Annotated in this window: 61 protein-coding genes and 5 tRNA genes (1 of these 66 cut by a window edge); 58 read left to right on the plus strand and 8 right to left on the minus strand. The window is 66.1% G+C overall.

Features of this window, described 5'->3' with window-relative positions:
* Positions 1-11: 11 nt before the first annotated feature.
* The 3 genes from INQ41_RS02300 to INQ41_RS02310 all read right to left on the minus strand — a co-directional run bounded on the left by INQ41_RS02300 (position 12) and on the right by INQ41_RS02310 (position 3417).
* Positions 12-1262 (minus strand): MFS transporter, encoded by a 1251-nt coding sequence (locus INQ41_RS02300; protein ID WP_228076673.1) that lies wholly within the window; start codon positions 1260-1262, stop codon positions 12-14.
* 64 nt (positions 1263-1326) lie between these two features.
* Positions 1327-2253 (minus strand): drug/metabolite exporter YedA, encoded by a 927-nt coding sequence (gene yedA / locus INQ41_RS02305; protein WP_193985897.1) that lies wholly within the window; start codon positions 2251-2253, stop codon positions 1327-1329.
* 93 nt (positions 2254-2346) lie between these two features.
* Positions 2347-3417, minus strand: a complete 1071-nt coding sequence (locus tag INQ41_RS02310; protein ID WP_193987164.1) for a DUF5694 domain-containing protein — start codon at positions 3415-3417, stop codon at positions 2347-2349.
* 114 nt (positions 3418-3531) lie between these two features.
* On the opposite strand from INQ41_RS02310, the gene INQ41_RS02315 reads away from it, so the two are divergent.
* Positions 3532-4578, plus strand: a complete 1047-nt coding sequence (locus INQ41_RS02315) for an NADP-dependent oxidoreductase (RefSeq protein ID WP_193985898.1) — start codon at positions 3532-3534, stop codon at positions 4576-4578.
* 115 nt (positions 4579-4693) lie between these two features.
* A complete protein-coding gene (locus INQ41_RS02320; RefSeq protein WP_193985899.1) occupies positions 4694-6271 on the plus strand; it encodes a M20/M25/M40 family metallo-hydrolase in 1578 nt (525 codons plus the stop codon).
* Positions 6272-6316: 45 nt separating this feature from the next.
* Here the strand turns inward: INQ41_RS02320 and INQ41_RS02325 are convergent, their stop codons facing one another.
* Together INQ41_RS02325 and wrbA are read right to left on the minus strand one after the other, a co-directional pair.
* The gene (locus tag INQ41_RS02325) at positions 6317-6685 is read right to left on the minus strand and encodes a DUF2069 domain-containing protein (protein WP_228076674.1); all 369 of its coding nucleotides are present in this window, start codon (positions 6683-6685) and stop codon (positions 6317-6319) included.
* Entirely contained in the window at positions 6682-7272 is a 591-nt protein-coding gene (gene wrbA, locus INQ41_RS02330; protein WP_193985900.1) for an NAD(P)H:quinone oxidoreductase, read from the minus strand. Before wrbA ends, INQ41_RS02325 begins: the two co-directional genes overlap by 4 nt.
* Positions 7273-7374: 102 nt before the next feature.
* On the opposite strand from wrbA, the gene INQ41_RS02335 reads away from it, so the two are divergent.
* Together INQ41_RS02335 and INQ41_RS02340 are read left to right on the plus strand one after the other, a co-directional pair.
* Positions 7375-8643 (plus strand): YihY family inner membrane protein, encoded by a 1269-nt coding sequence (locus tag INQ41_RS02335; RefSeq protein ID WP_193987166.1) that lies wholly within the window; start codon positions 7375-7377, stop codon positions 8641-8643.
* On the plus strand, positions 8643-9272 hold the full coding sequence (locus INQ41_RS02340) for a TlpA family protein disulfide reductase (protein WP_193985901.1): 630 nt from the start codon (positions 8643-8645) through the stop codon (positions 9270-9272). Before INQ41_RS02335 ends, INQ41_RS02340 begins: the two co-directional genes overlap by 1 nt.
* Before the next feature lie 9 nt (positions 9273-9281).
* Here the strand turns inward: INQ41_RS02340 and INQ41_RS02345 are convergent, their stop codons facing one another.
* From INQ41_RS02345 to hemA, 3 genes are all read right to left on the minus strand, one after another.
* Positions 9282-10994, minus strand: coding sequence for an O-linked N-acetylglucosamine transferase, SPINDLY family protein (locus tag INQ41_RS02345; protein ID WP_193985903.1), 1713 nt, complete (start codon positions 10992-10994; stop codon positions 9282-9284).
* Positions 10995-10999: 5 nt separating this feature from the next.
* Positions 11000-12085 (minus strand): peptide chain release factor 1, encoded by a 1086-nt coding sequence (prfA, locus tag INQ41_RS02350; RefSeq protein WP_193985905.1) that lies wholly within the window; start codon positions 12083-12085, stop codon positions 11000-11002.
* A 136-nt stretch (positions 12086-12221) separates the two neighbouring features.
* Positions 12222-13532, minus strand: coding sequence for a glutamyl-tRNA reductase (gene hemA / locus INQ41_RS02355; RefSeq protein WP_193987167.1), 1311 nt, complete (start codon positions 13530-13532; stop codon positions 12222-12224).
* 125 nt (positions 13533-13657) lie between these two features.
* Here hemA and INQ41_RS02360 point away from each other — a divergent pair, with 125 nt between their 5' ends.
* The 54 genes from INQ41_RS02360 to INQ41_RS02625 form a co-directional block, all read left to right on the plus strand.
* A complete protein-coding gene (locus tag INQ41_RS02360) occupies positions 13658-15340 on the plus strand; it encodes a tetratricopeptide repeat protein (RefSeq protein WP_193985907.1) in 1683 nt (560 codons plus the stop codon).
* Positions 15337-15993, plus strand: a complete 657-nt coding sequence (gene lolB, locus INQ41_RS02365) for a lipoprotein insertase outer membrane protein LolB (RefSeq protein ID WP_228076675.1) — start codon at positions 15337-15339, stop codon at positions 15991-15993. The genes INQ41_RS02360 and lolB overlap by 4 nt, the downstream gene beginning before the upstream one ends.
* Positions 15994-16001: 8 nt before the next feature.
* Complete coding sequence (gene ispE, locus INQ41_RS02370) at positions 16002-16922, plus strand: 4-(cytidine 5'-diphospho)-2-C-methyl-D-erythritol kinase (protein WP_228076676.1); 921 nt, start codon at positions 16002-16004, stop codon at positions 16920-16922.
* Positions 16900-16976: transfer RNA gene (locus tag INQ41_RS02375), tRNA-Gln, on the plus strand. Before ispE ends, INQ41_RS02375 begins: the two co-directional genes overlap by 23 nt.
* Positions 16977-17019: 43 nt before the next feature.
* The gene (locus tag INQ41_RS02380) at positions 17020-17985 is read left to right on the plus strand and encodes a ribose-phosphate diphosphokinase (RefSeq protein WP_193985911.1); all 966 of its coding nucleotides are present in this window, start codon (positions 17020-17022) and stop codon (positions 17983-17985) included.
* A gap of 96 nt (positions 17986-18081) precedes the next feature.
* Entirely contained in the window at positions 18082-18753 is a 672-nt protein-coding gene (locus INQ41_RS02385; RefSeq protein ID WP_193985913.1) for a 50S ribosomal protein L25/general stress protein Ctc, read from the plus strand.
* Between the two features lie 63 nt (positions 18754-18816).
* A complete protein-coding gene (gene pth / locus INQ41_RS02390; protein WP_193985914.1) occupies positions 18817-19398 on the plus strand; it encodes an aminoacyl-tRNA hydrolase in 582 nt (193 codons plus the stop codon).
* A gap of 62 nt (positions 19399-19460) precedes the next feature.
* Positions 19461-20552: a redox-regulated ATPase YchF gene (gene ychF, locus INQ41_RS02395; RefSeq protein ID WP_193985916.1), complete on the plus strand. Its 1092-nt coding sequence runs from the start codon at positions 19461-19463 to the stop codon at positions 20550-20552.
* Positions 20553-20653: 101 nt separating this feature from the next.
* Positions 20654-20739 (plus strand) — tRNA-Tyr (locus tag INQ41_RS02400).
* A gap of 91 nt (positions 20740-20830) precedes the next feature.
* A tRNA-Gly gene (locus INQ41_RS02405) sits at positions 20831-20904 on the plus strand.
* Positions 20905-20954: 50 nt separating this feature from the next.
* Positions 20955-21030: transfer RNA gene (locus INQ41_RS02410), tRNA-Thr, on the plus strand.
* Positions 21031-21074: 44 nt separating this feature from the next.
* Entirely contained in the window at positions 21075-22265 is a 1191-nt protein-coding gene (tuf, locus tag INQ41_RS02415; RefSeq protein ID WP_193985918.1) for an elongation factor Tu, read from the plus strand.
* A gap of 103 nt (positions 22266-22368) precedes the next feature.
* Positions 22369-22444, plus strand: a tRNA-Trp gene (locus tag INQ41_RS02420).
* A gap of 15 nt (positions 22445-22459) precedes the next feature.
* Entirely contained in the window at positions 22460-22825 is a 366-nt protein-coding gene (secE, locus tag INQ41_RS02425) for a preprotein translocase subunit SecE (RefSeq protein ID WP_043959584.1), read from the plus strand.
* A gap of 13 nt (positions 22826-22838) precedes the next feature.
* Entirely contained in the window at positions 22839-23441 is a 603-nt protein-coding gene (gene nusG / locus INQ41_RS02430; RefSeq protein ID WP_228076677.1) for a transcription termination/antitermination protein NusG, read from the plus strand.
* 100 nt (positions 23442-23541) lie between these two features.
* A complete protein-coding gene (gene rplK / locus INQ41_RS02435; protein WP_193985922.1) occupies positions 23542-23970 on the plus strand; it encodes a 50S ribosomal protein L11 in 429 nt (142 codons plus the stop codon).
* 3 nt (positions 23971-23973) lie between these two features.
* The gene (gene rplA, locus INQ41_RS02440) at positions 23974-24672 is read left to right on the plus strand and encodes a 50S ribosomal protein L1 (RefSeq protein WP_193985924.1); all 699 of its coding nucleotides are present in this window, start codon (positions 23974-23976) and stop codon (positions 24670-24672) included.
* Between the two features lie 384 nt (positions 24673-25056).
* Positions 25057-25581, plus strand: a complete 525-nt coding sequence (rplJ, locus tag INQ41_RS02445; RefSeq protein ID WP_193985926.1) for a 50S ribosomal protein L10 — start codon at positions 25057-25059, stop codon at positions 25579-25581.
* Positions 25582-25666: 85 nt separating this feature from the next.
* Complete coding sequence (rplL, locus tag INQ41_RS02450; protein WP_193985927.1) at positions 25667-26041, plus strand: 50S ribosomal protein L7/L12; 375 nt, start codon at positions 25667-25669, stop codon at positions 26039-26041.
* A gap of 314 nt (positions 26042-26355) precedes the next feature.
* A complete protein-coding gene (gene rpoB / locus INQ41_RS02455; protein WP_193985929.1) occupies positions 26356-30525 on the plus strand; it encodes a DNA-directed RNA polymerase subunit beta in 4170 nt (1389 codons plus the stop codon).
* 99 nt (positions 30526-30624) lie between these two features.
* The gene (gene rpoC / locus INQ41_RS02460; protein WP_193985931.1) at positions 30625-34839 is read left to right on the plus strand and encodes a DNA-directed RNA polymerase subunit beta'; all 4215 of its coding nucleotides are present in this window, start codon (positions 30625-30627) and stop codon (positions 34837-34839) included.
* A 281-nt stretch (positions 34840-35120) separates the two neighbouring features.
* Positions 35121-35495 (plus strand): 30S ribosomal protein S12, encoded by a 375-nt coding sequence (gene rpsL, locus INQ41_RS02465; protein WP_036196058.1) that lies wholly within the window; start codon positions 35121-35123, stop codon positions 35493-35495.
* An 11-nt stretch (positions 35496-35506) separates the two neighbouring features.
* On the plus strand, positions 35507-35974 hold the full coding sequence (gene rpsG / locus INQ41_RS02470; RefSeq protein WP_193985932.1) for a 30S ribosomal protein S7: 468 nt from the start codon (positions 35507-35509) through the stop codon (positions 35972-35974).
* 137 nt (positions 35975-36111) lie between these two features.
* The gene (gene fusA / locus INQ41_RS02475; RefSeq protein WP_193985934.1) at positions 36112-38202 is read left to right on the plus strand and encodes an elongation factor G; all 2091 of its coding nucleotides are present in this window, start codon (positions 36112-36114) and stop codon (positions 38200-38202) included.
* 68 nt (positions 38203-38270) lie between these two features.
* Positions 38271-39461: an elongation factor Tu gene (gene tuf / locus INQ41_RS02480; protein WP_193985918.1), complete on the plus strand. Its 1191-nt coding sequence runs from the start codon at positions 38271-38273 to the stop codon at positions 39459-39461.
* Positions 39462-39771: 310 nt separating this feature from the next.
* Positions 39772-40083, plus strand: a complete 312-nt coding sequence (gene rpsJ / locus INQ41_RS02485) for a 30S ribosomal protein S10 (protein ID WP_043959538.1) — start codon at positions 39772-39774, stop codon at positions 40081-40083.
* Positions 40084-40093: 10 nt separating this feature from the next.
* Positions 40094-40750, plus strand: coding sequence for a 50S ribosomal protein L3 (gene rplC, locus INQ41_RS02490; RefSeq protein ID WP_193985936.1), 657 nt, complete (start codon positions 40094-40096; stop codon positions 40748-40750).
* The gene (gene rplD / locus INQ41_RS02495) at positions 40747-41373 is read left to right on the plus strand and encodes a 50S ribosomal protein L4 (RefSeq protein ID WP_193985938.1); all 627 of its coding nucleotides are present in this window, start codon (positions 40747-40749) and stop codon (positions 41371-41373) included. Before rplC ends, rplD begins: the two co-directional genes overlap by 4 nt.
* Positions 41370-41666 carry a 50S ribosomal protein L23 gene (gene rplW / locus INQ41_RS02500; RefSeq protein ID WP_036196034.1) on the plus strand — a complete coding sequence of 99 codons (297 nt, stop codon included), beginning with the start codon at positions 41370-41372 and terminating at the stop codon, positions 41664-41666. Before rplD ends, rplW begins: the two co-directional genes overlap by 4 nt.
* 10 nt (positions 41667-41676) lie before the next feature.
* On the plus strand, positions 41677-42504 hold the full coding sequence (gene rplB / locus INQ41_RS02505; protein ID WP_043959541.1) for a 50S ribosomal protein L2: 828 nt from the start codon (positions 41677-41679) through the stop codon (positions 42502-42504).
* A 6-nt stretch (positions 42505-42510) separates the two neighbouring features.
* Complete coding sequence (rpsS, locus tag INQ41_RS02510; protein WP_043959542.1) at positions 42511-42777, plus strand: 30S ribosomal protein S19; 267 nt, start codon at positions 42511-42513, stop codon at positions 42775-42777.
* A gap of 10 nt (positions 42778-42787) precedes the next feature.
* Entirely contained in the window at positions 42788-43135 is a 348-nt protein-coding gene (gene rplV / locus INQ41_RS02515) for a 50S ribosomal protein L22 (RefSeq protein WP_043959586.1), read from the plus strand.
* 2 nt (positions 43136-43137) lie between these two features.
* Positions 43138-43854 carry a 30S ribosomal protein S3 gene (rpsC, locus tag INQ41_RS02520; RefSeq protein WP_043959543.1) on the plus strand — a complete coding sequence of 239 codons (717 nt, stop codon included), beginning with the start codon at positions 43138-43140 and terminating at the stop codon, positions 43852-43854.
* A 6-nt stretch (positions 43855-43860) separates the two neighbouring features.
* Positions 43861-44274, plus strand: a complete 414-nt coding sequence (gene rplP, locus INQ41_RS02525) for a 50S ribosomal protein L16 (protein WP_043959544.1) — start codon at positions 43861-43863, stop codon at positions 44272-44274.
* A complete protein-coding gene (gene rpmC, locus INQ41_RS02530; RefSeq protein WP_043959545.1) occupies positions 44274-44459 on the plus strand; it encodes a 50S ribosomal protein L29 in 186 nt (61 codons plus the stop codon). Before rplP ends, rpmC begins: the two co-directional genes overlap by 1 nt.
* Before the next feature lie 9 nt (positions 44460-44468).
* Positions 44469-44738, plus strand: a complete 270-nt coding sequence (gene rpsQ / locus INQ41_RS02535; RefSeq protein WP_193985939.1) for a 30S ribosomal protein S17 — start codon at positions 44469-44471, stop codon at positions 44736-44738.
* Between the two features lie 15 nt (positions 44739-44753).
* Positions 44754-45122 carry a 50S ribosomal protein L14 gene (gene rplN / locus INQ41_RS02540; protein WP_193985941.1) on the plus strand — a complete coding sequence of 123 codons (369 nt, stop codon included), beginning with the start codon at positions 44754-44756 and terminating at the stop codon, positions 45120-45122.
* Positions 45123-45136: 14 nt separating this feature from the next.
* A complete protein-coding gene (rplX, locus tag INQ41_RS02545) occupies positions 45137-45451 on the plus strand; it encodes a 50S ribosomal protein L24 (protein WP_193985943.1) in 315 nt (104 codons plus the stop codon).
* Positions 45452-45462: 11 nt separating this feature from the next.
* Positions 45463-46002: a 50S ribosomal protein L5 gene (rplE, locus tag INQ41_RS02550; RefSeq protein ID WP_193985945.1), complete on the plus strand. Its 540-nt coding sequence runs from the start codon at positions 45463-45465 to the stop codon at positions 46000-46002.
* Between the two features lie 15 nt (positions 46003-46017).
* Entirely contained in the window at positions 46018-46323 is a 306-nt protein-coding gene (gene rpsN / locus INQ41_RS02555; protein ID WP_193985954.1) for a 30S ribosomal protein S14, read from the plus strand.
* A gap of 136 nt (positions 46324-46459) precedes the next feature.
* Complete coding sequence (gene rpsH / locus INQ41_RS02560; RefSeq protein WP_193985956.1) at positions 46460-46858, plus strand: 30S ribosomal protein S8; 399 nt, start codon at positions 46460-46462, stop codon at positions 46856-46858.
* 13 nt (positions 46859-46871) lie between these two features.
* Positions 46872-47399, plus strand: a complete 528-nt coding sequence (gene rplF, locus INQ41_RS02565; RefSeq protein ID WP_193985958.1) for a 50S ribosomal protein L6 — start codon at positions 46872-46874, stop codon at positions 47397-47399.
* A gap of 37 nt (positions 47400-47436) precedes the next feature.
* The gene (gene rplR, locus INQ41_RS02570; protein ID WP_193985960.1) at positions 47437-47790 is read left to right on the plus strand and encodes a 50S ribosomal protein L18; all 354 of its coding nucleotides are present in this window, start codon (positions 47437-47439) and stop codon (positions 47788-47790) included.
* 153 nt (positions 47791-47943) lie between these two features.
* Positions 47944-48474 (plus strand): 30S ribosomal protein S5, encoded by a 531-nt coding sequence (gene rpsE / locus INQ41_RS02575; protein ID WP_043959554.1) that lies wholly within the window; start codon positions 47944-47946, stop codon positions 48472-48474.
* Positions 48467-48667, plus strand: a complete 201-nt coding sequence (gene rpmD, locus INQ41_RS02580) for a 50S ribosomal protein L30 (protein WP_193985962.1) — start codon at positions 48467-48469, stop codon at positions 48665-48667. The genes rpsE and rpmD overlap by 8 nt, the downstream gene beginning before the upstream one ends.
* Before the next feature lie 4 nt (positions 48668-48671).
* On the plus strand, positions 48672-49109 hold the full coding sequence (gene rplO / locus INQ41_RS02585) for a 50S ribosomal protein L15 (RefSeq protein ID WP_193985964.1): 438 nt from the start codon (positions 48672-48674) through the stop codon (positions 49107-49109).
* A 28-nt stretch (positions 49110-49137) separates the two neighbouring features.
* A complete protein-coding gene (gene secY, locus INQ41_RS02590) occupies positions 49138-50475 on the plus strand; it encodes a preprotein translocase subunit SecY (RefSeq protein ID WP_407070795.1) in 1338 nt (445 codons plus the stop codon).
* A 399-nt stretch (positions 50476-50874) separates the two neighbouring features.
* Positions 50875-51231: a 30S ribosomal protein S13 gene (gene rpsM, locus INQ41_RS02595; protein WP_043959558.1), complete on the plus strand. Its 357-nt coding sequence runs from the start codon at positions 50875-50877 to the stop codon at positions 51229-51231.
* Between the two features lie 10 nt (positions 51232-51241).
* Positions 51242-51634, plus strand: coding sequence for a 30S ribosomal protein S11 (gene rpsK / locus INQ41_RS02600; protein WP_043959559.1), 393 nt, complete (start codon positions 51242-51244; stop codon positions 51632-51634).
* 14 nt (positions 51635-51648) lie between these two features.
* A complete protein-coding gene (gene rpsD / locus INQ41_RS02605; protein WP_043959560.1) occupies positions 51649-52278 on the plus strand; it encodes a 30S ribosomal protein S4 in 630 nt (209 codons plus the stop codon).
* Between the two features lie 59 nt (positions 52279-52337).
* Positions 52338-53336: a DNA-directed RNA polymerase subunit alpha gene (locus INQ41_RS02610; protein ID WP_193985967.1), complete on the plus strand. Its 999-nt coding sequence runs from the start codon at positions 52338-52340 to the stop codon at positions 53334-53336.
* 16 nt (positions 53337-53352) lie between these two features.
* On the plus strand, positions 53353-53727 hold the full coding sequence (rplQ, locus tag INQ41_RS02615; protein WP_043959562.1) for a 50S ribosomal protein L17: 375 nt from the start codon (positions 53353-53355) through the stop codon (positions 53725-53727).
* 127 nt (positions 53728-53854) lie between these two features.
* Entirely contained in the window at positions 53855-54364 is a 510-nt protein-coding gene (locus INQ41_RS02620; RefSeq protein ID WP_193985969.1) for a disulfide bond formation protein B, read from the plus strand.
* 103 nt (positions 54365-54467) lie between these two features.
* Positions 54468-54907: the start of a class II 3-deoxy-7-phosphoheptulonate synthase gene (locus INQ41_RS02625; protein ID WP_193987169.1), read on the plus strand. 958 nt of this gene lie beyond the right edge of the window; only the first 440 of its 1398 coding nucleotides appear in the window; it begins with the start codon at positions 54468-54470; its stop codon lies off the right edge, out of view.

A 54907-nucleotide genomic window follows, 5' to 3' on the forward strand; every position in this document is an offset into this window, starting at 1 on the left:
CGGTCAGGACGTCAGGCTTCGACCTCGTCGCTGTCGGTTTCCGGCAGCAGTTCCAGCGCCGACGGAGTGGTGCGCAGCATCGCGTGGAACTGGGCCGGTTCGCCGCGGTCGCGCTGGCGCAGCAGGCGGCGTCCGCCCACCACCACCGCCAGCAACAGCAGGGTGACAACGAAGAACGCCGGCAAGGCCTGCGGCCCCAGCCGAGCCATCAGGGTGCCGGCAATCGCCGGCCCGATCGCCGAGCCGATGCCGTTGAGCAGCAGCAGGCTGCTGCAGCCGGCTAGGACATGCTCGTTGGGCAGGTGGTCCAGCAGGTGCGCCACGCAGACCGGGTAGACCGCAAACAACAAGCCGCCAAACACGAAGAACAGGCTCAGCAATACCCAGGTGTTCGCCCCCGCGCTGATCATGATCAGGCCAGCGAGGACGGCGGCGAGCGCGCAGATGAAGACCAGCGCCGTGCGGCGGTCGCCGCGGTCGGAGAGCCGGCCAATGGGCAGCTGCAAAAGGGCGCCACCCAGGATCGTCACGCTGACCAGCGCCGACACGCCGGCCAGGTCCAGGCCGATGCCGGTGGCGTACACCGCCGACATGCCCCAGAACGCGCCGAGCGCCAGCCCGCCCAGCAACGCGCCAGTGCTTGCCGCCGGCGCCAGGCGGTACAGCTGCGGCAACCGAAGGTGCACACTGGCCGGGGTGTCGGGCTGGACCATGCGGCTGGACGTCACCGGCAGCGCCGCCAGGCAGATCAGGATCGCGACCAGGCTGAAGGGAATGAACAGCAGCGGCGAAAACACCCCGAGCAGCCACTGCCCGGCCGCCAGCGCGAACAGGTTGATGGCCATGTAGAGGGCGAATATCCGGCTGCGCTGTTCGGCTGCGGCCGACGCGTTGAGCCAGCTCTCGATGACCGTGTACAGGCCGACCAGCGCCACCCCGCTGAGGAGCCGCAGCGCGGCCCAGGTCCAGGGTTCGACGAAGATCGGATGCAGCAGCACCACGGTTGCGCACAGACAGGCGTAGAACGCGAACGAGCGGACGTGGCCGATGCGGCGGATCAGCTTGGGCGCCGCGAACGTGCCCAGGAAGAAGCCGCCGAAGTAGGCCGACATGATCAGGCCGATGACCTGGTCGTCCCAGCCCTCCAGTCCGCCGCGCACGGCGACCAGCGTACTGAGCAGGCCGCTTCCGGCCAGCAGCAGGGCAACGCCGATCAACAACGACAGCAGGGGGCGTACGGCGGCAATCACGGACTGGCGCAAACCGGACTCGGATGGCCGCTCACGCTAGCACAAGCCCCGGTCCGCTCGGGGCGCCTGCGGCACCTCAGGCGGGCCGGCGCTGGCGGGAGAGGGTGATCACCGCCACGCCAACGAGGATGATCGCCATGCCGGCCAGATCGAACGGGCCCACTGTCTCGCCCACCAGCAGCACGCCCAGCAGGACGGCTACCGGCGGGTTGACGTAGGCGTAACTGGTCGCCACCGCCGGCCGCGCATGCTTGAGGACATACAGATAAGCGCTGAACGCGAGGATCGAGCCGAACACCGCCAGATAGGCCACGGCCAGCGTGGCCTTCAGGCTGGGGTTGGCCGGCAGGGTCTCGCCGCTGGCGAAGCCGACCGCCAGCAGGGCGACGCTGGCGCACAGCATCTGCGCCGCGGTGTTCATCGGTCCGGCCGGCATGTCCTGGCGCCGGCTCCACACCGAGCCGAATGCCCAGCACGCCGCCGCCATCAACAACGCCGCCGCGCCGACGATTTCGCCGGACAGATTGCTGCCGGTGTTGAGCACGATCACGCCGACAAAGCCGACCAGCAGGCCGAGGCCTTCGCGGCGGGTCGGCCACTGGCCGAAAAGCACGCCAAACGCCGCGGCAAACAACGGCATGCTCGAAATCGCGACCGCGGCAATCCCGGAGCTCACGCGCTCCTCGGCGAAGCAGACCAGACCGTTGCCGAACCCGAGCAGCAATACGCCGGTGATCGCCGCATTGCGCCATTGCAGACGGGTCGGCAACGCATGCCCGCGCCAGCGCAGGAACGCGAACAGCAGCACGCCGGCAGCCGTGAACCGCAACCCGGCCAGCAGGAACGGCGGGTAACTCTCCAGCGCGTAGCGGATGCCGAGATAGGTCGAGCCCCAGACCAGATACAACGCCAGCAACGCGAGCGGGATCAACACCTTCGGCTCCAGCAGGCCGGTTGGCTCGGAAGGCGGTGCCGCCGTGTTCGGGAGCGGGGATTCGGACATGACGACGTGCCGTGGATGGGTGGTCATTGTCCGCTGACCGCTGCACCGGCACGAGTGCCGCAAAGGAGGGCCCCGCGATGGCGTCGCACTGCGTCACCCGGATGGGGGGCGCAACACCGTTTCCACGTTGACGATGTCGACGCCCTGCATCTGCCCCAGCAGGCTGTCGAACCACGGTTTGTGGGACGCGCCGACGATCGACAGCACGCGCGCACCCGGCTGCTCGCGGAACGCCGCGCGGATATTGGCCACCATGCGCAGGTTGCGGGTCTCCCAGCCGGCGACATAGATCTGCGCGTATTGCCCCGGCGACGCCTCGCGCATCGCGGCGCCGAAGTCGCTGTCGGCCTGCACGCGGCGGACGTCCGGACGGTTGATGTAGCGGTACAACGCCAGCAGGTCGCCATTTTTCTTGAGTTCGTCCTCGTGCTGGCGCAGGGGCTGCGTCTGTGCTTCGGCGGACTTCCATGCCTGCCGGATGGCATTGGCGTAAGCACCCACCTCCGCGTCCGGTATCGCGGCGTTGTCGCCGGTGTGATCGTCGACCGGAAATACACGCTGCAATCCCAGCCGGGCGGCCAGCCGTGCCGCAATCTGGGAGTCCTCGCTGTTGCTGGTTGCGAGCTTGTCCAGCCGCACCACCAGCGCATCGTCCAGCCCATTGCCAACGCGCCGCTCGGCTTCCGCCAGCTGCAGCCATTGAGTCAATGCCGAGGTCGGCTCGTTCGCGGCCAGAAACAGCGCCGCCAGATGCCGGCGCGCTGCCGGGCCGGGTTGCGTCGGCCAATCCGCCAAGGTTTTGCTCACCGCGGCGATCGCCGCCGGGACATCCAGGCCGGTCGCGGCTCTGGCTTCATCGGTTTTACCGCAGTACGGGGAGATGCGTTCCGGGCCGTAGACCGTCGGATGGCGCGCCATCAGGTCGCAGCTTTCGCCGGAGATCGCCTCGATGGTGATGATCTCGGGTTTGAAGGCCGCCAATCGCTCCAGCACCAGTTCCAGTGATTCGGGCTGGAAGCCTTTCGCCATCTCGGAAAGGTGCACGCTGCCCAGTACCAATACCTGTGCCCGGGGGCCTGCCATGTCTTTGTCCAGCGCGGACAGGTCGACCTGCGCCTGGGCCACACCGAGCCATCCCAAAGCCAACGACAACCCGACAATCACCCATCGTTTCTTCACGGTTTGCTCCCATTGGATGTACGCGTAAAGGTAGTCGGGACAGCCGCGCCCGAACAATCCCTTTTCCACCCGTATCCCGACCCTCCGAAGGTAACCACGATGTCCCAGACCAGAACCGTCAACCGCCAGATCACGCTGGCCTCCCGCCCGGTTGGCGCACCCACCGCATCCGACTTCAAAATGCTGGAAACCGCGGTTTCGGCACCAGCGGAAGGTCAGGTGCTGCTGCGCAATCTGTACCTCTCGCTGGATCCGTACATGCGCGGGCGCATGAGCGATGCGCCCTCGTATGCCGCGCCCGTGGGGATCGGCGAGGTCATGGGTGCGGGCACCGTGGCGCGGGTGGAAACCTCGCGCCACCCCGATTACCGCGTTGGCGATCTGGTGCTGGCCTATGGCGGCTGGCAGGACTTCACGCTGTCCGATGGCAGTGGCGTGAGCCGGCTGGGTGCGGACATGGCGCGGCCGTCGCTGGCCCTGGGCGTGCTCGGCATGCCCGGCTTCACCGCCTACATGGGCCTGCTCGACATCGGCCAGCCCAAGGCCGGCGATACGGTGGTGGTGGCCGCCGCCAGTGGCGCGGTCGGCTCGGTGGTCGGCCAGATCGCCAAGTTGAAGGGTTGCCGGATCGTGGGTATCGCCGGCGGCGCGGAAAAGTGCCGTTACGTGATCGACGAGTTGGGCTTCGACGATTGCATCGATCACCGCGCCGGCGACTTCCCTGCGCGGCTGGCAGCGGCCTGCGCGGACGGCATCGATGTCTATTTCGAGAATGTCGGTGGCGCGGTGTTCGATGCGGTGCTGCCGTTGCTGAATCCCAAGGCGCGGATTCCGGTGTGCGGGCTGGTCGCGAACTACAACGACACCGCGCTGCCGCCCGGTCCGGATCGGCTCGGACTGCTGGCGCGCACGTTGTTGACCAGGCGCATCAAAATGCAGGGCTTCATCATCTTTGATGACTACGGCGACCGCTACGGCGAGTTCCTCGCGGTCATGGCCGACTGGGTGCGGGACGGCAAGATCAAATACCGCGAGGACATCGTCGACGGTCTGGAGAATGCACCGCAGGCATTCATCGGCCTGCTGGAGGGCCGCAACTTCGGCAAGCTGGTAGTCCGGATCGCGACCAGCGACACACCTGCCTGACGGTTCACCACGCTGCATGACTATTGGCCGGCGAAGGCCCGCCGGCCCGCCCCTAGACTCGATCGTCCGAGTCGATCCGCGTATGCGCAAAGGGGATGAAGTGATCAAACGCTGCATGTTGGTGTTGTGTCTGGGCGTGGGCGGCGTTGCCGTTGCGCAGGAGCCGGTGGACCTGGACATGGTCAGCCGCATCCGTCAGGAAGCGTTCCATCGCTCGCAGGTGATGGCCACCCTGAGTCATCTGACCGAGTCGATCGGGCCGCGCCTGGCCAACTCGCCGCAGATGGCCGAGGCCAATGCCTGGACGCGCGGGAAGTTCAACGAGTGGGGTCTGGCCAACGTCCACGACGACGCTTTCGACGACTTCGGCCGCGGCTGGGAATTCAGCACGGCCAGCGTGGAGATGCTCGGCGACCGCGCGCAGCAGCTGCACGCCCTGCCCAAGGCCTGGACCCCGGGCACCAACGGCCCGGTGGAAGGCGAGCTGGTGCAGGTCGAGATCAAGAAGCTGGCCGACCTGGAGAAGTACCGCGGCAAGCTCGGCGGCAAGGTCCTGCTGGTGGGCGAGGCGCGCGACTACAAGCGCGGCACCGAGCCGGACTCGCACCGCCACGACGCTACGTCGCTGGAAGGGCTGCAGCAGTTCACCGTGCCCAAGACCGCGGCTGCCGACCGTGCCGAGCGGATCAAGAAGTACAGCGAGCGGCAGGAACTGGCCAAGGCGGTCAACAGTTTCTTCGTCGAGGAAGGCGCGCTGGCGGCGATCAGCATCAGCGGCTGGGACAACGGCATCATCCGCGTGGCCGGCGGCGGTTCGCGCAAGGCCGGCGAGCCGGTCGGCATCCCGGAGCTGGCGATGATCGCCGAGCACTTCAACCCGCTGGTGCGCGCGCTCAAGGCCGAGCAGACCGTGCGCCTGCGCGTGAACGTCGACGCCCGTTTCACCGATGAGACCAACCAGCCCGGCTACAACACCATTGCCGAGATCCCCGGACGCGGCCGCAAGGCTGGCGAGATCGTCATGCTCGGCGCGCACATGGACTCCTGGCACACCGGCACCGGCGCGGCCGACAACGCCGCCGGCGTGGCGGTGATGATGGAGGCCATGCGCATCCTCAAGGCGGTGGGCGCGAGGCCCGAGCGCACCATCCGGGTGGCGCTGTGGAGCGGCGAGGAGCAGGGACTGATCGGCTCGCAGGACTACGTCGCGCGCAACTTCGCGGCCTATCCCGAGCCCACCGACCCGGCGCAGAAGGCGCTGCCCGCTTCACTGCGCGAGCCGACCGGCGCGCTGCAGAAGAAGCGCGACTACGACCGTTTCTCGGCCTACTTCAACATGGACAACGGCAGCGGGCGTTTCCGCGGCATCTACGCCCAGGAGAACCTGGCGGCGGTGCCGATCTTCGAGGCCTGGCTCAAGCCGTTCCACGATGTCGGCGCTACCAACGTGGCCACCCGCAACACCGGCAGCACCGACCACATCGCGTTCGACGCCGTGGGGCTGCCCGGCTTCCAGTTCATCCAGGACCGGCTCGACTACTTCAGCAACGTCCACCACAGCCACCTGGACACCTGGGACCACATCCAGCCCGAGGACCTGAAGCAGGCTGCGGCGATCGTGGCGTCGTTTGCCTGGCACGCGGCGACGCGCGACGAACCGCTGCCGCGCAAGCCGTTGCTGGAAAACGATTGAACCAACCACCTGCCCGGGACCCGCATCCATCGCGGGTCCCGGCGCTCAGCCGCGCTTGCGGCCGCCGAAGCGGCCCCTCAGTCCTGGCAGGTTGGCGGCAAAGATGATCACCAGCGCCAACGCGGTTTCCAGCAGCGCGAAGGCCAGCTCCGGTGGCCGGGTCCAGGCGACCATGATCCCGTGGCTGAACCACGCCAGCGCCAGCACCGAGCCCCAGTAGCCGGCCGTGCGCGCGCCGGCCAGCCTGGCCACGCCCAGCAGCAGCGGCGGGGCGGCGAACACCAGCAGCGCCACGATGTCGCGGGTCGGCCAATCGCGCGCCGGCCAGAACCAGACGCAGAACAAGACTCCCAGCGCGAGCAGGGCGGCAGCCAGCGTCCAGTCGGTGGCCGTCCGCATTCCCGGCCGGCTCACGCCAGCTTCCCTGCGATCGTCGCCATCCGGCGGCCCAGCGCGCGGGCCAGATGCGCCTCGTCCTCGCTCGGTCGCGGATCGTCCTCCGCGCCGCCGACGTGGCTGGCGCCGTACGGCGTGCCGCCGGTGCGCGTCGTGCTCAGGCGCGGCTCGGTGAACGGGATGCCGACGATCACGCAGCCGTGGTGGAGCAGCGGCACCATCATCGTCAGCAGCGTGGACTCCTGGCCGCCGTGCATGGTCGATGAGGAAGTGAACACCGCGGCCGGCTTGTCCACCAGCAAGCCGCTGGCCCACTGCGCGCCCAGCCCGTCGAACCAGTGCTTCATCGGCGCGGCCATGTTGCCGAACCGGGTCGGGCTGCCGACCACGAGGCCGACGCACTCTTCCAGGTCGCGCGTGTCCACGTACGGCGCACCGTCCTCCGGGACGGGAGGCGCGGCCGTGGTGGTCACCGCCGCCACCGGCGGCACGCAGCGCAGGCGCGCGGTCATGCCCTCCACCTCGCCGATGCCGCGGGCGATCTGCCGGGCGAGCTGCGCCACTGCGCCGTTGCGGCTGTAGTACAGCACCAGGATGTCGGCCATCGTGTTGTCGGATCCCCGAAGTGGAAGCCGCCAAGGATAGAGGATGCGGCCGACCCGTCGGCTGCCGGCGTGATCCGTCCCGCGTGGGTTAACCTCCACACGATGGAGCCACTGGACTCGATCAACCAATGGGGTGAACGCATACGGGACCGGGCGAGGGTGCGCGCGTTCCTGCGTTTCCTCGGCCGGCGGGTGCTCGACGACGACCTTTTCCAGGCCGCCGGCGCGCTGTCCTACACCACCGTGTTCGCCCTGGTGCCGCTGTCGATGGTGGTGTTCGGCGTGCTGTCCGCCTTCCCGGTATTCGCGGTCTGGACCGAGCGCCTGAGCGACTACATCTTCTCCAACTTCGTCCCCTCCGCGGCGCGCTCGGTGGAGGAATACCTGCTGCAGTTTTCCGGCAATTCCGGGCAGTTGACCAGCGCCGGCATCGTGGTGCTGGTGGTGTCACTGCTGATCACGCTCAATGGGGTGGAAACCGCGTTCAACCGCATCTGGCGGGTCAAGGCGGCGCGACCGCAGTTCAGCCGGTTCCTCGTCTATTGGACCGTGCTGACCCTGGGCGCGATCCTGGCCGCTGCCAGCTTGGCGATGTCGGCGCGGATCTTCGCCCTGGCGGTGTTCGAGACCAGCGCCGGGCACATCCTGCAGAACATGATGCTGCGCTTTGCGCCGATGTCGCTGGAGCTGCTCGCCTTCGCGGCGATCTACCGCGTCGTGCCGCACCGTACGGTGCAGTGGCGTCACGCACTGGCCGGCGGCCTGCTGGCGACCTGCGCGTTCGAGCTGGTGCGCTGGGGGCTGGGCGTCTACCTGGGCACCTTCACCAGCTACTCGCGCATCTACGGGACGCTGGCTTTCGTGCCGATCTTCATGATGTGGATTTTCCTCAGCTGGGTGGCGGTGCTGATGGGCGCCTCGCTGGCGTCCTCGATGGCCGCCTTCCGCTACCAGCCGGTGGCGATGCGCCTGCCGGAGGGCTACGAGATGTACGGGCTGCTGCGTTTGCTGGGCCGGTTCAACGAGGCACGCGAGCACGGCCGCGGCCTGCACATCGACGACATCCTCACCATGGAGCCGATCATGACCGACGCCTTGGCCCAGGAAACGCTGGAGCAATTGCGCGAGATCCACGTCGTCCATCGCGCCGAGGACGGCCAGTGGCTGCTGTCGCGGGATCTGGACGCGCTTTCGCTGGGAGAGCTCTACGAGGCCTGCCAGCTGCGCATTCCCATCGCCGAGGCACGCATACCGTGCAGCGACGATCCGCTGGGCCGCTCCGCCGTGGCCGCGCTGGACGAACTGCGTCTGCCCCTGCGCGAGATGCTCAAGCGTCGCGTGTCGACCATCCATGCCGAGGAGACTTCCTGATGCGTATCGCTGCAGCCGCCGTACTGGCCGTACTTTTGCTGGGCTGCCAGCCTGCCGATCGTGACGCCGCGGCCGACCGGTCCGTCGGGACGCCGGCCGCAGGCGCCGGACAAGCCGATCCGTCGCTCGCCCCGGCCGCGGGCGAAGCGGAGAAAATCGCTCCGGGCGGGAGCGGGAAAGACCTGCGTCCAACGCTGGTGGTCAGCACCCTGGACGGAAGCCAATACGACCTCGCCGCGCACCGCGGCAAGTGGGTCCTGGTGAACTTCTGGGCGACCTGGTGCAACCCGTGCCTGAAGGAGATGCCGGAGCTGTCGGCCCTGGCGGCGATGCGCGAGGACATCGAGGTGGTCGGGCTGGCCTACGAGGACATCGAGCCGGCCGAGATGAAAGCCTTCCTTCTCAAGCACCCGGTCACCTACCCGATCGCGATCCTCGACACCGCCAATCCGCCGGCGGATTTCGACGAACCGCGCGGGCTGCCGATGACCTGGCTGATCGCGCCCGACGGGCGGGTCGAGCGCAAGATGATGGGCCCGGTCACCGCCGCGGAGATCGAGGAGATGATTGCCGCGGCAACGGGCGGTTCGACGAATGTCGCGCCCAATGGGCGCGCCGGCGCTGGCTGAGCGCGCGCGCTAACCCGTGCCGTGCTGCTCCGCCATCGCCAGCACGGCAGCAACGAAGTCGTCCGCGAACCCGTCCATATCGAACAGGCTGGCCGAGCCGCGTCGCTGCGCCAACTCGCCGCGCAACGCCTGCAGCAGAGCCGGATCGCGGCCCAGCTCGATCGCGCGCTGGATGAATTCCTCATCGCTGGCGACATTCATCTGCGGCATCCCCAGATGGTGATTGAGGCTGCCGGCGACGCGGGCGGCGAAGGTCTGGCCGGGCCGGGTCAGCACCGGGCAACCGGCCCACAGCGCGTCCGAGGCGGTGGTGTGGGCGTTGTAGGGGTTCGTGTCCAGGAACAAGTCGGCGTGCTGGAGCCGCGCGAGGTAGCGATCGTGTGGCTGTTTGGGCATGAACACCAGGCGTGACGGCTCCACGCCCGCCGCCGCGGCGGCATCGCGCAGCCGGTCGTCCGCGCGACCCGGGCCGGACAGCAGCCACAGCACGCTGCCGGGCACGCCGGCCAGCACCGCCACCGCACGCTGCATGCTCGCCGGATTCAGCTTGTAGCTGTTGTTGAAGCAGCAGAACACCACGGCTTTGCCCGGATCCGGCAGCCCGCATTCCGCACGTTCCGGCGGCGCCGCCAGCACCCGGCTGGTGTCGGACGGCTGGAAACAGCGCGGCAGGTAGTGCACCCGTTCGCTGAACCCTTGCGCCAACGAGGGCGGCAGGACAAAGCGATCGGCGAGGACGACGTCGATCCACGGTGCACCCGAGGTTCCCGGATAGGCGAGCCAGTTGACCTGCAGCGGCGCCGGGCGCATCGCCAGCACTTCCGGCCGCCCGCCGCCGCCCCAGCCGCGCAGGTCGAACAGCACGTCAATGCCCGCAGCGCGGATTGCCGCGGCCACCACCGCGTGGCTGTGGCCGGCGACGTCGTGCAGCCGGGTCGCCGCCTGCAGGCGCCGCCGGATCGGACTGCCGTCGTCCGCGTTCAACGCAAACAGGTGCACGTCGATGGCCTGCTGCGAAGCCAGCGCCTCGAACAGCGCCACGGTCAGCAAGCCGGTCGGATGGGCGCCGAATCCATTGGACAGGAAGCCCGCCCGCAGCGGCCGTTCGCCATCTTCAGCGCGCGGCGCCGGCGCCGGTGGCGGCAGCGGTCGTGCGGCGCGCGCAATGCCCGCGGCGCGCAGCCGGGCGCAGGCAAGCTGCTCGGCGGCCGTGCTGTCCTCGCTGAGGAAGGCGAACGGCTCCACGGCGGCCTGGCCGCGACGGACCGCCGCGCGCACCTGCGATGACAGAGCGTCCAGCTCGCGCCAGTCGCACAGCTTGCGCCGCCAGGCCAGCAGGTAGGCCGCCAGCTGCGGCTCGTCCGGCGCGAGCCGGTGCGCGCGCGCATACTGGTCGGACGCCTGCTCCGGCTGGCCGATGTCTTCCAGCACGTGCGCCAGCCACACGGCGATGCCCGGATGGCCCGGCGCGCGCTCGGCGGCGGTACCCAGGCTTTCGGCGGCGTCCTGATGCCGGCCCTGCATCCACTGCGCCCGGCCGAGGCGGGCGAGCGCCTCGGGGTGCCCGGGCAGCAGCGCCAGCGCGCGCCGGCTGGCGGCCTCGCCGGCAGCCGCATCGCCGGCGTCCAGTTCGGCCTCGGCGAGCAGGATCCAGGCCAGCGGGCTGCCCGGCTCACGCGTCACCGCCAGCCGGGCTTCGCTGCGCGGGTCGACCGGCCGCACGGCCGTCAGGTGCCCTTGGTCAGGCGCGCGAGCTCGTCGGCCTGGTGTTCCTGTTGCAGCCGCTCGACGAGCGCGTCCAGGTCGCCGGTGAGCACGTTGGGCAGGTCGTACAGGGTCAGGCCTTCGACCCGGTGGTCGGTGATGCGCCCCTGCGAGTAGTTGTAGGTGCGGATGCGCTGGCTGCGATCGCCGCTGCCGACCTGCAGCTTGCGGTCCTCGGCGATGGCCGCCGCGGCCTTGTTGGCCTGCTCCTCGGCCAGGGTCGCGCGCAGGCGCTTCATCGCCGTGTCGCGGTTGGCGTGCTGGCTGCGCTCGGTCTGGCTCTCGACCACGATGCCGCTGGGCAGGTGGGTGATGCGGATCGCCGAATCGGTCTTGTTGACGTGCTGGCCGCCGGCGCCGGAGGAGCGGAAGGTGTCCACGCGCAGGTCGGCCGGGTTGATCTCGATCGGCTCGCCTTCAGGCTCCACCGCGATGATGGCGACGGTAGCGGCCGAAGTGTGCACGCGGCCCTGGGATTCGGTCTCCGGGACGCGCTGCACGCGGTGGGTGCCGGACTCGAACTTCAGTTTGGAATACGCGCCGCGCCCCTCGACGCGCGCGATCAGCTCCTTGTAGCCGCCGTGCTCGCCTTCGTTGGCCGACTCGACCTCCACTCGCCAGCCCTGCCGTTCGGCGTAGCGCGAATACATGCGGAACAGGTCGCCGGCGAAAATCGCCGCCTCGTCGCCGCCGGTGCCGGCACGGACCTCCAGGTACAGGTCGCCCTCGTCGCGTGGATCGCGCGGCACCAGATGGGCGAGCAGTTCGATGTCCAGCCGGCGCAGGCGCTCGCTGGCCGCGGTGATTTCCTCCTCAGCCAGCTCGGACAGCTCGGGGTCGCCGCGCATCGCCAGCGCCGTCTCCAGGTCGGCTTGGGCAGCGGCCTCGTCGGCCAGCGCGGTCGCCACCGGCCCCAGCTGCGAGAACTCGCGCGACAGCTGGCGGAAGCGCTGGTTGTCGCCGATGACGTCCGGATCGGCGAGCAGGCGCTCCAGTTCTTCCCGGCGTTCGGCGAGGGCTTCGAGCTTGCGGCGCAGGCTGGGGGTCATCGGTCGTTCTCGGGTCCAGGCGGGTGGGTTGGGAAAAGTGGCGAAGCGGCGAGGAGAAGCGGGCGGGCGGCAACGAGGCCTGCGCCGATGGGTCCGTACGGTGTGCAACCGGCGGTCCGTGCAAGCGTGCCGCCAGCTACTTGCGGCGCTCGCGTATCGCCTTCCGCTCGGCCGCTTCAGGCTCCGCGGCCGGCATCAGGATCGGGCTGCCGGCGGCGGGAAAGAGCTTGTCGGCCGCCCGCGCCAGTTCGGCATTCCCGGTGATCGCCGCCTCGCGCAGCGCGATGGTGGGCGCGTGCAGCAGGCGGTTGGTCAGGGTGTGGGCGAGGAATTCGAGCACGGCGTCGGGATCCTCGCCGTTGGCCAGTTGCTGGCGGGCCTTGGCCAGCGCATCCAGTTTGGCCGCATCGCCGTGCGCGCGCAGCTGCTTCAGTGGTGCCGTGCGGCTTCGCGCCAGCAGGGTTTCCATGAAGCGCGCCACCTGGACCTCCACGATCGCCTCGGCCTCTGCCGCGGCTTCCTGGCGGCTGCGGCGGTTGTCCTCGATCGAGCGTTCCAGATCGTCCACCGTGTACAGGTACACGTCGCGCAGGGTGGCGACCTCCGGGTCGATGTCGCGCGGCACGGCCAGGTCCAGCAACAGCATCGGCCGATGGCGCCGCTGGGACAGCGCGGTAGCCACCTGGCCGCGATGCAGCACGGCGCCCCGGGCGGCGGTGGCCGACAGCACGATGTCGGCCTCACCCAGGTGGCGGTCGATTTCATCCAGCGGCACCGCGACCCCGCCATGCCGGCTGGCCAGTTCCTGGGCGTGGGCGAGGGTGCGATTGGCCACCAGCAGGCGCTTGACTCGCGCCTGGACCAGATGCCGCGCCGCCAGCTCGACCGTGTCGCCGGCGCCGATCAGCAACACGGTGGAGTCCTCGATCCGGGCGAAGGATTCCTGCGCCAGCCGCACCGCCGCCGAGGCGACCGAGACCGGATTGGCACCGATGCGGGTGTCGGTGCGGGCGCGCTTGGCGGTGGTGAAGGTGTGCTGGAACAGGCTGTCGAGCTGGCTGCCCAGGCTGCCGGCCGCGCGCGCGGTGGCCCAGGCGTCCTTGACCTGGCCAAGGATCTGCGGCTCGCCCAGCACCAGCGAATCCAGCCCGGTCGCGACCCGGAACAGGTGGCGGACCGCGCCGGCGTCGGCGTGCCGGTAGAGGTAGGCCTGCAGATCGTCCATCCCGGCCGGATGACGTGCCAGCCAGTTCGCCACCGCGTGCCCGCCATCGTCCACGACGGTGTAGATCTCGGTGCGGTTGCAGGTGGACAGCAGCGCGGCCTCGCGAACCCCGCCCAGCCCGCGCAGCGAATCGAGGGCGGCCGGAATCGTGTCGCTGGAGAACGCCACGCGCTCGCGCAGGCTCACCGGCGCGGTCTGATGGTTGATCCCGAGCACGAACAGGTTGGAGGTTGGACTGGTCACCGGACTCTTGCGGATTGGACTGCTGGTTCAGGCGCTTGCGATAAGCTGCGGGCTGCTGAAGGCCCATATTCTACCGGCCTCCCGGATCTCAGGGATTCTCCCCAATGCAAGCAGCGTCACGCCTGTTCATTTCCGCCCTCGTCCTCGTCCTGGCCAGCGCCGGATCGGTGATTGCCGCACCCGCGGCGAAAGGGCCGGTCGCCGATGCGGCAACCGACACGCTCGAGCCGTTGATGGCCGCCGAGTTCGCCCTCCAGGCCGGACGACTGGAGGAAGCCTCGCGCTGGTACCTGCAGGCGGCGCTCGCCGCCGACGACGAGGCGTTGACCGAGCGGGCGACGCGGATTGCCTTGCTGGCGCGCGACGATGAGAGCGCCGCGCGCCTGCTCGATCTGTGGCGTCGCCAGGGCGGTCAGAGCGTCAACTTCCTCGGCGCGGAGGCCAGCCTGGCCCTGCGCCGCGGCGACGAGCGCAAGGCGCAGCGTTATCTGGTCCAGTTGCTCGGCATGCCCGGCGACGAGGGTTGGCGGCAGGTGCTCGGGGTGATGATCGCCGGCGCCCGCGACCCGAGCCAGGCGGCCGGCGTGCTGGACACGCTGGTACGCCGCGGCAACATCCCGCCAAAGCTGCAGGCGTGGCTGGCGTTCGGCGGACTGGCCCAGCGCCTTGAGCAGCCCGAACTGGCCGAACGCATCGTCGCCGAGGTGGTCAAGCGCTTCCCCGGCGAGCCGCGCGTCGCCCTGCTGCGCGTCAGCCAGCTGCGTGAAGCCGGTCGCGTGGAGAAGGCACGCGAGGTCCTGGGCTCCATCGCCGATCGCGCCGGCGACGACAAGGAACTGCGTCTGGCCATTGCCTACGAGTACGACACGCTGGGCGATCTGGCCGCCGCCGAGGGCACCCTCGCGCGCGGCGAACAGGACGATCAGACCTACGGCCTCCGAGCCTCGCTGCTGGCCCGGGCCAAGGACAACGAGTCGCTGCTGGCCCTGTATGAGGAGCTGCGCGCGCGCGGGCAGGTGCCCGATCCGCGCCGCCGGCTGCTGCTGGGCCAGGTGGCCGAATTCCTGAAACGCTACGACGAGGCACTGGGCTGGTACCAGGGTGTCCCCGGCGGCGAGCAGCGCCTGCCGGCCCTGTTGCGCAGCACCAATGTGCTGCACGAGCTGGGGCGTGCCGACGAGGCCTTCGCCCAGTTGCACGAGATGCAGGCGGACGCCTCCGCCACCGATACCGCGCGGCGCGACGCCTATCTGCTGGAAGCGTCGCTGCACGAGCGCGACAAGGACGCCGCCGCGGAAAAGGATGCCTTCTCGCGCGGTCTGGCCGCATTCCCGGATGACCTGGAGATCCTCTACGCCCGTGCCCTGAGCTGGGAGCGCGGCGACGACGTCCCCCGCGCCGAGGCCGACCTGCGCCGGATCCTGGTCATTGATCCCGAATCCGTCGCAGCGCTGAACGCCCTGGGCTACACGCTTGCCGACCGCACCGACCGCTACCAGGAGGCCCTGGAGCTGATCAATCGCGCGCGCGCCGCCGAGCCCGACAACGCCGCCATTACGGACAGCTACGGCTGGGTGCTGTACCGGCTGGGCCGCACCGATGAGGCCCTGGTCGCGCTGCGCCAGGCCTTCGCCTTGCAGAAGGACGCCGAGATCGCCGCCCATCTGGCCGAAGTGCTGTGGAAGCTCGGTCGCCGTGACGAGGCGCGCAAGTACGTGGAAGAGGCCAAGCGCATCGACCCCGACAACCGCGCCCTGAAGCGGGTACTGGAAATGACCGCGCCATGAGGATCTCCATCGCCGTAGTAATGAGCTCGGTGGGCCTGCTGCTGGCCGGCTGCGCAGGCGCACCGCTGCGCCCGGCGATTCCGGCGACCGACGTGGCCGCCGCCGAAGCGGCCCAGCTGCAGCGTGAAAGCGTGCTGGCCCGAACGCCGGACTGGTCCCTGGCCGGCCGGGTTGCGGTATCCAATGCCGGCAAGGGCGGCAGCGGCCGCATCGAATGGCGCCAGGACGGCCCACAGTACCTGATCACCCTCAGCGCGCCGGTCACCCGCCAGGGCTGGCAGCTCGCCGGCGACGCCGACGCGGCCCGTCTGGAAGGGCTCGAGGGTGGCCCGCGTTCCGGGCCCGATGCGCGCCTGCTGCTGCTGGCTGCGACCGGCTGGGACATCCCGGTGGTGGCACTGGGCGACTGGGTCCGCGGCGCACGCGCCCCGGCCCTGGCGCCGGCACGCATCGAATACGGCACGGACGGCCTGCCACGCCGGATCGACCAGGACGGCTGGACGATCGAATACCGCTGGGCGCCCGACGCGGCCGCGGACGGCCAGACAGCGCTCCCCAGCCGCGTCGACGCATTCCGCGGCGAGGCCAAGGTCAAGTTGATCGTCGACGAGTGGCAGTCCGGCTCCGTCCCCGGTATGGCCCGATTGCCATGATTGCCGCGGTGCCCCCCAGCCCACACAGCCGCGCCGACGGCTGGAGCGCATGGCCGGCACCGGCCAAGCTGAACCTGTTCCTGCGCATCCCGGGCCGGCGCGCGGACGGTTACCACCTGCTGCAGACCGTGTTCCGCCTGCTCGACTGGGGCGACACGGTGCACCTGCGCGTGCGCGGCGACGGCCGCATCGCGCGTCACGGCAGCGCGCTGGCCGGTGTCGCCGAGGCCGACGACCTGACCGTGCGCGCGGCCACGCTGTTGCAGGCGGAATCGGCATCCGTGTCGGGATCGCCGCTCGGCGCCGACATCGCGATCGACAAGCGCATCCCCGTGGGCGGGGGCTTTGGCGGTGGCTCGTCGGATGCGGCAACGGTGCTGGTTGCGCTGGACACGCTGTGGGGCACCCGCCTGGGCGAGGAGCGGCTGGCGGCGTTGGCGCTGCAGCTCGGCGCGGACGTGCCGGTGTTCGTGCGCGGGCGCAACGCCTGGGCCGAGGGTGTCGGCGAGCAGCTGACCCCCATCGACCTGCCGCCGGCCTGGTACCTGCTGGTCAACCCCGGCGTGCACGTCGCCACCGCCGGACTCTTCCAGTCGCCTGAATTGACGCGCGATGCGCAGCCCGCGACAATAGCCGACTTCGTTTCGGGCCAACCGCTCGGGAACGCGTTCGAGCCGGTACTGCGCGGCCGCGAACCGGCCGTTGACGCCGTGTTTGCGGCCCTGTCGCAGGTCGGCACGCCGCACCTGACCGGGTCCGGCAGCGGGTGTTTCGTCGAGTTCGCCAGCCGCGAAGCCGCCGAATCCGCGCTGTCGGTGCTGCCATCGGGCCTGGACGCCTGGCTGGCGGCAGGTGTGGAGCACTCGCCCTTGCATGCCGTTGCCGGCAGGGCGGAACAAGTTACACAGGGGCGTCGCCAAGAGGCCTAAGGCACCAGGTTTTGATCCTGGCATTCGTAGGTTCGAATCCTACCGCCCCTGCCAATTCCGAAGCCTGTGGGCTGCGCGCCCTGAGCGATGTCGAACAATGAAAGTCCAAGGTGACCGCAGTCTGCTGATCTTCTCCGGCAACGCCAACCCGGCCCTGGCCTCGGCGGTGTGCAGGGAGCTGGGCGTGCGCCCGGGCAAGGCGCTGGTCAGCCGCTTCTCCGACGGCGAGGTGCAGGTCGAGATCGAGGAGAACGTGCGCCAGCAGGACGTGTTCGTGATCCAGCCGACCTGCGCGCCCAGCGCCGAGAACCTGGTCGAGCTGCTGGTCCTGATCGACGCGCTCAAGCGCGCCTCCGTCAGCAGCGTCACCGCCGTGGTGCCGTACTTCGGCTACGCCCGCCAGGATCGACGCCCGCGCTCCTCGCGCGTGCCGATCACCGCCAAGGTCGCCGCCAAGATGTTCTCCGCGGTGGACTGCGACCGCGTGCTCACTATCGACCTGCATGCCGACCAGATCCAGGGCTTCTTCGACATGCCGGTCGACAACGTCTACGCGTCGCCGCTGCTGCTGGCCGACATCTGGCGCGCGCACGGCACCGACAACATGGTGGTGGTCAGCCCCGACGTCGGCGGCGTGGTGCGCGCGCGGGCGATCGCCAAGCGGCTGGATGACGCGGACCTGGCGATCATCGACAAGCGCCGGCCCAAGGCCAACGTGTCCACCGTGATGAACATCATCGGTGACGTGGACGGCAAGACCTGCGTGCTGGTGGACGACATCGTCGATACCGCCGGCACCCTGTGCGCTGCCGCGGCCGCCTTGAAGGCGCGTGGCGCGACCAAGGTCGTGGCCTACTGCACCCACGCGGTGCTGTCGGGTGCGGCGATCAGCAACATCCGCAGTTCCGAGCTCGACGAGCTGGTGGTCACCGACACCATTCCGCTGACCGAGGCCGCGCGCGAGTGCGGCCGGGTGCGCCAGCTCAGCGTCGCCGAGCTGCTGGCCGAGACGATCCGCCGGATCGCCTTCGGCGAGTCGGTCAGCTCGCTCTACGTCGACTGAGCGACCCCGGTTTTTTACGGCTCACCTGGTCGCGGGTGAGTCTTTCCCGGTCGCCGCGAGGTGGCCACACCTGCAACACAAGCGAGTAAACAAGCAATGTCCGATCAAACCATCAAGGCCTCTGGCCGCAGTGTCGAGGGGAAGGGTGCGAGCCGCCGCCTGCGTCACGCGGGCAAGATCCCGGCCATCATCTACGGCGGCGACGCCGCTCCGCAGCCCGTCGTGCTCGACCAGGAAAAGATCTGGGTCGCCAGCCAGAACGAGTGGTTCTACTCGACCATCCTGGACCTGGACGTCGACGGCAAGGTCGAAAGCGTGCTGCTGCGTGACATGCAGCGCCATCCGTACAAGCAGATCATCATGCATCTGGACTTCATGCGGGTGAACCAGAAGGAAGTGCTGCGCGCCCAGGTGCAGTTGCACTTCATCAACGAGGACATCTCGCCGGCCGGCAAGAATCCCGACGTGATCATCATGAAGGAGCTGAACCACGTCGACGTCAGCTGCCTGCCCAAGGATCTGCCGGAGAACATCGAGGTCGACCTGTCGACGCTGGATCTGGGCGACACCATCCACCTCTCGCAGATCCCGCTGCCCGAAGGCGTCGAGATCCCGAGCCTGGCGCTCGGTGATGAGTACGACTCCGCGGTGGTCGTGGCGCGCAAGGGCCGCGTGGAAGTGGAGCCGGAGCCGGAAGTCGAAGGCGACACCGATGCCGCCGACGTGCCGGCCAGCAAGGTCGACTCGGGCGAGAAGGACGCCGAGTAAGCCTGCAATCGGCCGGGTCGATCGCACTCGCGGTCGCTCCGGCTTGCGGCTTGCTCGCCTGCCATGGCCGGTTTGCGCCTGATCGTCGGACTGGGGAATCCCGGTCCTGAATACCTCCGGACCCGGCACAATGCCGGGTTCTGGTTTGTGGACGCCCTGGCGGAAAGCCTGGGCGCCCGTTTCAGCCTGGAATCGAAACTGTTCGGCCAGGCCGCCAGGGTCGAGATCGCCGGCCAGCCGGTCTGGCTGCTCAAGCCGGCCACTTTCATGAACCTGTCCGGCAAATCGGTCACCGCCGCGCTGAACTACTGGAAGATCGAGCCCGGGCAGGCATTGCTGGCGCACGATGAGCTCGACCTCCCGCCCGGTACCGCCCGCCTGAAGTTCGATGGCGGCCACGGCGGCCAGAACGGACTGCGCGACACCATGCGCCTGCTCGCCCACGGCCGGTTTCACCGCCTGCGGGTCGGCATCGGCCACCCCGGCCACAAGGACCAGGTCACCCCGTGGGTGTTGGGCCGTCCCGGCGCGGACGACGAGGCCATGATCCTGCGCGCCATCGGCGATGCGATCGACGTGCTGCCGCTGGCGGTTGCCGGCGATTTCAACGAGGCGATGAAGCGCCTGCACACACCGCGGGACTGATTCGTTACCAGCACTGCCACACCACCGGTTCCACCCCTCATATCGAAAGCGAGTACAGCGTCATGGGCATCAAATGCGGCATCGTCGGCCTTCCCAACGTAGGCAAGTCGACCCTCTTCAATGCCCTGACCAAGGCCGGCATCGCCGCCGCCAATTTCCCCTTCTGCACGATCGAGCCCAACGTCGGCGTCGTGCCGGTCCCCGATCCGCGCCTGAACGCGCTGGCGGCGATCGTCAAGCCGCAGAAGTGCCTGCCCACCGCGGTCGAGTTCGTCGACATCGCCGGCCTGGTCGCCGGCGCGGCCAGCGGCGAGGGGCTGGGCAACAAGTTCCTCGCCCACATCCGCGAAGTCGACGCGATCACCCACGTGGTGCGCTGCTTCGAGAACGACGACATCATCCACGTCAACAACCGCATCGATCCGCTGTCGGACATCGACACCATCGACACCGAGCTGGCCCTGGCCGACCTGGATTCCGTCGAGAAGGCGCTGCAGCGCGCCGAGCGCTCGGCCAAGACCGGTGACAAGGACGCGAAGATCCGCGTCGACGTGCTCACCCGCGTGCGCGACGGCCTGGACGCGGGCAAGCCGGCCCGCGCGCTGGACCTGTCCGAGGACGACCGCCTGGCGCTGCGCGACCTGTTCCTGCTGACCCTCAAGCCGGTGCTGTACATCGCCAACGTGCTCGAGGACGGTTTCGAGGGCAATCCGCACCTGGACGCGGTGCGGGCCCGCGCCGACGCCGAAGGCGCCGAGGTGGTGCCGGTCTCGGCGGCGATCGAGGAGGAGCTCAGCCAGCTCGACGACGAGGACCGCGATGCGTTCCTGGCCGACATGGGCCTGGACGAGCCCGGCCTGAACCGCGTCATCCGCGCCGCCTACCGGCTCCTCGGCCTGCAGACCTACTTCACCGCCGGGGTCAAGGAAGTGCGAGCCTGGACCGTGAAGGGCGGGGCGACCGCGCCGCAGGCCGCCGCGGTCATCCATACCGATTTCGAGAAGGGCTTCATCCGCGCCGAGACCATCGGCTACGACGACTTCATCAAGTACCAGGGCGAGGCCGGTGCCCGCGAAGCCGGGCGCATGCGCCTGGAGGGCAAGGAGTACCGGGTCCAGGAAGGCGACGTGCTGCATTTCCGCTTCAACGTCTAGGCTCCAACCCGGCGCGGAACCGTATTTTCAGCCCCCGGGGCAAATATCTTCCACGCAGCGTTGACAAGCCGGTAAAAGCCCTCCAGAATTGCGGGCTCTTTGGAGGGATACCCAAGCGGCCAACGGGGGCAGACTGTAAATCTGCTGGCTTACGCCTTCGGTGGTTCGAATCCACCTCCCTCCACCAGCTTCGCGTCCGTCGCGTGCTGGTAGACGCAAGGCAGCAAACCGATAGACTAGGCGTCCGTCGGTGCAGTACCCAAGCAGGTTTGTCCGGCGCGGGAGTAGTTCAATGGTAGAACCTCAGCCTTCCAAGCTGATGGTGCGGGTTCGATCCCCGTCTCCCGCTCCATTGATGCCGCGACGTTGTGCACCTGCTGAAAAGGTCTGTTCAAAAAATTCGCTCACGTAGCTCAGTCGGTAGAGCACCTCCTTGGTAAGGAGGAGGTCACTGGTTCGATTCCAGTCGTGAGCACCACACCTACCATCCAGAACACCGTCCCACAGCGAGAAGCGACAATCATGGCCAAGGGTAAATTCGAGCGCACCAAGCCGCACGTGAACGTCGGCACGATCGGTCACGTTGACCACGGCAAGACCACGTTGACTGCAGCGCTGACCAAGGTTGGCGCGGAGCGCTTCGGCGGCGAGTTCAGCGCGTACGACGCGATCGACCGTGCACCCGAAGAGAAGGCGCGCGGCATCACCATCTCGACCTCGCACGTCGAGTACGAGTCGCCCAACCGCCACTACGCGCACGTCGACTGCCCCGGGCACGCCGACTACGTGAAGAACATGATCACCGGTGCGGCGCAGATGGACGGCGCGATCCTGGTGTGCTCGGCCGCGGACGGCCCGATGCCGCAGACCCGCGAGCACATCCTGCTGGCCCGCCAGGTGGGCGTGCCGTACATCGTGTCCTACCTGAACAAGGCGGACATGGTGGACGACGCCGAGCTGCTGGAGCTGGTGGAGATGGAAGTGCGCGAGCTGCTCTCCAAGTACGACTTCCCCGGCGACGACACCCCGATCATCACCGGTTCGGCGCTGAAGGCGCTGGAAGGCGACCAGAGCGATATCGGCGTGCCCTCGATCATCAAGCTGGTCGATGCGCTGGACAGCTGGATCCCGGAGCCCGAGCGCGACGTGGACAAGGCGTTCCTGATGCCGGTCGAGGACGTGTTCTCGATCTCCGGTCGCGGCACCGTGGTCACCGGTCGCATCGAGCGCGGCATCATCAAGGTGGGCGAGGAGATCGAGATCGTCGGCATCCGTCCGACCGTCAAGACCACCGTCACCGGCGTGGAGATGTTCCGCAAGCTGCTCGACCAGGGTCAGGCGGGGGATAACGCCGGCCTGCTGCTGCGCGGCACCAAGCGTGACGACGTGGAGCGCGGCCAGGTGCTGTGCAAGCCCGGCTCGATCAAGCCGCACACCCAGTTCGAAGGCGAGGTGTACATCCTGAGCAAGGACGAGGGCGGCCGTCACACGCCGTTCTTCAAGGGCTACCGTCCGCAGTTCTACTTCCGCACCACCGACGTCACCGGCGCCTGCGAGCTGCCCGAGGGCGTGGAGATGGTGATGCCGGGTGACAACGTGAAGATGGTGGTCGAGCTGATCAACCCGATCGCGATGGACGAAGGCTTGCGTTTCGCGATCCGCGAAGGTGGCCGCACCGTCGGCGCTGGCGTGGTGTCGAAGATAATCAAGTAAGTACAAGCGCCCGGGCCATCCTGCAAGGGGTGGCCTGTCGGCGCAACAGGAAGGATTGGCAAGGCGGCTTCAGCCGCCGTTGCCTTTTCCGGAACCAGTCAATACGCCAGTAGCTCAATTGGCAGAGCAGCGGTCTCCAAAACCGCAGGTTGGGGGTTCGAGTCCCTCCTGGCGTGCCACAAGCGGAAGGTCGATTGAACACCAAGGCTGAACAAAGCACGGGCGATATCCTGAAATACGTGGCCGCGGTGCTGTTGGTGGCCGCAGGCGTATTCGGCTTCTATTGGTTTGACCAGTGGCCGGGCGGCATCCGTGCCCTGCTGGTGGTGGGCGGTCTGGTCCTTGGCGCGGCGGTCTTCATGGTCAGCCACAAGGGCGTGCAGACCCGCGAGTTCCTCTCCGAATCCCACTTCGAGTTGCGCAAGGTGGTCTGGCCCACGCGCCAGGAAGCAATGCGCACCACCTGGGTGGTGGTTTTGGCAGTCGTGATCCTGAGCCTGATCCTGGCCGGATTCGATGTCGTCATCCAGGCGGCCGTGAAGTGGCTGCTTGGACGTTGAGGAGATGACACAAGTGCAGAGCTCAGATAACAGCCCGACCGCCGAAAGCAGCGCAAGCAACAAGCGCTGGTACGTCGTCCATGCCTATTCGGGCTATGAGAAGACGGTCGCCCAGGCGCTGCGTGACCGCATCGCCCGCGAGGAGATGGAGGACCGCTTCGGCGAGGTGCTGGTGCCCACGGAAGAGATCGTGGAAATGCGCGCCGGCCAGAAGCGCCGCTCCGAGCGCAAGTTCTTCCCCGGATACGTGCTGGTGCAGATCGCCACGACCGATGAGGGCGGGATTCCGCGCATCGACAGCGAGTGCTGGCACCTGATCAAGGAAACCCCGAAGGTGATGGGGTTCATCGGCGGTACCGCCGCGCGTCCGTTGCCGATCGCCGACCACGAGGCCGCGGCGATCCTGGACCGCGTCCAGGAAGGCGTCGAGAAGCCGCGTCCGAAGGTGCTGTTCGAGGCCGGCCAGATGGTCCGCGTGGTCGATGGCCCGTTCAACGACTTCAACGGCGTGGTCGAGGAAATCAACTACGAGAAGAGCCGCCTGCGCGTGGCGGTGCTGATCTTTGGTCGCTCGACCCCGGTCGAGCTCGAATTCGGTCAGGTCGAGAAGGCCTGACGGATAACCCATCCGCCGGACGAGTGGTTCGTCCGGCATCAATCGCGAGGAGCCTGCCGTTGCAAGACGCGCAGGCGCTTGCACTCGCAGGAGCTGTGACATGGCAAAGAAAGTAGTTGGCTACATCAAACTGCAGGTCAAGGCCGGCCAGGCGAATCCATCGCCGCCGGTCGGTCCTGCGCTCGGCCAGCGTGGCCTGAACATCATGGAGTTCTGCAAGGCATTCAACGCCGCGACCTCCAAGCTGGAGCCGGGCCTGCCCACGCCGGTGATCATCACCGCCTACTCGGACCGTACCTTCACCTTCGTCACCAAGAGCACGCCTGCCGCGGTGCTGCTGAAGAAGGCCGCCGGCGTCAGCCTGGGCTCCAACCGCCCCAACACCGACAAGGTCGGCAAGGTGACGCGCGCCCAGCTGGAAGAGATCGTCAAGGCCAAGCAAGCCGACCTCACGGCGGCGGACCTGGAAGCGGCGGTGCGTACGATTGCGGGTTCGGCCCGCAGCATGGGTTTGGCGGTGGAGGGTTAAGACATGGCGATGACCAAGCGCAAGAAAGCAATCAAGGCCGCCGTCGAGCCGGGCAAGTCCTACGCCTTCGACGACGCCATCAAGATCGTCAAGACCGCCACCAAGGCGAAGTTTGTCGAGTCCGTCGACGTGGCCGTGCGCCTCGGCGTGGACGCGCGCAAGTCCGACCAGCAGGTGCGCGGCTCGACCGTGCTGCCCGCCGGCACCGGCAAGAGCGTTCGCGTGGCGGTGTTCGCCCCGGCTGGCGCCAAGGCCGACGAGGCCCTGGCGGCCGGCGCGGAAGCGGTCGGCATGGACGACCTGGCCGAGAAGATGCAGGCCGGCGACCTGAACTATGACGTCGTGATCGCCACCCCCGACGCGATGCGCGTGGTGGGCAAGCTGGGCCAGCTGCTCGGCCCGCGCGGCCTGATGCCGAACCCGAAGGTCGGCACCGTGTCCCCGAATCCGGGCGAAGCGGTGAAGAACGCCAAGGGCGGCCAGGTGCGTTACCGCACCGACAAGGCCGGCATCATCCACTGCACGATCGGCAAGGCCGACTTCGACGATGCCTCGTTGAAGGGCAACCTGGAAGCGCTGCTGATCGACCTGATCAAGGCCAAGCCGGCCAGCGCCAAGGGCCACTACCTGCAGAAGATTTCGGTCAGCTCGACCATGGGTCCCGGCGTTGCCGTGGATCAGGGCACGCTGGTCCTGAAGTAATGAACCACGCATGGGCCGATGCGGATCCGCACCGGCCCAGGCGGAACGTTTGAGGGCATCGCCGAGGCTCGCGCCGACGCGATCGCTGTCAAAGACCGCAGGCGCGTCCAGCGCATGGTTGCGGCGGGCAGGGAGGCTCGCACTGGCACGGATACCGTCGCCGCCATGGACACCGGATGCTTAATCCAGGTTCCAGCATCGCTCCTTCGGGAATCGTTGCCGGCGCCAGGCCTGCGTAGATGGTTGCCGACCCTCCAGAATCCTGGAAACGGCCACCACCCGGAGCATCGCTTGCGATGTTCCCGGCATCGGGCCAAACGATGCCGACCGAGTACCGCTCCCGCGCATGTTGCGCGGGGCGGAGTTGATGTACGGAGGAGTGCAATGGCTCTTAATCTGACCCAGAAACAGGAAGTCGTTGCCGAACTGGCCGAGGTCGCCAGCACGGCGCACTCGCTGGTCGCCGCGGAATACGTCGGTCTTACCGTCGGGCAACTGACGGACATGCGCAAGAAGGCCCGCGAAGCCGGTGTGTACTTGAAGGTAGCCAAGAACACCCTGGTCTCGCGCGCAGTGGAGAACACCGATTACGCCATCGTCGCCGATGAGCTGACCGGTCCTTTGCTGTACGCCTTCTCGCAGGAAGATCCCGGCGCTGCGGGACGTCTGATGAAGGAGTTCGCCAAGGCGAACGACAAGCTGAAGCCACGCCTGGTGTCATTGGGCGGACAGTTGTACCCGGGCACCCATGTGGATGTCCTGGCGTCGCTGCCGACCCGTGATGAGGCGTTGTCGATGCTGCTCAGCGTCATGTCCCAGCCGGCCACCATGCTGGTGCGCCTGCTCAGCGAGCCCGCGTCGCAGGTTACCCGCGTTGTCAACGCGGCTGGCCAGACCAAGGCTGCCTGAGGCAGACAGTTCGGTTTACGGTTTTCCGCATAACGCTTTACGACAATCAAGTCGTTTCCAATCCAGATAAAACGAGGTTTTTACAATGTCCCTGTCCAACGAGCAGATCATCGAAGCGATCGCCGAAAAGTCCCTCATGGAAGTGATGGAGCTGGTGAAGTCGATGGAAGAGAAGTTCGGCGTCTCCGCCGCCGCTCCCGTCGCCGCTGCCGGCCCGGCCGCAGCTGCTGCTGCCCCGGCTGAAGAGCAGACCGAGTTCACCGTGACCCTGAAGGCCGCCGGTGAGAAGAAGGTCGAGGTCATCAAGGTCGTGCGTGCGATCACCGGTCTGGGCCTGAAGGAAGCCAAGGACCTGGTCGAAGGCGCGCCCAAGGACGTGAAGGAAGGCGTGTCCAAGGACGAGGCCGAGAAGCTGAAGAAGGATCTTGAGACCGCCGGTGCGTCCGTCGAAGTCAAGTAATCCTTGATTGAGTCGCCGGTTTATACTGGAGGCGACCAGCCGGGGCTGGGGGCGAAAGCTCCCGGCCTTTGGCCGTTGTAGCGACATCCGTTCCACGCAGCACCGCGGTTGCGACCGCGCAGTACCGAGTTGACAGCAGGAAGTAGCGGGAGATGGCGTGCTGGTGCCGGCAATACCAGCGACTTCCCACTGGCAATTTTGCACGATCCGATTTTGCACGACCTTGATGCATCCCCCGATCTGCATCTCCCCCATCACGTTTTCCCCCGGGCTGCGGACGCGCGACCCGATGAACACCGAGGCGGTAGCTCACCATGACCACAGCTTCCACGACGAATTATTCGTTCACCGAAAAGAAGCGCATCCGCAAGGACTTCGGCAAGAGCCGATCCATCCTCGAGGTGCCGTTCCTGCTTGCCATCCAGGTCGATTCCTATCGCCGTTTCCTGCAGGAGGACGTCGCACCGGCCAAGCGCGAGGAGCGCGGCCTGCACGCGGCGCTGAAGTCCGTGTTCCCGATTTCCAGCTATAGCGGCAACGCGGCGCTGGAATACGTTGACTACAAGCTGGGCGAGCCGGCGTTCGACGAGCGCGAGTGCCGCCAGCGCGGCATGAGCTACGGCGCCCCGCTGCGCGTCACCGTGCGCCTGGTGATCTACGACCGCGAGTCCTCGACCAAGGCCATCAAGTACGTGAAGGAGCAGGAGGTCTACATGGGCGAGATTCCGCTCATGACCGGCAACGGCACCTTCATCGTCAACGGCACCGAGCGCGTGATCGTGTCCCAGCTGCACCGCAGCCCGGGTGTGTTCTTCGACCACGACCGTGGCAAGACCCACAGCTCCGGCAAGCTGCTCTACAGCGCGCGCATCATTCCCTACCGCGGCTCGTGGCTGGACTTCGAGTTCGACCCCAAGGATGCGCTGTTCACCCGTATCGACCGCCGCCGCAAGCTGCCGGTCACCATCCTGCTGCGTGCCCTGGGCTACACCAACGAGGAAATGCTGGCCGAGTTCTTCGAGGTCAACACTTTTCACGTCGACCCCAAGGAAGGCGTCCAGCTGGAACTGGTGCCCGAGCGCCTGCGTGGCGAGACACTGGACTTCGACCTGGCCGACGGTGACAAGGTCATCGTGGAAGCCGGTCGCCGCATCACCGCGCGCCACGTCAAGCAGCTCGAAGCCGCCGGCATCGACGCGCTGGCCGTGCCCGACGAGTACCTGATCGGCCGCATCCTCTCGCACGACGTGATCGACGCCAGCACCGGCGAGCTGATCGCCGCCGCCAACGACGAGATCACCGACGAGCATCTGGCGCTGTTCCGCAAGGCCGGCATCGATGCCCTGGGCACCCTGTGGGTGAATGATCTGGACCGCGGCGCGTTCATCTCCAACACCCTGCGCATCGATCCGAGCAAGACCCAGCTGGAAGCGCTGGTCGAGATCTACCGCATGATGCGTCCCGGCGAGCCGCCGACCAAGGATGCCGCGCAGAATCTCTTCCACAACCTGTTCTTCACCTTCGACCGCTACGACCTGTCGGCCGTGGGCCGGATGAAGTTCAACCGCCGCATCGGCCACAAGGAAGTCACCGGCGCCTCGGTGCTCTACGACGAGCGCTACTTCTCCCAGCGCAAGGACGAGGAGTCCAAGAAGATCGCCGCCGACGTGGGCGAGGGTTCCGACATCCTCGACGTGCTCAAGGTGCTGACCGAGATCCGCAACGGTCGCGGCATCGTCGATGACATCGACCACCTGGGCAACCGCCGCGTGCGTTCGGTCGGCGAGATGGCCGAGAACACCTTCCGCGTCGGCCTGGTCCGGGTGGAGCGTGCGGTCAAGGAGCGCCTGTCGATGGCCGAGGCCGATGGCCTGACCCCGCAGGACCTGATCAACGCCAAGCCGGTCGCGGCCGCGGTCAAGGAATTCTTCGGCTCCTCGCAGCTGTCGCAGTTCATGGACCAGAACAACCCGCTCTCGGAGGTCACCCACAAGCGCCGCGTGTCCGCGCTTGGGCCGGGCGGCCTGACCCGCGAGCGTGCCGGCTTTGAAGTGCGCGACGTGCACCCGACCCACTACGGCCGCGTGTGCACCATCGAGACGCCCGAAGGCCCGAACATCGGCCTGATCAACTCGCTGGCGGTGTTCGCCCGCACCAACGAGTACGGCTTCCTGGAGACGCCGTACCGCAAGGTCGTGGACGGCAAGGTCACCGACGAGGTCGAGTACCTGTCGGCGATCGAGGAGAACGAGTACGTCATCGCCCAGGCCAACGCGCCGCAGGACGCCAAGGGCGTGCTCAGCGAGCTGTTCGTGGACTGCCGTTACCAGGGCGAGTCCATGCTGAAGCCGCCGCTGGAGGTGGACTTCATGGACGTCTCGCCGATGCAGACCGTGTCGGTGGCCGCGGCGCTGGTGCCGTTCCTGGAGCACGACGACGCCAACCGCGCGTTGATGGGCGCCAACATGCAGCGCCAGGCGGTACCGACGCTGCGTGCGCAGAAGCCGCTGGTCGGCACCGGCATCGAGCGCGCCGTGGCGCGCGACTCGGGCGTGACCGTGAACGCGCTGCGCGGCGGTACCGTAGAGCAGATCGACGCGGCCCGCATCGTGGTCAAGGTCAACGAGGACGAGATCAGCAACGAGACCGACGCCGGCGTCGATATCTACAACCTGATCAAGTACACCCGTTCCAACCAGAACACCTGCATCAACCAGACCCCGCTGGTCAACGTGGGCGACGTGATCTCGCGCGGCGACGTGCTGGCCGACGGTCCGTCCACCGACATCGGCGAGCTGGCGCTGGGCCAGAACATGCTGATCGCGTTCATGCCGTGGCACGGCTACAACTTCGAGGATTCCATCCTGCTCTCCGAGCGGGTGGTCCAGGAGGATCGTTACACCACGATCCACATCGAGGAGCTGACCTGTGTCGCGCGTGACACCAAGCTGGGGCCGGAGGAGATCTCCGCCGACATCCCCAACGTCTCCGAGCAGGCGCTGAACCGCCTGGACGAGTCCGGCGTGGTCTACATCGGCGCCGAAGTGCGCGCCGGCGACATCCTGGTTGGCAAGGTCACGCCCAAGGGCGAGAGCCAGCTGACCCCGGAAGAGAAGCTGCTGCGGGCGATCTTCGGCGAGAAGGCGTCCGACGTGAAGGACAGCTCGCTGCGCGTGCCCCCGGGCATGGACGGCAACGTCATCGACGTGCAGGTCTTCACCCGCGACGGCATCGAGAAGGATGCGCGTGCCAAGCAGATCGAGGAATCCGAAGTCCGCCGCGTCAAGAAGGACTTCGACGACCAGTTCCGCATCCTGGAGGCGGCGATCTACAGCCGCCTGCGCAGCCAGCTGATCGGCAAGGTCGCCAACGGCGGCGCCGGCGTGAAGAAGGGCGAGACCGTCACCAGCCTGGTGCTGGACGGGCTGTCGCGGAAGGACTGGTTCAGCCTGCGGATGAAGGACGACTCTGCCGTCGAGGCGATCGAGCGGGCGCAGAAGCAGCTGGACGTGCACGAGAAGGAATTCGAGCGCCGGTTTGCCGACAAGCGCGCCAAGATCACCCAGGGCGATGACCTCGCCCCGGGCGTGCTGAAGATGGTCAAGGTGTTCCTGGCGGTCAAGCGCCGCATCCAGCCGGGCGACAAGATGGCTGGCCGCCACGGCAACAAGGGCGTCGTATCGACCCTCGTGCCGGTGCAGGACATGCCCTACCTGGCCGACGGCCAGACCGTGGACATCGTGCTCAACCCGCTGGGCGTGCCAAGCCGCATGAACATCGGTCAGGTGCTGGAAGTCCACCTGGGCTGGGCGGCAAAGGGCCTGGGCGAGAAGATCCAGCGCATGCTGGATGCCCGCGCCAAGGTCGCCGAGCTGCGCAAGTTCCTCGACGAGATCTACAACCACGACACCAAGCTGCACGGCCAGCGCGTGGACCTCAAGCAGTTCAGCGACGATGAGCTGCTGGCCCTGGCGGGCAACCTGACCGACGGCGTGCCGATGGCAACGCCGGTGTTCGACGGTGCCGCCGAGTCGGAGATCAAGTCGATGCTGAAGCTGGCGGACCTGCCCGAGAGCGGCCAGACCACGCTGTATGACGGTCGTACCGGCGAGGCCTTCGATCGCGAGATCACGGTCGGCTACATGCACATGCTGAAGCTGAACCACCTGGTCGACGACAAGATGCACGCCCGCTCCACTGGCCCGTACTCGCTCGTCACCCAGCAGCCGCTGGGCGGCAAGGCGCAGTTCGGCGGCCAGCGCTTCGGTGAGATGGAAGTCTGGGCGCTGGAGGCCTACGGCGCGGCGTACACGCTGCAGGAAATGCTGACGGTCAAGTCCGACGACGTGCAGGGACGCAACCAGATGTACAAGAACATCGTCGATGGCGAGTACGAGACGGTTGCCGGCATGCCCGAGTCGTTCAACGTGCTGGTCAAGGAGATCCGCTCACTGGCGATCAACATGGAGCTGGAAGAGAACTGAGGCCCCTGAGCGGGCAACGCCGCGGATCGCGCGTTGCCCGGCTCCGACCACCGGTAGTGCCAGCCCTTTGACGATTTACTCCTCCACGGAGAAAGAAAAATGAAAGACCTGCTCAACCTGTTCAACCAGCAGCGTCCGGCGCTGAACTTCGACGCGATCAAGATCGCGTTGGCGTCGCCCGACCTGATCCGTTCGTGGTCGTTTGGCGAGGTGAAGAAGCCCGAGACGATCAACTACCGCACCTTCAAGCCCGAGCGCGACGGCCTGTTCTGCGCCGCGATCTTCGGCCCGGTGAAGGACTACGAGTGCCTGTGCGGCAAGTACAAGCGCATGAAGCACCGTGGCGTGGTGTGCGAGAAGTGCGGCACCGAGGTCACCCTGGCCAAGGTCCGCCGCGAGCGCATGGGCCACATCGACCTGGCCTCGCCGGTCGCCCACATCTGGTTCCTCAAGTCGCTGCCCAGCCGCATCGGCCTGATGCTGGACATGACCCTGCGCGATATCGAGCGCATCCTATACTTCGAGGCGTTCGTCGTCACCGAGCCGGGCCTGACCCCGTTCGAGCGCGGCCAGCTGCTCAATGAAGAGGAGTACATGCAGGCCCGCCAGGAGCACAACGACGACTTCGACGCCGCGATGGGCGCCGAGGCGGTGTTCGACCTGCTGCGCACCCTGGACCTGCAGAGCGAACTGGTGCAGCTGAAGGAAGACATCAACGCGACCGGTTCGGAGACCAAGCTCAAGCGCCTGACCAAGCGCGTCAAGCTGGTCGAGGCGTTCCTGGAGTCGGGCAACAAGCCCGAGTGGATGGTGATGACCGTCCTGCCGGTGCTGCCGCCGGACCTGCGTCCGCTGGTGCCGCTGGACGGTGGCCGTTTCGCCACCTCCGACCTGAACGACCTGTACCGCCGCGTCATCAACCGCAACAACCGCCTGCGGCGCTTGCTGGAACTCAGCGCGCCGGAAATCATCGTGCGCAACGAAAAGCGCATGCTGCAGGAGTCGGTGGACGCGCTGATGGACAACGGCCGCCGCGGCCGCGCCATCACCGGCACCAACAAGCGCCCGCTGAAGTCGCTGGCCGACATGATCAAGGGCAAGCAGGGCCGGTTCCGCCAGAACCTGCTCGGCAAGCGCGTGGACTACTCGGGCCGCTCGGTGATCGTGGTCGGTCCGTACCTGAAGCTGCACCAGTGCGGCCTGCCCAAGAAGATGGCGCTGGAGCTGTTCAAGCCGTTCATCTTCGCCAAGCTGCAGCGCCAGGGCCTGGCCACCACCATCAAGGCGGCCAAGAAGCTGGTCGAGCGCGAAGAGGCGGAAGTCTGGGACATCCTGGAAGAAGTCATCCGCGAGCATCCGGTGCTGCTCAACCGCGCACCGACCCTGCATCGCCTGGGCATCCAGGCGTTCGAGCCGGTCCTGATCGAGGGCAAGGCGATCCAGCTGCACCCGCTGGTCTGCACCGCGTTCAACGCCGACTTCGACGGTGACCAGATGGCCGTGCACGTGCCGCTCTCGCTGGAAGCCCAGCTGGAAGCGCGTGCGCTGATGATGGCCTCCAACAACATCCTGTCGCCGGCCAACGGCGAGCCGATCATCGTGCCGTCGCAGGACGTCGTGCTGGGCCTGTACTACATGACCCGCGCGCTGGAGAACAAGAAGGGCGAGGGCATGGCGTTTGCCAACGTCGCCGAGGTCAAGCGCGCTTACGACAACCGCGTGGTGGAACTGCACGCCAAGGTCAAGGTCCGCATCGAGGAGTCGGTGATCCAGGAGGACGGCACCCGCGTGCAGCAGTCCTCGATCGTCGACACCACGATCGGCCGCGCGCTGCTGGACGACATCCTGCCGTCGGGCCTGCCGTTTGCGCTGGCCAATGTCGAGCTGACCAAGAAGAACATCAGCCGCCTGATCAACTCGTGCTACCGCATGCTGGGCCTGAAGGACACGGTCGTGTTCGCCGACCAGCTGATGTACACCGGTTTCGCCTACGCGACCCGCGCCGGCGTCTCCATCGGCATCGACGACATGATCATCCCGGAGGTCAAGAAGGGCATCCTGGACGAGGCCGAGACCGAGGTCACCGAGATCCAGGAGCAGTACCAGTCCGGCCTGGTCACCGGCGGTGAGCGCTACAACAAGGTCGTGGACATCTGGTCGCGCACCAACGAGCGCGTCGCCAAGGCGATGATGGAAACCATCGGCACCGAGAAGGTGGTCAACGCCAAGGGCGAGACCATCGACCAGAAGTCGATGAACTCCGTGTTCATCATGGCCGACTCCGGTGCGCGTGGTTCGCAGGCGCAGATCCGCCAGCTGGCGGGCATGCGTGGCCTGATGGCCAAGCCGGACGGCTCGATCATCGAGACCCCGATCACCGCGAACTTCCGCGAGGGTCTCAACGTCCTGCAGTACTTCATCTCAACCCACGGCGCGCGCAAGGGCCTGGCCGATACCGCGCTGAAGACCGCCAACTCCGGTTACCTGACCCGTCGCCTGGTCGACGTGGCCCAGGACGTGGTCATCACCGAGGACGACTGCGGCACGCTGGAAGGCCTGACCATGATCCCGATCGTGGAAGGCGGCGACATCGTGGAGCCGCTGCGCGACCGCGTGCTCGGCCGCGTCGTGGCCGAGGACGTGTTCCTGCCCGGCGATGACGAAGATCCGATCGTCACCCGCAACACCCTGCTCGACGAGGCCTGGGTGCAGAAGCTGGAAGAGGCGAGCGTGCAGTTGATCAAGGTCCGCTCGACCATAACCTGCCAGTCCGCGTTCGGCGTGTGCGCCAACTGCTACGGGCGTGACCTGGGCCGCGGCCACATGGTCAACCATGGTGAGGCGGTCGGCGTGGTGGCTGCCCAGTCCATCGGTGAGCCGGGCACCCAGCTGACCATGCGCACGTTCCACATCGGTGGCGCGGCGTCGCGTGCGGCGGCCATCGACAACGTCACGGTGAAGACCACCGGTACGCTGAAGTTCAACAACCTCAAGCACATCGAGCACTCCGACGGCCACGTGGTCGCGGTGTCGCGCTCCGGTGAGCTGTCCGTACTCGACGTCCACGGCCGCGAGCGCGAACGGTACAAGCTGCCCTACGGCGCGACCATCGACGTCAAGGATGGCGCGGACATCAAGGCCGGCCAGCAGGTCGCGCACTGGGATCCGCATAACCACCCGATCGTCTCGGAAGTCGCCGGTTTCGTGCGCTTCATCGACTTCGTCGATGGCGTGACCGTGATCGAGAAGACCGACGAGCTGACCGGCCTGGCCTCGCGCGAGATCACCGATCCCAAGCGTCGTGGTTCGGCGGCCAAGGAACTGCGGCCGATCGTGCGCATCGTCGACAAGGACGGCAACGACCTCAACATCCCGGGTACCGACCTGCCGGCGCAGTACCAGCTGCCGCCGCGCTCGGTGGTCAACCTGCAGGATGGCGCGGCCGTGGGCGTGGGTGACGTGGTTGCCAAGATTCCGCAGGAAGCGTCCAAGACCCGCGATATCACCGGTGGTCTGCCGCGCGTGGCCGACCTGTTCGAGGCCCGCAAGCCCAAGGATCCCGCGATCCTGGCCGAAGTCTCGGGCATCGTCAGCTTCGGCAAGGAAACCAAGGGCAAGCAGCGCCTGGTGATCAAGGAAGCCGACGGCACCGATTACGAGGAGCTGATCCCCAAGTACCGCCAGATCATCGTGTTCGAAGGCGAGCACGTGGAGAAGGGCGAGACCGTGGTGGACGGCGAGCCGACCCCGCAGGACATCCTGCGCCTGCTGGGCGTGGAGCCGCTGGCGGTCTACCTGACCAAGGAGATCCAGGACGTCTACCGCCTGCAGGGTGTGAAGATCAACGACAAGCACATCGAGGTGATCGTTCGCCAGATGCTGCGCAAGGTCGACATCAGCGACGCCGGCGACAGCAAGTTCATGAACGGCGAGCAGATCGAGCGGCAGCGGTTTGTCGAGGAGCACGCCCGGGTCGCGGCGAACGACGGCATCGTGCCGCAGTTCAACCCCGTCCTGCTGGGCATCACCAAGGCCTCGTTGGCGACCGAGTCGTTCATCTCCGCGGCGTCCTTCCAGGAGACCACCCGGGTGCTAACCGAGGCCGCCGTGCGCGGTACCCGTGACAACCTGCGCGGGCTCAAGGAGAACGTCATCGTTGGCCGCCTGATTCCTGCCGGCACCGGTTTGGCGTACCATGCGCAGCGCCGCAAGAACGCCTCGGGCCTGACGGATTCGGAGATGGCGGCGCTGTCGGCCCCGGTCGCATCCGCCGCCGTGGCGGAAGACGTCAGCGAAGAGTCCAGCGCTTCGTAACACAGCAACACCAAGTGACGACCGGAAACGGTCGTCCCAGATCACCAAATGAGGCGCACGGAGCGCCTCGTGTTGGGCCCACGGAAGGGCGGGATCAGGAAATTTCGCGGGACTGGCGCACTGCGCCGGTCCCCGCGATTTCGTGTCTAATCCGCATTTGACGACATCGTCAAGGGCGGGTTATACTTTTCGGTCTCGGTTGGTCGGGAGTTTCCGGCTTTCCGTTCGTTATTCACAAGAGGTGCGGCATTCCTGGCCGGCCTCCCACCAAAGAGTTCCTGATGGCGACGATCAATCAGCTGGTCCGCAAGCCGCGGCAGGCAGCGACCTACAACAGTGCCTCGCCGGCGCTTGAGAACTGCCCGCAGCGCCGCGGCGTCTGCACCCGTGTTTACACCACCACCCCGAAGAAGCCGAACTCGGCGATGCGCAAGGTGGCCAAGGTGCGCCTGACCAACGGTTACGAGGTCATCTCGTACATCGGCGGTGAAGGCCACAACCTGCAGGAGCACTCGGTGGTGCTGATCCGCGGCGGTCGCGTCAAGGACCTGCCGGGCGTCCGTTACCACACCGTGCGCGGTGCGCTCGATGCCGCCGGCGTCGCCAAGCGCCGCCAGCGCCGTTCAAAGTACGGCGCCAAGCGCCCGAAGTCCTGAGGAATTGACCAATGTCGCGTAAAGGTTCAGCACCGCAGCGTTCGATCCTGCCCGATCCCAAGCATGGCAGCGAGACGATCGCGCGTTTCATCAACATGGTCATGTACAGCGGCAAGAAGTCCGTCGCCGAAAAGATCGTGTACGGCGCCATGGACGTGATCGGCGAGAAGAATGCCGATCCGCTGGAAATCGTCGAGAAGGCGCTGGCGAACATCTCGCCGGCGGTTGAGGTCAAGTCCCGCCGCGTTGGCGGTTCCACCTACCAGGTGCCGGTCGAGGTGCGTTCGTCGCGCCGCGTCGCCCTGGCAATGCGCTGGCTGATCGATGCCGCCCGCAAGCGTGGCGAGAACACCATGCCGCGCAAGCTGGCCGCCGAGCTGCTGGATGCCTCCGAAAGTCGTGGTGGCGCGGTCAAGAAGCGCGAAGAAACCCACCGCATGGCGGAAGCGAACAAGGCGTTCGCGCACTACCGCTGGTGAGCCGGGCGCCCGGCCATTGGCGGGGCGTTCGCAGGCAACAAGACACTTCGACGGCGGCCGTGGCTGCCCGAGCGTACCGTGTGCCGCCCCCAGGCGGCACCCGGCCTTTCTGAAACATCCAAATACGAGAGGGTACCGTGGCTCGCACCACTCCCATCGAACGCTATCGCAACTTCGGCATCATGGCCCACATCGATGCCGGGAAAACCACCACCTCCGAACGCATCCTGTTCTATACCGGTGTCAACCATAAGCTTGGCGAAACCCACGAGGGTGCCGCCACGATGGACTGGATGGAGCAGGAGCAGGAGCGCGGCATCACCATTACGTCCGCCGCGACGACCGCGTTCTGGAGCGGCATGGACAAGTCCATGCCCCAGCACCGTCTGAACATCATCGACACCCCCGGGCACGTCGACTTCACCATCGAGGTGGAGCGCTCCCTGCGCGTGCTCGACGGCGCGGTGTTCGTGCTGTGCGCGGTCGGTGGTGTGCAGCCGCAGTCGGAGACTGTCTGGCGCCAGGCCAACAAGTACAAGGTTCCCCGTCTTGCGTTCGTCAACAAGATGGACCGCACCGGTGCCAACTTCAACAAGGTCGTCGGCCAGTTGAAGGCGCGCCTGGGTGCCTATCCGGTGCCGATGCAGGTGCCGATCGGCGCCGAAGACGGCTTCGAGGGCGTGGTCGACCTGATCAAGATGAAGGCGATCCACTGGGATACCGCATCCCAGGGCACCGTGTTCGAGTACCGCGAGGTCCCGGCCGACCTGCTGGAAGAGGCCACGACCGCCCGCGCGTTCATGGTCGAGGCTGCGGCCGAAGCCAGCGAAGAGCTGATGGACAAGTACCTCAACGATGGCGAGCTGACCGAGGCCGAGATCATCGGCGGCCTGCGCGAGCGCACCCTCAAGGTTGAAGTCATTCCCGTGTTCTGTGGCACCGCGTTCAAGAACAAGGGCGTGCAGGCGATGCTCGACGGCGTGATCCAGCTGCTGCCGGCGCCGACCGACGTCCATGCCGTGACCGGTATCGACGACGACGAGCAGGAAGCGACCCGCGAAGCCTCCGACAAGGCGCCGTTCTCCGCGCTGGCGTTCAAGGTGATGACCGACCCGTTCGTCGGTTCGCTGACCTTCTTCCGCTGCTACTCGGGCGTGCTCAACTCCGGCGACCAGGTCTACAACCCGATCAAGTCGAAGAAGGAGCGCATCGGCCGCATCCTGCAGATGCACTCCAACGACCGCATCGAGATCAAGGAAGTGCGCGCTGGCGACATCGCCGCCGCCGTCGGCCTGAAGGACGTCACCACCGGTGACACCCTGTGCGCGATCGACCACATCATCACCCTGGAGCGCATGGTGTTCCCGGAGCCGGTGATCTCGATGGCCGTGGAGCCCAAGACCAAGGCCGACCAGGAAAAGATGAGCACCGCACTGGGCCGCCTGGCGCAGGAGGATCCGTCCTTCCGCGTGCACACCGACGAAGAGTCCGGCCAGACGATCATCTCGGGCATGGGCGAGTTGCACCTGGACATCCTGGTGGACCGCATGCGCCGCGAGTTCCATGTCGAGGCCAACGTCGGCAAGCCGCAGGTCGCCTACCGCGAGACCATCCGCAAGGCAGTCAAGGCCGAAGGCAAGTTCGTGCGCCAGTCCGGCGGCAAGGGCCAGTTCGGTCACGTGTGGCTCGAGATCGAGCCCGGCGAAACCGGCAGCGGCTACGTCTTCGAGAACGCCATTGTCGGCGGCGTGGTCCCCAAGGACTACATCCCGGCGGTGGACAAGGGTATCCAGGAGGCGGTCGCCAATGGCCTGCTGGCCGGCTACCCGATCGTGGACGTCAAGGTCAAGCTGATCGACGGTTCCTACCATGAGGTTGACTCCTCCGAAATGGCGTTCAAGATCGCCGGCTCGATGGGCTTCAAGGAAGGCTTCCACAAGGCCAGCCCGGTCCTGCTGGAGCCGATGATGAAGGTCGAGATCGTCACCCCCGAGGATTACCTGGGCGACGTGATGGGCGACGTCAGCCGCCGTCGCGGCATCCTGCAGGGTCAGGAGGACAGCCTGTCGGGCAAGATCATCGATGCGATGCTGCCGCTGGGCGAGATGTTCGGCTACGCCACCAGCCTGCGCTCGATGTCGCAGGGTCGTGCAACCTTCACGATGGAATTCGATCACTACGCCGAGGCGCCGGCCAACATCGCCGAAGCGGTGATCAAAAAGAACTGATGCAACGGCCGGCACCCGCCGGCCGCGGCTTCCACACCATAACCAGATGAAATCCAGAGGTAACAATCATGGCCAAGGGTAAATTCGAGCGCACCAAGCCGCACGTGAACGTCGGCACGATCGGTCACGTTGACCACGGCAAGACCACGTTGACTGCAGCGCTGACCAAGGTTGGCGCGGAGCGCTTCGGCGGCGAGTTCAGCGCGTACGACGCGATCGACCGTGCACCCGAAGAGAAGGCGCGCGGCATCACCATCTCGACCTCGCACGTCGAGTACGAGTCGCCCAACCGCCACTACGCGCACGTCGACTGCCCCGGGCACGCCGACTACGTGAAGAACATGATCACCGGTGCGGCGCAGATGGACGGCGCGATCCTGGTGTGCTCGGCCGCGGACGGCCCGATGCCGCAGACCCGCGAGCACATCCTGCTGGCCCGCCAGGTGGGCGTGCCGTACATCGTGTCCTACCTGAACAAGGCGGACATGGTGGACGACGCCGAGCTGCTGGAGCTGGTGGAGATGGAAGTGCGCGAGCTGCTCTCCAAGTACGACTTCCCCGGCGACGACACCCCGATCATCACCGGTTCGGCGCTGAAGGCGCTGGAAGGCGACCAGAGCGATATCGGCGTGCCCTCGATCATCAAGCTGGTCGATGCGCTGGACAGCTGGATCCCGGAGCCCGAGCGCGACGTGGACAAGGCGTTCCTGATGCCGGTCGAGGACGTGTTCTCGATCTCCGGTCGCGGCACCGTGGTCACCGGCCGCATCGAGCGCGGCATCATCAAGGTGGGCGAGGAAATCGAGATCGTCGGCATCCGTCCGACCGTCAAGACCACCGTCACCGGCGTGGAGATGTTCCGCAAGCTGCTCGACCAGGGTCAGGCAGGTGACAACGCCGGTCTGCTGCTGCGCGGCACCAAGCGTGACGACGTGGAGCGCGGCCAGGTGCTGTGCAAGCCCGGCTCGATCAAGCCGCACACCCAGTTCGAGGGTGAGGTGTACATCCTGAGCAAGGACGAGGGCGGCCGTCATACGCCGTTCTTCAAGGGCTACCGTCCGCAGTTCTACTTCCGCACCACCGACGTGACCGGCGCCTGCGAGCTGCCCGAGGGCGTGGAGATGGTGATGCCGGGCGACAACGTGAAGATGGTGGTCGAGCTGATCAACCCGATCGCGATGGACGAAGGCCTGCGTTTCGCGATCCGCGAAGGCGGTCGCACCGTCGGCGCCGGCGTGGTGTCGAAGATCATCAAGTAATAGCGGTACCTGGCGCTCCGCAAGGGGCGTCGAAACCAGCGAAATGAGGAGCAGGAAGCACCTCGTATTCGCCCGACAGGGAAATGTCGCGTGGCACCACCACTGGCTGTAGCGGATGTGTCCGCAACAGCTTGACGGGCTGATGACACGCGCTTTATACTTTTCTGTCTGGGCAGGCCGGGTAACCGGCCTGCCTTGTTTTGCTACAGATTTCCGTGCCGGCGGGTCAACTCCGGTGTGGAAATGCCCAATGGGGTTCGGTGCACCTAGCCGCCGGCCCGTCGCTCTTTACTTCCAGGGAACACCCGTCATGGCGGACCAAAAGATCCGAATCCGGCTGAAGGCGTACGATCATCGACTGATCGACCGCTCGGCCAGCGAGATCGTCGAGACAGCCAAGCGGACCGGCGCACAAGTGCGTGGTCCGATTCCGCTGCCGACCAAGATCGAGCGCTTCACCGTTCTTACTTCTCCGCACGTCGACAAGGACGCGCGCGACCAGTACGAGACCCGCACGCACAAGCGCGTGCTCGACATCGTCGACCCCAACGACAAGACCGTGGACGCGCTGATGAAGCTCGAACTGGCTGCCGGCGTCGACGTCCAGATCAAGCTGACCTGAGGCAGACATCATGACCGCGAAGAAATATTCGTTGGGCATCGTCGGTCGCAAGGCCGGCATGAGCCGGTTTTTCACCGAGGATGGCCGGTCGGTACCGGTGACGCTGATCGAGGCGACCCCCAACCGGATCACCCAGATCAAGTCCGTCGACACCGACGGCTACAGCTCCGTCCAGGTCACCGTCGGCGTGCGCCGCGCGGCGCTGGTCAACAAGCCCGACGCGGGTCACCTGGCCAAGGCCAAGGTGGGCGCCGGTCGCGGCCTGTGGGAGTTCCGCGTCGCCGACGACAAGCTCGCCGACTTCAACGTCGGTGGCGAGATCAAGGCCGACATCTTTGAAGTGGGCCAGATCGTCGACGTGCAGGGCGTGACCAAGGGCAAGGGCTTCCAGGGCACCGTGAAGCGCTGGAACTTCGCCATGGGCGATGCCACCCACGGTAACTCGCTCTCGCACCGTACGCCGGGTTCCATCGGCCAGCGCCAGACGCCGGGCCGCGTGTTTCCGGGCAAGAAGATGTCCGGCCACATGGGTCAGGTGCAGCAGAGCACGCAGGGCCTGGAAGTGGTCAAGGTCGACGCCGAGCGCGGCCTGATCGCGATCAAGGGCGCGGTGCCGGGCGCGCCGGGCGGCGACGTGATCGTCCGCCCGACGACCAAGGGAGTATGACGATGGAACTTGCCATCAAAGCAATTAACGATAGTGCCGGCAGCAAGACGCTGGCGGTCTCCGAGGAGATCTTCGGCCGCGAGTTCAGCGAGGACCTGGTCCACCAGGTCGTGGTCGCCTACCGCAACGCCGGTCGTGCCGGAACCAAGGCGCAGAAGACGCGCTCGGAAGTCGCCGGCACCACCAAGAAGTCGAAGAAGCAGAAGGGTGGTGGCGCCCGTCACGGTGCCCTGACCGCTCCGATCTTCCGCGGCGGCGGCGTGACCTTCGCGGCCAAGCCGCGCAGCTTCGCGCAGAAGGTCAACCGCAAGATGTACCGCGCGGCGATGGCTTCGATCCTGTCCGAGCTCAACCGCCAGGGTCGCATCACCGTGGTGGAGAGCCTGGAGCTGGATTCGCCCAAGACCACGGGCATGGTTGCCCTGCTCAAGGATCTTGAAGCCGGTCGCCGTCCGCTGCTGGTCACCGAGGATGCCACCGAGAATCTGTACCTCTCGGCGCGCAACTTGCCGTATGTCGAAGTCCGTGACGTGCAGGGCCTGGATCCGGTCGCGCTGGTAGGCGCCGACACGGTCGTGGTCACCGCCGACGCGATCAAGAAGATCGAGGAGTGGCTGGCATGAATGACGCCAAGCTCTACAACGTGATCCGTGCGCCGCGTGTGTCCGAGAAGACCGCACGGCTGCAGGAAGTTTCCAATCAATACGTCTTCGAAGTGGCGACGACGGCAACCAAGGCGGACATCAAGGTCGCCGTGGAAAAGCTGTTCGACGTCAAGGTCGAGGCGGTCAACGTGCTCAACGTGAAGGGCAAAGCCAAAGCCTTCAAGTTCCGCATGGGCCGTCGCCCCGACTGGCGCAAGGCATACGTGACGCTGGCCGATGGCCAGTCGATCGACGTGATGGCCAAGGCTTGAGGATCGACCCATGGCACTAATGACATTCAAACCCACTTCGCCAGGCCGCCGTTCGGCAGTCCGCGTCGTGTCGCCCGAACTCCACAAGGGCGCGCCGTACGCGCCGTTGCTGGAGCCGCAGAGCCGCTCGGGTGGACGTAACCACCACGGCCGCATCACCACCCGCCACATCGGTGGTGGCCACAAGCAGCACTACCGCATCATCGATTTCAAGCGCAACAAGGAAGGCATTCCGGCGCGCGTGGAGCGGATCGAATACGATCCCAACCGCACCGCCCACATCGCCCTGCTGTGCTACGTCGACGGTGAGCGCCGTTACATCATCGCGCCCAAGGGCCTGAAGGCGGGCGACCAGGTGATCGCCGGCCGTGATGCCCCGATCCGTACCGGCAACAGCCTGCCGCTGGCCAACGTGCCGGTCGGCTCCACCGTGCATTGCATCGAGATGAAGCCTGGCAAGGGTGCGCAGATCGCCCGTGCCGCCGGCGCCTCGGTGCAGCTGGTGGCGCGCGAGCAGGGTTACGCAACCCTGCGCCTGCGCTCCGGCGAGATGCGGAAGGTGCCGGTCGAGTGCCGCGCCACCATCGGTGAGGTCGGCAACAACGAGCACAGCCTGCAGAAACTGGGCAAGGCCGGCGCCAAGCGCTGGTTGGGCATCCGCCCGACCGTGCGTGGTGCCGCCATGAACCCGGTCGACCATCCGCACGGCGGTGGTGAGGGCAAGGCTGGCCAGGGCAACCCGCATCCGGTCACCCCGTGGGGTGTCCCGACCAAGGGTTACAAGACGCGGCACAACAAGCGCACGCAGCAGTTCATCGTTCGCGATCGCAGGAGCTAATCGACAATGGCACGTTCACTTAAAAAGGGTCCGTTCGTCGACCACCATCTGATCAAGAAGGTGGAGGCTGCGGCCAACAACAAGCGCCCGATCAAGACCTGGTCGCGCCGCTCGATGGTGCTGCCGGAGATGGTGGGTTTCACCATCGCCGTGCATAACGGTCGCAACCACATCCCGGTGCTGGTCAACGAGAACATGGTCGGCCACAAACTCGGCGAGTTCGCCCTGACGCGTACCTTCAAGGGACACGTCGGCGACAAGAAGAGCCGATAAGGAGATGACCATGGAAGCCAAAGCCATCCTGCGCAGTGCGCGCATCTCCGCCCAGAAAGTACGCCTGGTCGCCGACCAGGTCCGCGGTCAGACCGCCGAGAAAGCAGTCAACCTGCTGAAGTTCTCCGACAAGAAGGCCGCCGATCTCGTCCGCAAGGTTCTGGAGTCGGCCATCGCCAACGCCGAGAACAACCAGGGCGCCGACATCGACGAGCTGAAGGTCACGACGATCATGGTTGACGAAGGTCCAACGCTGAAGCGCTTCATGGCGCGTGCGAAGGGTCGCGGCACCCGCATTCTCAAGCGCACCAGCCACATCACCGTGGTTGTGGGCGACGGCAAGCAGGGCGGAGTCTGATTATGGGTAACAAAGTTCATCCGACCGGCATCCGCCTTGGCATTTCCAAGGACTGGAACTCCAAGTGGTTTGCCGGCAAGAAGCAGTACTCCGAGTACCTGATCGCCGACCTCAAGGTCCGCGAGATGCTGCGCAAGAAGCTCTCGCAGGCCGGCATCTCGAAGATCTTCATCGAGCGCCCGGCCAACAACGCCCGCGTGACCATCCACACCGCCCGTCCGGGCGTGGTGATCGGCAAGCGGGGCGAGGACATCGACAAGCTGCGCAAGGAAGTCAGCGAGATGATGGGCGTGCCTGCCCACATCAACGTGACCGAAGTGCGCAAGCCCGAGCTGGACGCCCAGCTGGTGGCCGAGTCGATTGCCCAGCAGCTGGAGCGTCGCATCATGTTCCGCCGTGCGATGAAGCGCGCGGTCGGCAACGCGATGCGCCTGGGTGCCCTGGGCATCAAGGTCCAGGTCGGTGGCCGCTTGAATGGTGCGGAAATCGCCCGTTCCGAGTGGTACCGCGAAGGTCGTGTGCCGCTGCACACCCTGCGCGCGGACATCGACTACGGCTTTGCCGAGGCGAACACCACCTACGGCATCATCGGCGTGAAGGCATGGGTCTACCGGGGCGAGATCTTCGATTTCTCCCAGGTTGGTCAGGAAAAGCCGGACGACAGCCCGCGCAGCGATCGACGTGACCGCTCGCCCCGTCCGCCCCGCGACTCGAGGTAACGGATCATGTTGCAACCAAAACGAACCAAGTACCGCAAGGTGCACAAGGGCCGCAACGACGGCCTGGCCTGGAGCGGCAACGCTGTCAGCTTCGGCGAGTACGGCCTGAAGGCGACCGCGCACGGCCAGCTCACCGCCCGCCAGATCGAGGCGGCGCGTCGCTCCATCAGCCGTCACGTCAAGCGCGGCGGCAAGATGTGGCTGCGCGTGTTCCCCGACAAGCCGGTCACCAAGAAGCCGATCGAAGTCCGCATGGGCAAGGGCAAGGGCAACGTGGAGTACTGGGTTGCCCAGGTCCAGCCCGGCCGGATGATCTACGAGATCGAGGGCGTGGCTGAAGACGTGGCGCGCGAGGCGTTCCGCCTGGCCGCCGCGAAGCTCTCGGTGACCACCACTTTCGTGACCCGGACGGTGCGGTAATGGAACTCAACAAACTGCGAGAGAAGTCCGCTGACGAGCTCAAGGCCCATCTGACCGAGCTGCACAAGGAAGGGTTCGCCCTTCGCATGCAGCAGGCCACCGGCCAGCTCGCCAAGACCCATGAGGCCCGCCGGGTGCGCCGCGAGATTGCTCGCGTCAACACCCTGCTCGGCGAGAAGAAGTAAGGACCCGCCATGACCGACAACAATACAGAGAAGGCGCTGCGCACGGTCGAAGGACGCGTGGTCAGCAACAAGATGGACAAGACCGTCACCGTGCTCGTGGAGCGCCAGGTCAAGCACGCGCTGTACGGCAAGTACATCCGTCGCTCGACCAAGCTGCACGCGCACGATGCGGAGAACACCTGCAACGAGGGCGACGTGGTCCGGATTACCGAGATCGCGCCGATGTCGAAGACCAAGAACTGGCGTGTGGTGGAAGTTGTCACCCGCGCTGTCGAATAACGAGGAGGCTGAACCATGATCCAGATGCAAAGCTACCTCACGGTGGCAGACAATTCCGGCGCGAAGGAAGTGATGTGCATCAAGGTGCTCGGTGGCTCCAAGCGCCGTTACGCCGCGATCGGCGACGTCATCAAAGTGACCGTGAAGGACGCGATTCCGCGGGGCAAGGTCAAGAAGGGCGACGTCTATGACGCCGTCGTGGTGCGTACCCGCAAGGGCGTTCGTCGCCCGGACGGCTCGTTGATCCGCTTCGACGGCAACGCCGCCGTGCTGCTGAACAACAAGCAGGAGCCGATTGGCACCCGCATCTTCGGGCCCGTGACCCGTGAACTGCGTTCCGAGAAGTTCATGAAGATCGTCTCGCTCGCCCCAGAAGTGCTCTGAGCGGAGGAACCGACATGAACCGTATCAAGAAAGGCGACCACGTGATCGTCACCGCCGGCAAGGACAAGGGCAAGAAGGGTGATGTGGTGCGCGTGGCAGGCGACAAGGTCGTCGTGTCCAACGTCAACATCATCAAGCGCCACACCAAGCCGAACCCGCAGGTCGGCCAGGCCGGCGGCGTGATCGAGCGGGAAGCGCCGATCCATATCTCCAACGTGATGGTGTTCAACCCGGCATCGGGCAAGGGCGAGCGCGTTGGCATCAAAGTGCTGGAGGATGGACGCAAAATGCGTGTGTTCCGCTCCAGCGGCGAGGCGCTAGACGCCTGAGGAATGCTGAAATGACCCGGCTTGAAAAATTCTACAAAGAAGAAGTGGTTCCGTCGCTGGCCGAGAAGTTCGGCTACACGAACCCGATGCAGGTGCCGCGCATCTCCAAGATCACCCTGAACATGGGTGTGGGCGAGGCGGCCACCAACAAGAAGGTGCTGGAGAACGCGGTCGCCGACATGACCAAGATCGCCGGCCAGAAGCCGATCGTGACCAACAGCCGCGTGTCGGTGGCCTCGTTCAAGATCCGTGACGGCTGGCCGATCGGCTGCAAGGTCACCTTGCGCCGTTCCAGGATGTTCGAGTTCCTCGACCGTCTGATCAACGTCTCGCTGCCGCGCGTGCGCGACTTCCGTGGTGTGTCTGGCAAGTCCTTTGACGGGCGTGGCAACTACAACATGGGCGTCAAGGAGCAGATCATCTTCCCGGAAATCGATTACGACCAGGTGGATGCTGTCCGCGGCATGGACATCGCGATCATCACGACCGCGAATACCGATGCTGAAGCCCGCGCCCTGCTGGAAGCGTTCCGCTTCCCGTTCCGCACCTAATCCAAGGATCCCGTTATGGCAAAGACCTCCATGGTCAACCGCGATCTGAAGCGGGCCAAGCTGGCGGAGAAGTATGCCGCCAAGCGCGCCGAGCTGAAGAAGACCATTTCCAGCCCGTCCAGCTCCTACGAGGAGAAGGAAGAGGCGGTCGTCAAGCTGCAGAAACTGCCGCGTGACTCCTCGCCGTCGCGCCAGCGCAACCGTTGCGCCCTGACCGGGCGTTCGCGCGGCGTGTATTCCAAGTTCGGCCTGGGCCGCAACAAGCTGCGCGAAGCCACCATGCGCGGCGACGTTCCGGGCCTGCGCAAGGCCAGCTGGTAAAAAAACTGGTAATGCGGGCCGGTTAGTCTGCTAGACTTGCCGGCTCGCAACGCTCCATGCGTGCCTGCCGTTCCCGGCGCGCCACAACTGAATTCGCAATCGCGCGGATATCGGTGCACTCATCAGGTAACTACACATGAGCATGACTGATCCCATCGCCGACATGTTCGTCCGCATCCGCAATGCGGCCGCGGTCGGCAAGCCGTCGGTAAAAATGCCCTCGTCCAAGACCAAGGTGGCTATCGCCAAGGTGCTGGAAGACGAAGGCTACATCCTCGGCACCACCGTGACCGACATCGGCAACGGCAAGCACGAGCTGCAGGTCGATCTGAAGTACTACGAAGGCAAGCCGGTCATCGAGCAGCTGAAGCGCTACTCGCGCTCGGGACTGCGCCAGTACCGCGGCAAGGACGCGCTGCCCAAGGTCCTCAATGGCCTGGGCGTGTCCATCATTTCCACCTCCAAGGGCATCATGACCGATTCGAAGGCGCGCGAGCTCGGCGTCGGCGGTGAAGTCCTGTGCTTCGTGGCATAAGGGAGTAACGATAATGTCCCGTATTGCCAACAAGCCCATCGTCCTGGCCAAGGGTGTCCAGCTGGACGTCCAGTCGGGCAATGTCACCGTCAAGGGGCCCAAGGGCACCCTGTCGATGGCCGTTCCCGAAGGCGTCCAGATCAAGATCGAGGACGGCCAGGCGCTCATGAGCGCCGACACGCCGGCGAACGTCCCGGTGACCGGCACGATGCGTTCGATCATCGCCAACATGGTGCACGGCGTGTCCGAAGGCTTCGAGCGCAAGCTCGAGCTGGTCGGCGTCGGCTACCGCGCCGCGATGCAGGGCAAGGAGCTGAGCCTGTCGCTCGGCTTCTCGCACCCGGTCGTGTTCACCGCTCCGGAAGGCATCACCATCACCACCCCGACCCAGACCGAAGTGCTGGTGCAGGGTGCCGACAACCAGCGTGTTGGTGAAGTGGCTGCCAAGATTCGTGGCTTCCGTCCGCCCGAGCCCTACAAGGGCAAGGGTGTGAAGTACGCCGGCGAGACCATCATTCGCAAGGAAGCCAAGAAGGCCTGATCACCATCAGGGGCCTTCAGCTTTCGAGGACCAGACAATGAACAAGAACATCGCCCGCCTGCGTCGCGCCAAGTCGACCCGTTCGCACATCCGCACCCTCGGCGTGCCGCGCCTGTCGGTGCTGCGTACCGGCCAGCATCTGTACGCGCAGGTCTTCACTGCCGACGGTTCGCAGTGCCTTGCCGCCGCCTCGACCACCCAGTCCAGCGTGATGGAAGGCCTGAAGAACGGTCGCAACGCCGATGCCGCCGCCAAGGTTGGCCAGGCCATCGCCGCCGCAGCCAAGGCCGCCGGCATCGAGAAGGTCGCGTTTGACCGCTCGGGCTACCGCTACCACGGTCGCGTCAAGGCGCTGGCCGATGCCGCTCGCGAGGGTGGCCTGCAGTTCTGATCCGGGATGGGGCGAACGCCCCGTTCTGGTACCTGCCGACGCGGGTTGCGTCGGGTGTGATCCCAGGTTCCTGTGGTCGCACGGCGCCCGGACGTGTCAACAATCATAAGCGGCACCGCCGCAAATTCCCTATTCAAACCAGGTAACTGCAAGATGGCTAACGAACGCGATTCACGGGGGCGTGGTCCCCGCGACGAAATCGACGACGGCATGATCGAGAAGCTGATCACCGTCAACCGTGTCAGCAAGACCGTCAAGGGCGGTCGCCAGTTCACCTTCACCGCGCTGACGGTGGTCGGTGACGGCGGCGGCAAGGTCGGCATGGGTTACGCGAAGGCACGCGAAGTGCCGGCCGCGATCCAGAAGTCGATGGAGCAGGCACGCAAGAACATGAAGGGCGTCGATCTGAACAACGGCACGCTCTGGCATTCGGTCAAGTCCGGCCACGGTGCGGCGCATGTGTACATGCAGCCGGCGTCGGAAGGTACTGGCGTGATCGCCGGCGGCGCCATGCGCGCGGTGCTCGAGGCGGTCGGCGTGCGTGACGTGCTGGCCAAGGCCACCGGTTCACGCAACCCGATCAATCTGGTCCGGGCAACCCTGCGTGGCCTGTCCGAGATGCATTCGCCGGAGAAGATCGCGGCCAAACGCGGCAAGAAGGTCGAGGAATTGAACCATGGCTGATGCAACTGAAAACAAGAGTGGCACCGTCAAGGTGCGTCTGGTCAAGGGTCTGCGTGGCACCCAGGGTCGTCACCGCCTGTCGGTGAAGGCATTGGGCCTGCGCAAGATCAATGACGTCCGCGAGCTGAAGGACAGCCCGCAGGTTCGTGGCCTGATCAATACGGTCCACTACCTGGTCCGGGTCGAGGAGTAATACCATGCGTCTCAATACACTCTCGCCCGCAGAGGGCGCCCGCGAAGACCGCAAGCGCGTCGGTCGCGGTATCGGTTCCGGCTTGGGCAAGACCGCCGGTCGTGGACACAAGGGCTCGTTCGCGCGGTCCGGCAAGGGCAAGATCAAGGCCGGCTTCGAAGGCGGCCAGATGCCGATGCAGATGCGTCTGCCCAAGATCGGCTTCCGCAGCAAGACCAAGAACGACACCGCCGAAGTCATGCTCTACCAGTTGGACAAGCTTGAGGCGGGCGAGATCGATTTCGCCGCCCTGCGTGCCGCCGGCCTCGTGCCGAGCCGCGCCAAGCGCGCCAAGCTGGTGGTGAAGGGCGAGGTCGGCAAGAAGTTCGTGTTCAAGGGCGTGCTGGCCACGGCCGGTGCCAAGGCCGCCATTGAAGCGGCCGGCGGCAAGGTCGAGGAGTAAGTCACCGATGGCGCGTAGCAACAACGCCATGGCCGGCATGGGCGGCGGGCTCGGCAAGTTCACCGAGCTCCGCCAGCGCCTCATGTTCGTGCTGGGAGCACTGGTCGTCTACCGGGTGGGATGTTACATCCCGGTGCCGGGCGTCAATCCCGAGGCGATGTTGCGCTTGATGGAAAGCCAGCAGGGCACCATCGTGGACATGTTCAACATGTTCTCCGGTGGTGCGCTGGAGCGCTTCAGCCTGTTCGCGCTGAACGTGATGCCCTACATCTCCGCGTCCATCATCATGCAGCTGATGGTGCAGATCCTGCCCAGCATGAAGGCGATCCAGAAAGAGGGCGAGTCGGGCCGGCGCAAGATCACCCAGTGGTCGCGCCTTGGTGCGATCCCGTTGGCGGTGTTCCAGGCCTGGGGCATTGCAACGGCGCTGCAGGCCGGCGGCGCCAGCCAGGGCATTCCGGTGGTCTACAGCCCCGGCGCCGGCTTTGTCATCACCGCGGTCATCTCGCTTACCGCCGGCACCATGTTCCTGATGTGGCTGGGCGAGCAGGTAACCGAGCGCGGCATTGGCAACGGTGTCTCGCTGATCATTTTCGCCGGCATCGTCGCAGGGCTGCCGTCGGCCGCGTTGAACATGTTCGAGCAGGTCCGCAACGGCGAGATGGGCACGCTCACCGCCATGGCGGTCGTCGCCATCGTATTGGCCGTTACCTTCTTCGTGGTGTTTGTCGAGCGTGGCCAGCGGCGGATCACGGTCAATTACGCGCGCCGCCAAGGCGGCCGCAGCGCGTACATGAACCAGTCCTCGTTCCTGCCGCTGAAGCTCAACATGTCGGGCGTGATCCCGCCGATCTTCGCGTCCAGCATCGTGATGTTCCCGGCAACCGCGGCAACGTGGTTCAGCCAGGGGGATTCGTCGTCGTTCATGCTCAAGGTCAGCCAATGGCTGAATCCGGGCGAGCCACTGCACATGCTGCTTTACGGTGGCCTGATCGCGGGCTTCACGTTCTTCTATACGGCGCTGGTCTTCAACTCGCAGGAGACCGCCGACAACCTGAAGAAGTCGGGGGCCCTGATTCCGGGCATCCGTCCGGGCAAGGCGACCGCCGACTATGTCGACGGGGTGCTGACCCGGCTGACGGCAGCGGGCGCGACCTACCTGGTCATCGTCTGCCTGCTGCCGGAAGTGATGCGCTCGCAGATGGGCACCTCGTTCTACTTCGGTGGCACCTCGCTGCTGATTGTCGTGGTCGTGGTGATGGACTTCATTGCGCAGATCCAGGCGCACCTGATGTCGCACCAGTACGAAAGCCTGCTGAAAAAGGCGAACCTGAAGGGTTCCCGCGGTGGCGCCGGCGCGCGCTGAACGAAAGGTGTTGATTCAGGCCAGTCGCTTCGGCTAAACTGGCGCGTCATCTTCGGCACGCATTGGCCGTGGATGTTGCAGATGTATCGAAAGCCCGGCTCCCACACCGGCTTTCATCAGGGCGACCTGCGCGACGTCTCGCGCGCAGGTGGATCCGGACCCATCTGCGCGCCAGAGTAGCGCGCGGTGTCCGGGAAGGCGGCTTGACAGCGCTTTCCCGGTCAGTCCTGGTTCGTCGCCGGAGCATGGGCACACTCCCCATGCCGTTGCGGTGCGGCGTCTTTGTCGGCGCACTGCTTCCTACGACCCGGGACCTAGATGATTTTTCGATTCACTAATCAGTGAACCTTTCCACCGAGTTGTCAGGGCTCGGTTGCCAAACCAGTTGGAGATCGCGTTATGGCGCGTATTGCGGGCGTCAATCTGCCTGCCCAGAAGCACGTCTGGGTCGGGCTGCAGAACATCTACGGCATTGGCCGTACCCGTTCCAAACAGGTCTGCGAGTCGGCCGACGTCAAACTGTCGACCAAGATCCGCGACCTGTCCGAGCCGGAAGTCGAGCGTCTGCGCGGCGAGATCGGCAAGTTCATCGTCGAAGGCGACCTGCGTCGCGAAATCGGCATGTCGATCAAGCGCCTCATGGACCTGGGTTGCTACCGCGGCCTGCGTCACCGTCGCGGCCTGCCGCTTCGTGGCCAGCGCACCAAGACCAACGCACGTACCCGCAAGGGTCCGCGTCGGGCCATCCGGAAGTAAGGGGTAGATCATGGCCAATCCAAGCGGCTCGAAGACGAAGAAGAAGGTCAAGCGCGTCGTCACCGACGGCGTTGCGCACGTCCACGCTTCGTTCAACAACACCATCATCACGATCACCGACCGCCAGGGCAATGCGCTCTCGTGGGCGACGTCGGGCGGCGCGGGTTTCCGCGGTTCGCGCAAGTCGACCCCGTTTGCCGCCCAAGTGGCGGCCGAAAAGGCCGGCCGTGCTGCGCTCGACTACGGCGTCAAGTCGTTGGAAGTGCGCATCAAGGGCCCGGGTCCGGGTCGGGAATCCGCCGTTCGTTCGCTGAACAACGTCGGGTACAAGATCATCAACATCATCGACGTGACGCCGATTCCGCACAACGGTTGCCGCCCGCCGAAAAAGCGTCGCGTCTGAGGAGCTGAAGAAGAATGGCTCGTTATATTGGTCCCACCTGCAAACTTGCCCGTCGCGAAGGCGTCGATCTCGGCCTCAAGTCCGCCTCGCGCGCGCTTGACTCCAAGTGCAAGCTCGAGCAGAAGCCCGGTCAGCATGGCGCGACGCTCCGTCGCGGCAAGATGTCCGATTACGCCAACCAGCTCCGTGAGAAGCAGAAGGTCAAGCGCACTTACGGCTTGCTTGAGCGCCAGTTCCGGAACTACTACAAGAAGGCGGCGGCGAAGCGCGGCAACACGGGTGAAATCCTGTTGCAGTTGCTCGAAACCCGTCTCGACAACGTCGTTTACCGCATGGGCTTTGCGGTGACCCGGCCGGCCGCGCGCCAGCTGGTGTCGCACCGCGGTGTCACGGTCAACGGCAAGTCGGTCAACCTGCCTTCCTACCAGGTCAAGGCCGGTGACGCGATTGCGTTGTCCGAGCGTGCGCAGAAGCAGTTGCGCGTGCAGGAGTCGCTGACCGTGTCGCAGCAGATGGACCTGTCGCCGTCCTGGATCGATGTGGACAGCAAGAAGTTCGCAGGTGTCTTCAAGGCGATTCCGGAGCGTACGGACCTGTCGGCGGACATCAACGAAGCGCTGATCATCGAGCTGTACTCGAAGTAATCCATCTGTTCTTGAGCCTCCGACCCGCCGGGTCGTGGGCTCACAGGAGACTCCACAAAATGACGGTTACCGCCAATCAGGTGCTGCGCCCACGCGGTCCCCAGATCGAACGCCTCACCGACAACCGCGCACGGGTGGTCATCGAGCCGCTCGAGCGTGGCTACGGTCACACGCTGGGCAACGCGTTGCGCCGGGTCCTGCTGTCCTCGATCCCGGGCTTTGCGATTACCGAAGTCGAGATCGATGGCGTGCTGCACGAATACACCACGGTCGAAGGATTGCAGGAGGACGTGCTCGAGGTCCTGCTCAACCTGAAGGACGTCGCCATCACCATGCACTCCGGCGAGTCGGCGACCCTGTCGCTGAGCAAGCAGGGTCCCGGCGTGGTGACCGCGGCTGATATCAAGACCGACCACAACGTCGAAGTCGTCAACGGCGACCACGTGATCGCGCACTTGACCAAGGACACCGCGCTCAGTATGCGCATCAAGGTCGAGCGTGGTTACGGCTACCAGCCCGCGACCAGCCGCCGCAATCCGGAGGAGGAGACCCGCACCATCGGTCGTCTCATGCTGGATGCGAGCTTCAGCCCGGTCCGCCGCGTGGCGTACTCGGTGGAAGCCGCACGCGTCGAGCAGCGCACCGACCTGGACAAGCTGATCATCGACATCGAGACCAACGGCACCATCGACGCGGAAGAGGCGGTTCGCACCGCCGCGGAAGTGCTCAGTGACCAGCTGTCGGTGTTCGGCGACTTCACCCAGCGCGAGCGCGGTGCAGCCAAGCCGGCCAGCACCGGGATCGATCCGGTGTTGCTGCGTCCGATCGACGATCTGGAACTGACCGTGCGCTCGGCCAACTGCCTCAAGGCGGAAAGCATCTACTACGTCGGCGATCTGATCCAGAAGACCGAAGTCGAACTGCTGAAGACGCCGAACCTCGGCAAGAAGTCGCTCACCGAGATCAAGGAAGTGCTTGCCCAGCGCGGCCTCTCGCTCGGCATGAAGCTCGAAAACTGGCCGCCTGCAGGCATCGCCTCGCACGGCATGATGGGCTAAACAGGAAACAACACTCATGCGCCACCAGAAATCAGGACGCAAATTCAACCGTACCAGTGCCCATCGCGATGCGATGTTCACCAATATGGCCGCGTCGCTCATCAAGCACGGAGCAATCCGTACGACCCTGCCCAAGGCCAAGGAGCTGCGCCGCGTGGCGGAGCCGCTGATCACCCTTGGCAAGACGGATGGCGTTGCCAACCGTCGCCTCGCCTTCTCGCGCCTGCGCGACAAGGAAGCGGTGGGTACGCTGTTCGTCGAACTCGGCCCGCGTTACAGCGCGCGTCCGGGTGGTTACCTGCGCATCCTCAAGTGCGGCTTCCGTGCCGGTGACAATGCGCCGATGGCCTACGTGGAACTGGTTGACCGTCCGCAATCCGCGGCGGAGTAATCGCTCCTCGACTGCGACGTGGTGGTAACGCCCTGTCGAGCGCATCAACCCTGGCCGTGTGCCGGGGTTTTTGCGTTAAGCGCGCATCGCTTTGCGCATGCGCCACAAGTCCGTATCGTGTAGCCCCATGACGACACCCGCAACGCCTGCCTCCCGTTTCCGCCGCCGTTTCCTGCTGGGCTTTCTTGCCTGCGCCGGCCTGATCGGCTACGCGCTCTACACGCAATTCTACGGCGGGCTGCTGCCGTGTCCGTTGTGCATCTTCCAGCGGGTCGCATTTGCGGCGCTCGGGCTGGTGTTCCTGATCGGCGGAGTGCACGCACCGCTCGCGCGGGCGGGGCGACGAACATACGGCGGACTGGCCTTCCTGGCTGCCCTGGTTGGGATGGCAGTGGCCGGCAACCACGTCCGTCTGCAGCATCTGCCGCCCGACCAGGTGCCTGCCTGCGGCCCGGGACTGGACTACATGCTCGAAGCGATGCCTTTGACCGGCGTGATCCGCAAGGTCATGACCGGATCGGGCGAGTGCGCGGAAGTGGACTGGAGCTTTCTCGGCCTGGCGATGCCGGCCTGGAGCCTGATCTGGTTTGTTCTGCTGGGCGCCTGGGCCCTGTACGCGGCCGCGCGTAGCGACTGAAACCACTGCAACACCCGATGGACGACGCCCGCGGGGCGGCGTTGCAACTGGGTCGGTCCGCATGGATGATGTAATGCTGCTTCGCAACAAAAGTCCTGACGCCATGCCCACCGCCGAACGTAGCCTGCACCCCGTGAATCTCCCCGAGAACTGGAACCCGACCTCCTGGCGCGAGCGCACCGCGCTCCAGTTGCCGACCTACGGCGACGCCGAGGAGCTTGCCGGGGTGCTCGCGGAGCTGCGGGCGCTGCCGCCGCTGGTGACGTCCTGGGAAATCCTCGCGCTCAAGCAGCAGATCGCCGACGCCCAGGAAGGCAAGTGCTTCGTGTTGCAGGGCGGTGATTGCGCCGAGACCTTCGATGCGTGCTCGTCGGACGTCATTTCGAACCGCCTGAAGGTGCTGTTGCAGATGAGCCTGGTGCTCGTGCACGGCATGCGCAAGCCGGTCGTGCGGGTAGGGCGGTTTGCCGGCCAGTACGCCAAGCCGCGTTCGGCCGACAGCGAGACGATTGATGGCGTGACCCTGCCGAGCTACCGCGGCGA

The organism is Lysobacter ciconiae (assembly GCF_015209725.1).
GTDB classification, from domain to species: domain Bacteria; phylum Pseudomonadota; class Gammaproteobacteria; order Xanthomonadales; family Xanthomonadaceae; genus Novilysobacter; species Novilysobacter ciconiae.

Bases quoted from the DNA above. Each gene is read 5' to 3' on its own strand.
- yedA (WP_193985897.1), bottom strand. From the start codon at position 2,253: ATGTCCGAATCCCCGCTCCCGAACACGGCGGCACCGCCTTCCGAGCCA.
- INQ41_RS02335 (WP_193987166.1), top strand. From the start codon at position 7,375: ATGGAGCCACTGGACTCGATCAACCAATGGGGTGAACGCATACGGGAC.
- rplK (WP_193985922.1), top strand. From the start codon at position 23,542: ATGGCAAAGAAAGTAGTTGGCTACATCAAACTGCAGGTCAAGGCCGGC.
- rplF (WP_193985958.1), top strand. From the start codon at position 46,872: ATGTCCCGTATTGCCAACAAGCCCATCGTCCTGGCCAAGGGTGTCCAG.
- rpsQ (WP_193985939.1), top strand. From the start codon at position 44,469: ATGACCGACAACAATACAGAGAAGGCGCTGCGCACGGTCGAAGGACGC.
- rplN (WP_193985941.1), top strand. From the start codon at position 44,754: ATGATCCAGATGCAAAGCTACCTCACGGTGGCAGACAATTCCGGCGCG.
- rplP (WP_043959544.1), top strand. From the start codon at position 43,861: ATGTTGCAACCAAAACGAACCAAGTACCGCAAGGTGCACAAGGGCCGC.
- rpmC (WP_043959545.1), top strand. From the start codon at position 44,274: ATGGAACTCAACAAACTGCGAGAGAAGTCCGCTGACGAGCTCAAGGCC.
- rpsC (WP_043959543.1), top strand. From the start codon at position 43,138: ATGGGTAACAAAGTTCATCCGACCGGCATCCGCCTTGGCATTTCCAAG.
- rpoC (WP_193985931.1), top strand. From the start codon at position 30,625: ATGAAAGACCTGCTCAACCTGTTCAACCAGCAGCGTCCGGCGCTGAAC.
- rplB (WP_043959541.1), top strand. From the start codon at position 41,677: ATGGCACTAATGACATTCAAACCCACTTCGCCAGGCCGCCGTTCGGCA.
- rpsN (WP_193985954.1), top strand. From the start codon at position 46,018: ATGGCAAAGACCTCCATGGTCAACCGCGATCTGAAGCGGGCCAAGCTG.
- rplL (WP_193985927.1), top strand. From the start codon at position 25,667: ATGTCCCTGTCCAACGAGCAGATCATCGAAGCGATCGCCGAAAAGTCC.
- rplJ (WP_193985926.1), top strand. From the start codon at position 25,057: ATGGCTCTTAATCTGACCCAGAAACAGGAAGTCGTTGCCGAACTGGCC.
- rplD (WP_193985938.1), top strand. From the start codon at position 40,747: ATGACGATGGAACTTGCCATCAAAGCAATTAACGATAGTGCCGGCAGC.
- secY (WP_407070795.1), top strand. From the start codon at position 49,138: ATGGCCGGCATGGGCGGCGGGCTCGGCAAGTTCACCGAGCTCCGCCAG.
- rplR (WP_193985960.1), top strand. From the start codon at position 47,437: ATGAACAAGAACATCGCCCGCCTGCGTCGCGCCAAGTCGACCCGTTCG.
- pth (WP_193985914.1), top strand. From the start codon at position 18,817: ATGGCCGGTTTGCGCCTGATCGTCGGACTGGGGAATCCCGGTCCTGAA.
- rpsL (WP_036196058.1), top strand. From the start codon at position 35,121: ATGGCGACGATCAATCAGCTGGTCCGCAAGCCGCGGCAGGCAGCGACC.
- rpsH (WP_193985956.1), top strand. From the start codon at position 46,460: ATGAGCATGACTGATCCCATCGCCGACATGTTCGTCCGCATCCGCAAT.
- rpsJ (WP_043959538.1), top strand. From the start codon at position 39,772: ATGGCGGACCAAAAGATCCGAATCCGGCTGAAGGCGTACGATCATCGA.
- rplX (WP_193985943.1), top strand. From the start codon at position 45,137: ATGAACCGTATCAAGAAAGGCGACCACGTGATCGTCACCGCCGGCAAG.
- wrbA (WP_193985900.1), bottom strand. From the start codon at position 7,272: ATGGCCGACATCCTGGTGCTGTACTACAGCCGCAACGGCGCAGTGGCG.
- rplO (WP_193985964.1), top strand. From the start codon at position 48,672: ATGCGTCTCAATACACTCTCGCCCGCAGAGGGCGCCCGCGAAGACCGC.
- rplE (WP_193985945.1), top strand. From the start codon at position 45,463: ATGACCCGGCTTGAAAAATTCTACAAAGAAGAAGTGGTTCCGTCGCTG.
- INQ41_RS02610 (WP_193985967.1), top strand. From the start codon at position 52,338: ATGACGGTTACCGCCAATCAGGTGCTGCGCCCACGCGGTCCCCAGATC.
- rpsD (WP_043959560.1), top strand. From the start codon at position 51,649: ATGGCTCGTTATATTGGTCCCACCTGCAAACTTGCCCGTCGCGAAGGC.
- INQ41_RS02380 (WP_193985911.1), top strand. From the start codon at position 17,020: ATGAAAGTCCAAGGTGACCGCAGTCTGCTGATCTTCTCCGGCAACGCC.
- rpmD (WP_193985962.1), top strand. From the start codon at position 48,467: ATGGCTGATGCAACTGAAAACAAGAGTGGCACCGTCAAGGTGCGTCTG.
- INQ41_RS02385 (WP_193985913.1), top strand. From the start codon at position 18,082: ATGTCCGATCAAACCATCAAGGCCTCTGGCCGCAGTGTCGAGGGGAAG.
- rpsS (WP_043959542.1), top strand. From the start codon at position 42,511: ATGGCACGTTCACTTAAAAAGGGTCCGTTCGTCGACCACCATCTGATC.
- INQ41_RS02320 (WP_193985899.1), top strand. From the start codon at position 4,694: ATGTTGGTGTTGTGTCTGGGCGTGGGCGGCGTTGCCGTTGCGCAGGAG.
- lolB (WP_228076675.1), top strand. From the start codon at position 15,337: ATGAGGATCTCCATCGCCGTAGTAATGAGCTCGGTGGGCCTGCTGCTG.
- rpsG (WP_193985932.1), top strand. From the start codon at position 35,507: ATGTCGCGTAAAGGTTCAGCACCGCAGCGTTCGATCCTGCCCGATCCC.
- ychF (WP_193985916.1), top strand. From the start codon at position 19,461: ATGGGCATCAAATGCGGCATCGTCGGCCTTCCCAACGTAGGCAAGTCG.
- prfA (WP_193985905.1), bottom strand. From the start codon at position 12,085: ATGACCCCCAGCCTGCGCCGCAAGCTCGAAGCCCTCGCCGAACGCCGG.
- INQ41_RS02340 (WP_193985901.1), top strand. From the start codon at position 8,643: ATGCGTATCGCTGCAGCCGCCGTACTGGCCGTACTTTTGCTGGGCTGC.
- INQ41_RS02360 (WP_193985907.1), top strand. From the start codon at position 13,658: ATGCAAGCAGCGTCACGCCTGTTCATTTCCGCCCTCGTCCTCGTCCTG.
- tuf (WP_193985918.1), top strand. From the start codon at position 21,075: ATGGCCAAGGGTAAATTCGAGCGCACCAAGCCGCACGTGAACGTCGGC.
- rpsE (WP_043959554.1), top strand. From the start codon at position 47,944: ATGGCTAACGAACGCGATTCACGGGGGCGTGGTCCCCGCGACGAAATC.
- rplC (WP_193985936.1), top strand. From the start codon at position 40,094: ATGACCGCGAAGAAATATTCGTTGGGCATCGTCGGTCGCAAGGCCGGC.
- INQ41_RS02315 (WP_193985898.1), top strand. From the start codon at position 3,532: ATGTCCCAGACCAGAACCGTCAACCGCCAGATCACGCTGGCCTCCCGC.
- rpsK (WP_043959559.1), top strand. From the start codon at position 51,242: ATGGCCAATCCAAGCGGCTCGAAGACGAAGAAGAAGGTCAAGCGCGTC.
- rplV (WP_043959586.1), top strand. From the start codon at position 42,788: ATGGAAGCCAAAGCCATCCTGCGCAGTGCGCGCATCTCCGCCCAGAAA.
- tuf (WP_193985918.1), top strand. From the start codon at position 38,271: ATGGCCAAGGGTAAATTCGAGCGCACCAAGCCGCACGTGAACGTCGGC.
- rplW (WP_036196034.1), top strand. From the start codon at position 41,370: ATGAATGACGCCAAGCTCTACAACGTGATCCGTGCGCCGCGTGTGTCC.
- rpoB (WP_193985929.1), top strand. From the start codon at position 26,356: ATGACCACAGCTTCCACGACGAATTATTCGTTCACCGAAAAGAAGCGC.
- rplQ (WP_043959562.1), top strand. From the start codon at position 53,353: ATGCGCCACCAGAAATCAGGACGCAAATTCAACCGTACCAGTGCCCAT.
- rplA (WP_193985924.1), top strand. From the start codon at position 23,974: ATGGCGATGACCAAGCGCAAGAAAGCAATCAAGGCCGCCGTCGAGCCG.
- rpsM (WP_043959558.1), top strand. From the start codon at position 50,875: ATGGCGCGTATTGCGGGCGTCAATCTGCCTGCCCAGAAGCACGTCTGG.
- INQ41_RS02620 (WP_193985969.1), top strand. From the start codon at position 53,855: ATGACGACACCCGCAACGCCTGCCTCCCGTTTCCGCCGCCGTTTCCTG.